We start from the raw sequence: 56,338 nt of genomic DNA, 5'->3' as shown, positions 1-56,338 counted from the left end.
GTGCGCTCCACGGGGGCCGCGATCCGGCTGATCGGCGACGGCGATGTCGCCGGCGTCATCCACACCACGGACCCGGAAGAAACCGGCATCGATATCTATCTGGGCACTGGCGGAGCACCCGAGGGCGTGCTGGCCGCTGCCGCGCTGCGCTGCACCGGCGGCCAGATGCAGGGCAGGCTGATCCTCGACACCCCGGAAAAGCTTGCTCGCGCGGCAAAGATGGATATTTCCAATCCGAAACGGGTCTATCGGACGGAGGACATGGCGCGCGGCGATGTGCTGTTTGCGGCCACCGGAGTCACCGACGGCAACATGCTGGCTGGCGTCAAGTTCGGCCACAACTACATCACCACCCACACGATCGTGCTGCGCTCGTCGTCGCGGACGGTGCGCGAGATCAAGGCCCGCCATCAGGATCTGGATAAGTTCTGACGCTCGCTTGCTAAGCCACCTTGCAATTGTTAGCCATTCGGGCGCATCCGATGCTGGCTGCAAGGATTTGACGATGAAACCGTTCGACTGGCATGCGGATCCGATTTCGCGTGCCACCGCCATCACAAAGTCCTATCGCAACACCCAGAATGTGCGTCGCTTTCTCATCGGGGAATGCGGCAACGCATTCAGGTTCGACCGGCCTTTCATGGCCTGGCTCAAGGACGGTGTGGAAAAGACGATGGGCGATGCGGCCGACGAATGGCTTCGGCGCCAGGCTGAAAAGCGGAAAGCGCAGTTTTCTTGACCTGTTCCGGGACGGCGCACACCCGTGAATCGCTTTGCTTTGCCTGCCTTTGGCCTACAGAGCGTCGCGTGAACGTGACGCGCTTTAAATCGTTGCCAATGCAGGTCGTCGCCCCAAAACCTCTGCGCACTTTTGGGCGACATGCATTATCGTGCGGCCAACGATGAGTTGGCAAAGCGTATGACCGGCGAAAAACGCCTCTTCCTCGATGTCAGGCAGTCAGTGTCAGGGGTTTCCTGGGAACATCGGCTGACAGAACGCCAGGACATGATTGCGCTCGCCATCGCGCAAGGCCATGGCGTGCCCGACATCGTCGCGCGGGTGCTTGCCGGCCGTGGCGTCACCGCGGATCAGACCGAGCGGTTTCTCGACCCGACGATCCGCGATCTTCTGCCGGATCCGGCATCGCTGACCGACATGGACAGGGCGGCGGCCCGCATCGCCGCCGCGGTGATGGCCAGGGAAAAGGTGGCGATCTTCGGCGACTATGATGTCGACGGCGCCGCCTCGTCGGCCTTGCTGAAGCGGTTCCTCACGCATTTCTCGGTGCCGTCGGAAATCTACATCCCGGATCGCATTTTCGAGGGTTATGGCCCCAATCCGGATGCCATACGCGAACTTGTTTCGCGTGGCGCGACACTGATCGTCACTGTCGATTGCGGCACCAACAGCGCCGTTTCCATCGACGCCGCCAACGAGGCCGGGGCCGATGTCGTCGTGCTCGACCACCATCAGGTCGGCGGTGCCTTGCCGGCGGCAATCGCCGTCGTCAATCCCAATCGCGACGACGACCTTTCCGGGCAGGGCCATCTCTGTGCCGCCGGCGTGGTCTTCCTCGCTCTTGTGCAGACGGCCAGGATCCTGCGTAGCCGCATGGTCGATGCCACACCGCCGGACCTGCTCTCGCTGCTTGATATCGTCGCTTTGGCCACCGTTTGTGACGTGGTGCCGCTGATCGGCGTCAACCGTGCCTTCGTGGTCAAGGGGCTGCAGATGGCGCGCCAGCAGAAGAATGAAGGGCTGGCGGCACTGGCACGGGTGTCGCGCATCGGCGAGCCGATCAGCACTTTCCATCTGGCCTATCTGATCGGCCCGCGCATCAATGCCGGCGGACGCATCGGCGATGCCGCACTTGGCAGCCGGTTGCTTGCGACCGACGACCCGGTAGAGGCGCGCACCATTGCCGAGACGCTCGACCGGCTCAACCAGGAACGGCAGCTGATGGAGCAGGAGATGCTCGCGGCAGCGCGCGCCGAGGCCGACGTCGAGCTTGCCGGCGGAAATGGCCCGGCGATTGTCGTCACCGCCTCCAACAGCTGGCATCCGGGCATTGTCGGCCTGCTCGCTTCGCGATTGAAGGATCATGCTCGGCGGCCCGCCTTCGCCATCGCCTTCAACGCTGTGGGCATCGGCACCGGTTCGGGCCGCTCGGTCTCGGGTTTCGACCTCGGCCGGCTGGTGCGCGAGGCGGCCGTTGCCGGTCTGATCGTCAAGGGGGGCGGCCATGGCATGGCGGCGGGTATCACCGTGGAGCGGACGAGGCTTGGCGAACTCAGGGCGTTTTTCGAAGAGCGGGCGGCAGCCGACGTGTTTCGCTTGCAGGGCGAGGAAAGCCTGGCCATAGACGGCGCACTTGCCGCTGAAGGCGCGACGCTCAGCCTGCTCGACGCGCTGGAAAAGGCCGGCCCCTTCGGGGCCGGGCACGCGGCCCCCGTTTTCGCGTTGCCGCGCCACCGATTGGCCGATGCGCGGCCGGTCGGCACCAACCATATCCGCGTCGAGCTGCAATCGGAAAGCGGCGGCCGTATCCAGGCGATTGCCTTTCGCGCCGTCGATACCGCACTTGGCGAATTCCTGTTCAAGAACCGGGGCAAGACAATCCACGTCGCCGGTTCGCTGTCAGGCAACTACTGGAACGGCAACCGCACCGTCCAGTTTCGCATCACCGATGCGGCGCGGGCGTGAGGTTGATCAGGCCAGTACGGTCTGCAGCCGGGTCAGTTCGCCGATCTGTGCCATCGTCGCCTGATAGCCGAGGTTGATCGCCTCGTCGGCGCGGTGGAATTCGGTCAGGCCGATATGGCTGAGCTTCGGCTGCAGCGACATGTCGGGCGGATCGCCGGCAAGCCTGGCGCGCGAAATGCGGTCCTGAATGATGTTGAAGGCCTCGACCATGACGCCGGTGATGCCGAGCCGCGTCTGATGCGACTGGCGCTCGGCGTCGATCTGGCCAGGCCGCGGAGCGTCCTTTTCGACGACCAGTTCGCCGGCGCTGTGCTTGATGACGGCGGCACGGCCGAACAGGTCGTAGTGAAGGTTGACCGCCACGACGAGTGGCTGCTCGTACGCGCGGCAGACCGAAACCGGTACGGGGTTCACCAGCGCGCCGTCGACCAGCACGCGGCCATTGCAATTCACCGGCTCGAACACGCCGGGAAGCGCATAAGAGGCGCGCATGGCGGTGATCAATGAGCCGCTCGACAGCCAGATTTCGTGGCCGGTGCGGATTTCGGAGGTGACCGCGACGAACGGCTTGGCAAGGTCCTCGAAACGAATGCCGGCCATGTGCTCACGCAGCCGGGCGTCGAGCTTCATGCCGCCGAACAGGCCGCTGCCGCGCAAATTGAGATCGAGCAGGCCGAAGATGCGGCGCTTTGTCAGGCTGCGGGCGAATTCTTCGAGCTCGTCCAGTTTGCCGGCGAGATAGCAGCCGCCGACCAGCGCGCCGATCGAGGTACCGGCGATCATCGATACTTCGATGCCGGCTTCGTCGAGCGCACGTAGCACGCCGATATGCGCCCAACCGCGGGCGCAACCGCCACCCAAGGCGAGCGAAATGCCTGTTTTCTTCTGGGAGTTCGTTTCGGACGCGCCGCCTGACGAGGACAGGCCGTTGGCCTCCCTGACATCTGGTCTGTTACGCAATGACGCCCACTCGAGCATCATGATCTCCCTTGTCCCACGGCTACTATACGAGCGGGCCGTATCGAAATGATGAATCTGTGTGCATGGTGTCAGGCAGAAGGTTCAAGCTGATGGTTTCCGATACGTGTTTTCCGCATCGAACAGCGGCTTGCTGCCGTCGAAGGCAAGCGTCCCCTTGCCATCGATCAGCCCCACCGTCCGATAAAAGCATGAACGTCGGCCAGTGTGACAGGTTGCGTCGTGGCCCAACACTTTGACGCGCAACCATATGGCATCCTGGTCACAATCCGTGAGCATCTCGACGACATGCTGAAAATTGCCTGATGTTTCGCCCTTTTTCCAAAGCGCGCTGCGCGAGCGCGACCAGTAGTGGGCGATGCCGGTCTCCAGCGTCAGCGCCAGTGCTTGCGCATTCATATGCGCAACCATCAACAGCATGCCGTCTCCGGCATCGGTGACGACCACCGTGACCAGCCCGGCAGCGTCGAAGCGCGGCGAGAACACCGCGCCTTCCTCAAGCGCTTTCTTGTCTGACGGAGCTTTTGGAAATTCCAGTGCCGACATTGCCGGTCCATTTTCCTCTTTGACCATGATCTCGGGACAAACGGTTTCCGTTTATCCGAGAAAACCGGTCTCCACTTTTCGGGGTCATGGTCTGATGGCCGGCGAGGGCCGATCAGACCCCGCCGCCGCGCACCATGGTGACGAAACGGACCTGCTCTTCGGGCGTGTCCTTGAAAACGCCGGTGAAGGTCGAGGTCAGCGTGGTTGAACCCTGCTTGCGGATGCCGCGCATGGCCATGCACATGTGCTCGGCCTCGATCATGACGGCGACGCCGCGCGGATTGAGCACGTCCTGGATGACGCCGGCGATCTGCGCAGTCAGCGCCTCCTGAGTCTGCAGGCGGTGGGCGAAGATATCGACGACGCGGGCGATCTTGGACAGGCCGACGACCTTGCCGTCCGGAAGGTACCCGACATGCGCCTTGCCGATGATCGGCACCATATGGTGCTCGCAATGCGAATGAAACGTTATGTCCTTGACGATGACCAGGTCATCGTAGCCGGCGACCTCCTCGAATGTGCGGCCGAGCTCGTCCGCCGGGCACATGTCGTAGCCACCGAACATTTCGCGATAGGCCTTTGCCACCCGCTTCGGCGTGTCGACCAGCCCTTCGCGGTCCGGATTGTCGCCGGTCCAGCGCAAAAGCGTGCGCACGGCGGCTTCGACTTCGGCTTCGCTTGGCCGGTCGGTGACCGGCTTTTCCATATAGGCTGACTGTGGCATGAGTTTCTTGATGACGGCATCCATAAAGGCGTCTCCCGTAGTCCCTCTCGGCGGAGGAACGAGTTGAACGGACCACGACCTTTCGGTGTCGGAAACTCGCCTCGTTTCCAGCCCCGTAAGCGGCGTGAACTTCCCGGCAAGGACATTGGCTTCGTCGTTCTTGTCGATACCGGACTGCCAGCATTATATAAGGTCATAGCGAGCGAAAGGAAGACACGACAGCGGCAATCGCTGTTCGCTTGGCGGCGACGGATTGGAAAATAATGATAAACGAGGTCTACAACACGAAAATTCTCGGTTTTGCCGGGAACATTGGCCGCATCGGCCGTCTCGATCATCCTGACGCGACCGCCAAGGCGCACTCCAAGCTATGCGGCTCGACCGTCACCGTCGACCTCAAGATGCAGGACGGCGTGGTCACAGACTTTGCCCATGACGTGAAGGCCTGCGCGCTCGGCCAGGCGTCGTCATCGATCATGGCGCAGCATGTCGTCGGCGCGAGTGCTGAGGAATTGCGAGCGGTGCGCGACACCATGCTGAAGATGCTCAAGGAAAATGGCGCCCCGCCGGACGGCCGCTTTGCGGATCTCAGATATTTGGAGCCGGTGCGCGACTACAAGGCGCGGCACGCTTCGACCATGCTGACTTTCGATGCCGTGGTCGACGCGATCGGCCAAATCGAGAAGAAGCGCGCCGAAGAAGCGGCCTGAGGGCCGATAACCGACCGTTACAGAGCACCTCTGCTTTCGGCAAATTCGCTTCTGAGCCAGTCGGCGAACGCGGCGGCAGGTTCCGAGAGGTCGCGCAGGTTTCTGGCCACCAGCCAATAGGCGCCGGAAGCGACGTCGATATGGAACGGCTTGACCAGCGCGCCGGATGCGATTTCCCCGCCGATCTGCAAGAGATCGCCCAATGCCACGCCATGTCCGAGCAAGGCGGCCTGCTTTGAAAGCGACGCATCCGCCAGCATCGGCCCGCGCGCGGGTATGGCGTCGGCGGGCACGCCGGCCGCTTCGAACCAGCGCGCCCAGCCCTGGCGGTTCTCCTCGTGCAAGAGCGTGTAGCGGCCAAGATCGATCGGCTTCCTGAGGGCGGGGCCAGAAGCAAGCAGCGCCGGCGACAGGACCGGCGAATCGACTGTCGAGGCAAGCCGCTCCGCCTGGCTGCGCGGCCACGAGGTGGCATGCGCGCTGAAGCGCAAGGCAAGCTCCGGCTGATCGCTGCGGAACTCGATCAGCCTTGGATCGACCTCGAGGGAGACGTCGATATCGGGCCGCAATTGGCGAAACCGGTTGAGCCGGGGCACCAGCCACACGGATGCAAGCGACGGCTCGACACTGACGCGCACCACGGACTGCGCCGGCGTTGCCACCAGATCGCCAAGCAAGGTGTCGATGGCGTCGAAACTTCTGACAAGCTGATCCAGCAGACGTCGGCCGGTGTCGGTCAGTTCGACACGGCGATGGTGACGTTCGAACAAGGGTTGATGCAGGAAGATTTCGAGCTCTCGGATCTGCCGGCTGATCGCCGCCTGCGAGACGAAAAGCTCCTCGGCGGCCCGGCTGAAGCTCAGATGCCGGCCCGCCGCCTCAAAACTCCTCAATGCCGTCAGCGGCAGGCGTCCGCGCTTCATTCGCATAACCCAGGATTATCCGAAGTGGAAATTATACTCGTTTGAAGGCGAAGGCCAGCGGCGGTCTAATCGATGTCAAAGGAGACCGATCATGATCCAGTTGCTGAGCATCTTTGGCGATGTCGTGCGGATCGCGACGTTTCAATGGCGTGACGAAAAGCAGTATGCAAAGCGCCGCGAAGAGCCGGCCAGTCGTGACCACTGGGCGCCGTCGACAGACAGGCAGCCGCTTCGCCGTTCCCGTCCGTGATGGCGGGGACACGCAAGGAGCGGGGATTGCGTTCTCCAGCAGAAGTCCACATCTATCGCGTGGGAAACGCGATAAGGAGACTGTGGTGCGCGACCAGCATGGGCATGCGCATATCGTCGGGTCGCAAAAACGCGGCCGCAACTGGCCCGGTCCATGGCGCAAGACGCCAGGCCGTCTTCTCGGTACGTCGCTCGTGCGCCTTTACCAGCTGACGCTGTCGGGCTTTGTCGGCAATTCCTGCCGGCATCTGCCGACTTGTTCGGAATATGCGCATGAGGCGATCGCCCGCCATGGCCTGTGGGCCGGCGGCTGGATGGGATTTTTCCGCGTGCTGCGCTGCGGGCCATTCGGCACGCATGGCATCGACCGCGTGCCGGAAGCCTTGGCGGAGCGCTATATCTGGTTCATGCCCTGGCGGTACTGGCGGATCGGCAGCAAGCGTGGCGAAGCGCAGGGGTGATGGCACCGGTCATGTCCCGGCGGCACTGCACGTTTACGATCCGGTAGGGTTAACACAAGCCTGCACAAAGACTGCGCATTTGAGACAAAATCGAGACAAGAGACCTCGCTAAGCCGCTCGCGAACCCCCTTTCTGGAGCGAGCAGAAAATGCGCAATTTTGACCGTCTTCCCTTCATCTTTGCCGGAATCCTGTTCCTGCTCGCCTGGCTGCTGGGATTTCCGCTGCGTGCGCAATCGGCGCCGCTTGGGGACGTGCAGTGCACCGTGATCTCAGATGCGGCGAGCGGCAAGACGCTCTACCAGGACGGGGTGTGCGACCAGCGGTTCAGCCCGGCATCGACGTTCAAGGTGCCGCTGTCGCTGATCGGTTATGACAGCGGGATCCTGAACGACGAGCACACGCCGAGCTGGGACTACAAGCCGGAGTTCAAGGCGGTGAAGCGGGATCAGAAGACCGTCGATCCGGTGATCTGGGAGCGTGATTCGGTCCTGTGGTTTTCCCGGGAAATCACTCGCCGGCTTGGGTCGCAAAGATTTGCCGGCTATGTCTCGAAATTCGACTACGGCAATTCAGATGTTTCCGGCAACCCCGGCAAAAACGATGGTTTGACCCAGTCCTGGGTGAATTCCTCGCTCAAGATCACGCCGGTCGAGCAGGTCGATTTCCTGCGCAAGCTGCTGGCCCGCAAGCTGCCGGTCTCGGCCAGGGCCTACGACATGACATCAGCCATCATCCCGACGTTCCAGGCCGGAGGCTGGACCGTGCAGGGCAAGACCGGCAGCACCAGGCTGCGCAACGACGCCGACAAGGTCCAGGACAAGCGCTCGCTCGGTTGGTTCGTCGGCTGGGCGAACAAGGATGGCCGCCAGATCGTCTTTGCGCGGCTTGTCGTCGACACCAACCGCACCGATATGCCCAAAGGCCTCAAGACCCGGGCGGCGTTCCTGAAGGATCTGCCGCTCCTCATCAAATGAACGCTGACATCTGAGCCGGGCTTTACGGCGGCGGAATCTGTCCATAAAAGACAGCCGCGCCGGACGCATCCGGCTTTTCCCTATGCATGTCGGAATCCGAAAACCGCCATACACTTTTGGGCGACATGCATTTCAACCACCCGCGCTCGTTTGCGGGACTGGATAGGAGATACACATGCTGAATTCTGTTTCCCTGACATTTCCCGATGGTTCCGTCCGTGAATACGACGCGGCGATGACCGGTGCCGGCCTGGCCGAATCGATCTCGAAGTCGCTGGCCAAAAAGGCCGTAGCCTACTCGATCGACGGCGTGGTGCGCGACCTCAGCGATCCGCTCGGCAAGTCCGGCAAGGTCGAGATCGTCACCCGTGACGACCCGCGCGCACTGGAACTGATCCGCCACGACACCGCACACGTGCTGGCGGAAGCCGTGCAGGAACTGTGGCCGGGAACGCAGGTGACCATCGGGCCGGTGATCGAGAACGGGTTCTATTACGATTTCGCCCGCAACGAGCCGTTCACGCCCGACGATTTTCCGGTGATCGAGAAGAAGATGCGCGAGATCATTGCGCGCAACAAGCCGTTCACCAAGCAAGTCTGGTCGCGCGACAAGGCGAAAAAAGTGTTTGCCGACAAGGGCGAACGCTACAAGCTGGAGCTGATCGACGCCATTCCCGAGGATCAGGATCTCAAGATCTACGCGCAGGGCGACTGGTTTGACCTTTGCCGCGGCCCGCACATGGCCTCGACCGGGCAGATCGGCAACGCCTTCAAGCTGATGAAGGTGGCCGGTGCCTATTGGCGCGGCGATTCGAACAACCCGATGCTGACCCGCATCTACGGCACGGCCTGGGCGGACCAGGCGCAGCTCGAAGCCTACCAGACGATGCTGGAGGAGGCCGAGAAGCGCGACCACAGGAAGATCGGCCGCGAGATGGACCTGTTCCATTTCCAGGAAGAGGGACCGGGCGTCGTCTTTTGGCACGCCAAGGGCTGGAAGATGTTCCAGAACCTGGTCAACTACATGCGCCGCCGCCTCGACGAGCAAGGCTATCAGGAGGTCAACGCGCCGCAGGTGCTCGACAAGAGCCTGTGGGAGACGTCAGGCCACTGGGGTTGGTATCGCGACGCCATGTTCAAGGTGACGGTCGCCGGCGACGATACCGATGACGACCGTGTCTTCGCGCTGAAGCCGATGAATTGTCCGGGCCATGTGCAGATTTTCAAGCATGGGTTGAAGTCTTATCGCGATCTTCCCGTAAAACTTGCGGAATTCGGCAATGTCCACCGCTACGAGCCATCCGGCGCGCTGCACGGGCTGATGCGCGTGCGCGGCTTCACGCAGGACGATGCGCACATCTTCTGCACCGAGGAGCAACTGGCGGCGGAGTGCCTGCGCATCAACGATTTGATCCTGTCGACCTATGCCGATTTTGGTTTTGAAGAAGTCAGCGTCAAGCTGTCGACACGGCCGGACAAGCGCGTCGGCACCGACGAGGCGTGGGATCACGCCGAGGCCATCATGGGCAACGTCCTGGAGACGATAAGGACGCGGTCCGGCAATCGGATCAAGACCTCGATCAATCCGGGTGAGGGCGCCTTCTACGGGCCGAAGTTCGAATATGTGCTGAAGGATGCCATCGGCCGCGAATGGCAGTGCGGCACGACGCAGGTCGACTTCAACCTGCCGGAACGGTTTGGCGCCTTCTATATCGGCTCCGATTCCGAGAAGAAGCAGCCTGTGATGGTGCACCGCGCCATCTGCGGCTCGATGGAGCGCTTCCTCGGCATCCTGATCGAGCACTATTCCGGCCACTTCCCGCTGTGGTTCGCGCCGCTGCAGGTGGTGGTGGCGACGATCACGTCCGATGCCGACGACTATGCGACCGAGGTGGTGGCAAAGCTGAAGGCCACGGGGCTTCTGGCGGAAGCGGATTTGCGCAACGAGAAGATCAACTACAAGGTCCGCGAGCACAGCCTAGCCAAGGTTCCGGTCATCCTCGTCTGCGGCAAGCGCGAGGCGGAAGAGCAGACGGTCAACATGCGCCGGCTGGGCTCGCGCGATCAGGAATCGCTTGGCCTTGACCAGGCGATCGCGCAACTGACCGAGGAAGCGATCACGCCCGACCGCCGGCGCAAACGCGCGGCCTGATCGGTATCGTTTCGACCAAATGGCGGTGGAGCGATCCACCGCCATTTTCATATCCCTGTCACGCCGACCTTGTAACCAGCCCTCATGCTCAAACTGAAATTGCGCGAACGACCCTTTCCCGAGCTTTCCTATGCCAATCCGCGCCAGCCGGCGCTGACGCGCTGGTTCATTCATTCGGTAGAAGGCCTCTCGGGCCGCGACCGCTACACAGCACTTTATGATTTCTGGCGCCGCCAGGTCGTGCCGACCGGCGAGCGCGTGTTCAGCCGCATGCTCGACCTGATCGACGTCCGGGTGCGGACCGCTGACCAGTGGCCGCCTGCACAGTTGCCGGACACGCCGCTGGTGATCGTCGCCAACCATCCGTTCGGTATCGGCGACGGTATCGCCGTGCTGTCGCTGGCCGAGCAGCTCGGCCGTCCGTTCCGGGTCATGATCCACAAGGATCTGCTCAAGATCCGCGAGATGGAGCCTTATTCGCTGCCGATCGACTTTTCCGAGACCAAGGACGCGGTGAAGAACAACATGGCCGTGCGCCATGAGGCGGTGCGGCTGTTGAAAGAGGGCGTCACCATCGTGGTGTTTCCGGCCGGCGGTGTAGCCACCGCGCCAAAAGGTTTTGGCCGGGCGCGCGATCTGCCGTGGAAAATGTTTCCGGCGCGTCTCATTCAGGAAGCAAAAGCGTCGGTCATTCCGATGCATTTTTCCGGGCAGAACGGCAGGCTGTTCCATCTGGTCAGCGGGCCGATGAACATGGCCGAGCGCGACGGCCGGGTGGCGAAATTCGTCGGCAAGGCATCGCTGACGCTGCGCACTTCGCTGCTCATCCATGAATTCGCGCGGCTATCGGGCAGGGCGATCGACGTCCGCGTCGGCGAGGTGCTGGGCTGGAGCGAACTGGAGCCATTGCGCGACCGCAAGGCGTTGCTCGATCGGCTTTATCGCGGCGTGTTCGACCTGGCGCCAGTCGTGGCGCGTCGCCGCATTCCGTTCCTGCCGGCGCGGACCAAGCTGGCGGCTTGATCCAGGAAACGAAGGTTAATCCGCGCCCTCTTCGGGATCCATCGCCGCCGCCTCGGTGGCCAGAACCTCGATCTCCTGATTCTGCCCGGCCACGACCGTAAAATCCTTCTGGTAGATGCGGTCGCGGTTCTTGGCGATGATGGTGTAGTCGCCCTCGGCCAGCACCATCGAGGCGAAGGCGCCGACGGTTTCCTTGATCGGATCGCCGGATTCATTGAGCAGCGACCAGGACGTATCGGCGATCGCCTCGCCACCGGTTTCGCGCACCAGCTTCATCGTGGTTTCGGCGGCGTGATGCTCGACGGTGGCCTCGGTCAGCTTGCCGGCCTCGACGCGGATGTCGGAGCGGATGACCGCATTGACCGCGCCGTAAGTCGAGACGACATGGTAGATGCCGGCGTTGAGCCGCACGACGCTGTTGGGCTCGACATCGGGAATGATCAACGCGCGGTCGCCATTGGCCTCGGCGGTGCCCTCGTAGATCGAAAAGCGCAGCTTCTTCGGTGGAATGCGCACGCCGCCGGACAGCACGGCGTCGAGCTTGAGGCCGCCGGCGTCGAGCACGAGACTTTCGCGCTTTGCGTCCTTGCCGACAGTGATGCGCTTGGTGGCTCCAGCCCGGCCGTAGGAGGCGTGAACCAGATAGCTGCCGGGTTCGAGCTGGAAGACGGCGGTGCCGCCATGGGACGAGGCGACCATCGGCAATTTACCGTTGACGGCTTCGGGCTTGAAGACCCGCCAGACGATGCCGCGCGTGATGTCGGAACCCTTGTCGGTCAACTGGGCGGACAGCGTGATGGCGCCGCCGCCGCTCAGCGCCAGTGACGTCTCGCCTTTCGGCGTCGCATAGCTCGAAATCCCCGGAAGCTTCAGGTCGCTGACACCGTCGACGTTCTGTGCCATGGCGAGCGAAACCGGCGCCATCAACAGCAGGGCGCCGAGCCAGACCAGGAAAAGACGGACAGTCCCCTCAAACATGCCTTGCGTTGAAGCCCATGGCGGTGGCAATTTCAAGGCTTAAGAGTCCGATCGATACGACTCTTCCGTCCGGCGTATCCTGCGCCAATGCCCGATCCGCCCGATTTCCCGATGGTGCGCTTCAGCTCAAACAGAATGTCTAGGAGACTTGCGCCCATGGCGTCGCCGATCATCGATTTCCTGCTGACCCGAAACTCCGCACCGATCCCTGATCTGAAGGAGCCGGCGCCGAGCGATGCGGAGATCGCGACGATGATCACTGCTGCCTCGCGGGTGCCCGACCATGGCCGATTGGAGCCCTGGCGCTTCGTCCTCTACCGTGGTGACGCGCGCGTCGAGATCGGCAGGCAACTGGCAGCCCTTGCCGAGCAGCGGGAGGGGTCCTTGCCGGAGGGCCGCCGCAACCAGGAACTGGCGCGGTTCTCGCGCGCGCCGCTGGTGATCGGCGTCGTGTCTATTCCCAGGGAGAACCCAAAAATCCCGCAATGGGAAATGTTCTTGTCGGGCGGCATGGCGGCGATGAACCTGATGATAGCAGCCAACGCGCTGGGCTATGGCACCAACATGATCAGCAACTGGTATTCGGATGTGCCGGAGGGCAGGGCGCTGCTGGGGCTGGCGCCGCAGGAGCGGGTCATCGGCTTCATCCATATCGGCTCATATGCCGGCCCGGCGCCTGAGCGGCCGCGACCCGATCCGGCTAAGCTTTACGGCGATTATTCGGGGCCGTGGGCGGGCTGAATGTTTTACGAGCCTTCAAAGGGCCACGGCCTGCCGCACGACCCTTCGAAGGCGATCGTGGCGCCGCGTCCGATCGGCTGGATTTCGACACTGAACAGGGCTGGTGAGATCAACCTCGCTCCATACTCCTTCTTCAATGCCGTTTCGACGCGGCCTTTCATCGTCTGGTTCTCCTCCGAGGGCGAGAAGGACAGCGCCTCCTTCGCCCAGGAAACCGGCGAGTTCGTCGCCAATCTCGTCAGCCGCGATCTCGCGGAGAAGATGAACCGCACATCGGTCAATGCTCCGCGCGGCGTCAACGAGTTCGTCTATGCCGATCTCGCCATGGCGCCGTCGCGTCTCGTCGGGCCGCCGCGCGTGGCGGCGGCGCCTGCCGCGCTCGAATGCCGGGTGACGGAAGTCTTTCGGCCAAAGGCGCTGGACGGGTCGCCGACAAGTGCGGTCGTCGTCGCCGGTGAAGTGGTCGGCGTGCACATCGACGATGCCTTTCTGACGGACGGCCTGTTCGACATCACCAAGGCCGGCAATGTCGCCCGTCTCGGCTATATGGACTATGCCAGCGTCGACGAGGTGTTTTCGATGCGCCGGCCGCGCTGGGACAAGGACTAACCCAAAACTCCTGCCGCCTTCGCACGCGCCAGAAGCCGCTCCGCCAGCCGCAGGTGCGGGCGGTCAAACATCTTGCCGTCGATGCCGACGACACCGGGATTTCCCGCTGCCGCGAACGCGGCGACGATTGCCGCCGATTGTCTCACCGCCTCGGCCGACGGCGTGAAGGCGGCGTTGATGACCGGCACCTGATCGGGGTGGATCGCCATCTTGCCGGTGAAGCCATCGCGCTCGGCCTCGGTGCATTCCGCTTGGAAGGCCGTCATGTCGCGAAAATTCGGGAAGACGGTGTCGATCGCCGCGACCTCCGCCGCGCCAGCGGCGAGTATGGTCATCGTGCGAGCGTGGCGGAACACGTCCGTGTAGCGGCCATGCTCGTCGCGGGCCGTGCGCGAGCCGATCGCCGCCGACAGGTCTTCCGCGCCCCAGGTGAGGCCGGCAAGCCGCGCGCTCGTCCCGGCATAGGTCGCCGCCGCCAGCACGCCTGCCGGCGTTTCGGTGATGATCGGCAGGATCTTGATCGCGCCGTCGGCCAGACCGTTTTCGGCCTCGCGCACCCTGAGCTTTGCAGAGAGGTGCTGCACATCCTGGCCGCTGTTCGACTTGGGCAGCATGATGCCGTCGGGTTTCGCCGGAACCAGCGCCGCCAGATCATCATCGGTCAACCCGGTAGACAGGTCGTTGACCCTGACATAGATCGCCGAGCCGGTTTGCGCCCTGTGTTCCGCAATGAAGCGCGCCGCCACCTCGCGCACCGGCGCCTTGTTGTGCGGCGCCACGGAATCTTCAAGGTCGACGATGACCACGTCGGCGCCGGCACCAAAACCCCTTTCCAGCTTCCTCTGCGAATCGCCCGGAACGAACAGCAGCGAGCGCATGATCAAGCCGCCTTCTTCAGCATCATCGCTTGCCTCGTGCATTTGGCGACGAGATCGCCATGCTGGTTGTAGGCGCGATGCTCGAATTCGACGATGCCGCGATCGGGTTTCGACTTGGACTCGCGCGCCGAGATAACCGTGGTTTCGACCCGGATTGTGTCGCCATGGAAGACCGGATGCGGAAACACGGTTTCCTTCATGCCGAGATTGGCCACCGTGGTGCCGACGGTGATGTCGTTGACCGAGATGCCGATCATCAGCCCGAGCGTGAACAGCGAATTGACCAACGGCTTGCCCCATTCGCTCTTGGCGGCGAAATCGAAGTCGATGTGCAGCGGCTGCGGGTTCAGCGTCATCACCGAAAACAGCATGTTGTCGCTTTCGGTGACGGTCTTGCGCAGCGTGTGCTGGAAGACATGGCCGACGACGAACTCTTCGAGATAAAGTCCGGCCATTTCTTTCTCCTCCAGGTGCTTGACGGTTGATAGGCGCTGCAAATCAGCCTCGCAAGCCAGTTAATGAACATGGTGAACGGTTCGTAAACCAATTCTGCCTACGGTCGTCAGTGGGGTCAGAAGCTTCCGGCAAGGGGCGTAAGCAGACGGGCATGGTTGTTGTTTCGCATTTCCTGAAATGGATCTACACGGCCAAGGTATCGGAGCGCGCCGCGGCGGCGAGCGCTCTGGCCCGGGCCTACATCAATTCCGAATTGCCTTTCGAGGACCGCTGCGCCGCCGAGGCGGCGCTGACGCTGTTGCTCGACGATGCCTCGTCGAAGGTGCGGCTGGCGATGGCCGAGGCGCTGTCGATGAGCCACCACGCGCCAATGCAGATCATCAGCGTGCTGGCCTCCGACCAGCCGGAAGTCGCCGGCGTGGTGCTGGCGCGCTCGCCGCTGCTCACCGACGCCGACCTGATCAACCGCGTGGCCTCAAGTCCGAAGGCGACACAGAAATTGATCGCCGACCGGCCACTCGTCTCGATGGCGCTGTCGGCGGCCATCGCCGAGATCGGCGAGGCGGACGCTTGCGCCGTGCTACTCGCCAACAGTGGCGCCGACATCGCCTCGCTCAGCTTCCGCCGCATGGCCGAACGGCATGGGCACCTGCCGCTGGTGCGCGAGGCGCTGATATCGGATATCAGGCTGCCGGCCGACTGCCGGCATATGCTGCTCGTCAAGCTTGGCGAAATGTTGAAAACGTCGCCACTGGTGATGGCGATGATGGGCGCGGCGCGAGCCGACCGCGTCATGCGCGATGCCTGCGTCAAGGCTTCGGTGACGCTGATCGAAGGCACGCGCACGGAAGAACATGCGGCCCTGATCGAGCATCTCAGGCTGCGTGGCGACCTCACCGCAAGCTTCCTCATCCGCACCATCGCGCATGGCAAGGTCGATTTCTTCGGCTCGGCGCTGGTTGCGCTCAGCCAACAGTCCGAACAACGTGTGAGGGCGCTGCTGGCCGGAGGGCACGACGTGGCCTTGCAGGCATTGTTCCGCAGCGCCGGGCTCGCCGGCGCTACGCACGCCGTCATCCTGCGTGCGCTGAAGATCTGGCGCGAGGTCGCCAACGGCAAGCGCGTCGCTGGTGTGCAGGAGGTAAGCTGGCTGATGCTCAAGGAAGTGGGCGGTCAATCCGCCGAGGGTGATCTCGCCGCCTTGGTCAAGTCGATCCATCTCGACGCGCTGCGCGAAAATGCGCGCGGCCACGCGCTGGCGATAGCGGCGGCTTAACTTGGGCTCCTTTTGACGGCTAGACGGTTTCGATGCCATTGCGTTGTCGGCGTAAAAAATTGGTATTATGTTTTGAGCATGCGCCATCCATCCTCAAAGCGTCTCACGGTGCCGGCCGAGATCAAGCCGCTGATCGATAAAATCCGGGTTCGCCTGAACCCTGATTCTATCTGGCTATTCGGCAGCCGAGCACGGGGCGACAATCGACCCGATAGCGACTGGGATATTCTCGTTGCTTTGCCGGATGATGCTAGGCCGGAACTACTGGATCCGCTCATTGGCTGGGAAATCCAGCACGAAATCGGAATTCCAGCGACAATCCTGTCCACTACATCGAGCGCTTTGGCTGCAAGCTGGGATTCGCGAAATACGATCGCGTATGATGTTGCTCGGGACGGGCGTCGACTGGATGTCTGACCAGTGGACCATCGCCAGCGCGCTTCGATTGGCGAACGGCTGTATCAGCGATGCACGCACTCTGGCTGCATCAGGGTCTCGCAACGCCGCCTATCTCAGTCAACAGGCGATTGAGCAGATAATCCGGGCGTTGGCGACCTCGGAGGCTATTCACATCGAACGTCATGATGCACATCAGCTGGACAAGATTGTGAGGCGATTTCCGGACGATCACGCCGAGAAACGGCGTTGAAGTCACTGGTTTGGCTGGAGGCGTATGCGACCACTTTCAGATATACGTTGCCTTCCGGCCAGATACCTCGTGCGCCTGACAAGGCAAAGCTTCAGGAAGCCATAGACAATATCTCGAGCCTTATCGTACGGGTCGCGGAGCACTTCAAGGTCGATCTTGACGATGAATCAAAGCCGGCCCAGACGGGAACGCCTATGCGCAGATCCAGCCAGCGCTGACATTCGCTAAAGCCTGTTGCTAGCGAAAAACTCCGGAAAATCCTCCATCGCGGCGGCGATAATGCGCAACGATGCCGCGATCTGCAGCAATTCGCCGGTACCGTTTCGTTGGGCAATGCTCGCCGCATATTGCCGGGCGACGGTGACGGTTGAGGTCTGCGGATCGCCGGGGGCGCGGAAGAGCAGTTCGCGCGCCAGCCCCTTCAGGAAGTTGGCGATCGAAAGCGCGGTCTCGGATGGGATGGCATGGCTTTGGCTCGCATCGCGCAGCCGAAGGACCTCCAGGCCGACGGTGACGGCGGCGACGCCGCCGCCCAGAACCGCATCGCCCTTCTGACCGGCATTCTGCACCAGCGGCATCAACTGGTTGATGCGGTCGTAGGCGAGGCTCTCGAAGGCCGACCGCCTCGGCACCCGCTCATGCAGGCAAAGCCGCGCCAGATCCTCGCGCATGGCGCGCACGATGCGGTTGGCCGCGAGCCATGGATCGGCTGGCAGCACGACGATGAAGACACCGATCGCCAGCAGGATGCCGACAAGGATCGACGCCGAACCGGCGAAGAAGGGCCCGGGATCGTAGGTCATCGCCTGGTGCGGACTGAGGAAGGCGAGGAAGTTGATGGCGAAGGCTGTCGCCACGCCGACATAGCGTGGATTGGCCATGGCCAGTGCCGTCGGTACAAGGATGGGCACGACAAACAGCGTGAACCAGCCGAAGCCGGGCAGGGCAGGCAATGCGATCTGACCGACGAAAAAGGCAAACGGCAGCGCCAGAAGCGTTCCCTTGAAGAAACCCCAGGCGACCTGCACAGGGTCGGGGCGAGCAGCAAACAGGCTCGATACGACAGCAACGAGAATGACCGTGCCGGCGGCTTCCGACCATTTCGTCGTCAGCCAGAAGGCCGCGACCAGCAGCGTGGCAAGCGCAGCGCGCACCGCGTTGCGCGATGCGCCGGCGTAATCGCGATGCACCACCAGAGCGGGCTGCCTGCTGCCCCTGGCCGGGCGCGTGGCAGGCGCGCGCAGGGCGTCGAGGCCGCGCAGCACCTGCTTGAGCGCATCGGCGAAATCGGCGGCAATGGTCAGGCGGGTGATAGTGCCGACCCTGTCGTCGCCCTGATCGGTCGAGGCATCGGGCATTTGCCGGGCCTTGGCGGAGATGGTGTCGAGCCGCGCCACCCAAGGCGTGGTGTCATCCAGCGCGCCGGGCTTCGTGGCCAGCTCGCTGACCAGCGACTGCAGTTCCGAGCGCACGGGAATGAGCGCAGCATTCTTCGGAGCGGCGTGCGAATGCAGCGCACGTGCCGCCGAGAGCGCGGAGAGCAGTTGTCCGATGGTGCGCCGGACCGGATGGGCGCGCGGCGCGAAGCTCGGCGCCTCGAGCCTGGCATAGGCGCGCATCTCGCCAAGCGTCTGGGTATCGGTGACCAGCTTTCGGTGCAGCGCGGACAGTGTTGCTGGGTCGCCGCCGGAGAACGCGCCGCCGGCATAGGTGGCAAGATCGAGGATGCAGCGTTTCAGGCGCGAAATGATGGCGTTGCTGGCCAGTTTCGGCAGGATCAGCCGGCTGGTCAGGCCGGCGCAGACAATGCCGAGCACGATCTCGGCGCAACGGGCGACCGCAAGGTCGACGACGAGGTGCGGCTGTCCGAAGGCAGGCAGGCCGATGATCATTGCGGTGTAGCCGGCAAGCGCTGCGCCATAGGCTTCCGGATTGCGCAGCAGCGACGAGACGAAGGTGCAGATGCCGATCCAGACGGCAAGCACAGTCACCAGCACCCAAGGGCCGGTGCCAAATGTGGTGGTGATGCCGATCGCGGCCAAGCCGCCGACCAGCGTGCCGAGCAGCCGGTAGAAGCCCTTCGCCAGCACCATGCCGGCAACCGGCTGGGCGACGATGAACACCGTCATCATGGCCCATTGCGGATGGTCGAGCTTCAACGCATAGGCGGCCAGCAACGCGATCAGGCCGGCTGAAACGGTGCGCAAGGCAAAAATCCAGTCGGAGCGCGTCGGTTGCGTCAATCCGGCTAAACTCGTCTCGAAATAGCCTTTCAACCGCGCCCAGGTCACATGCTCGTCTCCGCAACTGGAGCCTTGTTATGGACCGGCTGGCGGCTAGATATCCAGCACTTCCGCCGCGGCGAATTCGGCGCGTTCCTGGATGAAGCGGAAACGGGCTTCCGGTTTGGTGCCCATCAGTTCATCGACCCTGTCCTTGGTGGCTGAATCGATTTCGTTCACATCGACCCTGAGCAGCGTGCGCTTCCTCGGATCCATGGTGGTTTCCTTGAGCTGGGCGGCCATCATCTCGCCCAGGCCCTTGAAGCGGCCCAGTTCCACCTTGCCGCGCCCGGTGAATTCGGTGCGCAGGAGCTCGTCCTTGTGCGCGTCGTCGCGGGCATAGGCGACCTTGCCGCCTTGCCTGATCGAGTAAAGCGGCGGCACGGCGAGGTAAAGGTGGCCGCCGCGCACCAGCGCCGGCATCTCCTGGTAGAAGAAGGTGATCAGCAGCGAGGCGATGTGGGCGCCGTCGACATCTGCGTCGGTCATGATGATCACGCGGTCGTAGCGCAGATCTTCATCGCGGTACTTTGAACGCGTACCGCAGCCGAGCGCCTGGATCAGGTCCGAAATCTGCTGGTTGGCCGCCAGCTTGTCGTTGCCGGCGCTGGCGACGTTGAGGATCTTGCCGCGCAACGGCAGCACCGCCTGGCTGGCGCGGTCGCGCGCCTGCTTGGCTGAGCCGCCGGCCGAGTCACCTTCGACGATAAACAGTTCTGCACCGGCCGCGGCATTCTGCGTGCAGTCGGCGAGCTTGCCCGGCAGCCGCAGTTTGCGCACCGCGCTCTTGCGCGACACCTCTTTTTCCTGCCGTCGGCGCACCCGCTCGTCGGCACGCGCGATCACCCATTCGAGCAGCTTCGACGCTTCTTGCGGATTGTCGGCCAGCCAATGGTCGAACGGATCGCGGATCGCGGTCTCGACAATTCGAATTGCCTCGATCGTCGCAAGCCTGTCCTTGGTCTGGCCGACGAATTCTGGCTCGCGGATGAACACCGACAGCATGCCCGCCGCCGAGATCATGACGTCTTCCGAGGTGACGATCGAGGCGCGCTTGTTGCCGACAAGATCGGCATAGGCGCGCAGGCCCCGCGTCAGCACGTTGCGGAAGCCGGCCTCGTGGGTGCCGCCTTCGCCGGTCGGGATGGTGTTGCAGTAGGAATTGATGAAGCCGTCACCGCCGAACCAGGTCACCGCCCATTCGATCGAGCCGTGGCCGCCCTGTTTCTCGCTCTTGCCGGCGAAAATCTCGCGAGTCACCTGGAAGTCGTCGCCGAGCGATGCCTTGAGATAATCCTTCAGGCCGCCGGGAAAATGGAATTCAGCCTTGGCCGGCGTCTGGTCTTTTTCCTTGATCAGCGCCGGATCGCAGGTCCAGCGAATCTCGACGCCACCAAACAGATAGGCTTTCGAGCGCGTCATGCGGTAGAGCCGCGCCGGTTCGAACGCCGCGCCCTTGCCGAAAATCTGCTCGTCGGGGTGGAAGCGGATCTTTGTGCCGCGCCGGTTGTGGACCTCGCCCAACTGTTCCAGGCCGGTCACGGGAACGCCGCGCGAGAATTTTTGCCGATAGAGTTGCCGTCCCCGCGCGACCTCGACCTCGAGATGGTCCGACAGCGCGTTGACCACGGACACGCCGACGCCATGCAGGCCGCCTGATGTCTCGTAAACCTTGGAGTCGAATTTGCCGCCCGAATGCAGCGTCGTCATGATCACTTCAAGCGCCGGCTTCTTGAACTTCGGGTGCGGATCGATCGGGATGCCGCGGCCATTGTCGGTCACGGCGAGATAGCCGTCGGCCGAGAGCTCTACATCGATGAAGGTGGCATGGCCGGCAACCGCTTCGTCCATCGAATTGTCGATGACCTCGGCGAACAGATGGTGCATCGCCTTGTCGTCGGTGCCGCCGATATACATGCCTGGCCGGCGGCGCACCGGCTCCAGCCCTTCCAGCACCTCGATGTCGGCGGCGCTATAGCCCTCGCTGCCGTCCTTGGTCGAGGCAGGACGCTTGGTGGCTTGCACCACCAGTGGATCGGCTGGGCGCGCAGGGGTACGCACCGGCTGCGGCTGCTTGTCCATATTGCCGAAGAGATCGTTATTGTCGTCCATGCCTGCCATAGGTTCCGGTGCTGCGAATCACCTCACGATACTGCCACGCTTTTCAGCGCCAAGCGACCGAGGTTCCTGTTCCGTTCGGGGATCTGGCCCCTCTTACCCCAAAACCATTCGATAACCAAGTCGGCGGAAATAGATCCGATACCAACGCTCGGGATTCCTGATTCTTTAACAATGCCGCCTAGCGTGAGCCCAACAAAATAAGAAACGGCAGGCATCAGGGGTTTTCGGCGTGAGGGGCAAGGCCATATCGATGATCGGCATCGCCGCCGTTTTCGGGGCGATCTCGATCTTTGCCGCGGATTTCTGGGTCAAAAGCCAGGCCAAGGCCGATTCCGAAGAGAAGACGTCGTCGATCCCGGCACCTATTGTGCCGAAGGTCGAGTTCAAGACCATCGTGGTGGCGAATGCCCCATTGCGCTACGGCATGGCGCTCGACCGCGCGCAGCTCAGCGAAATCCCGTGGTCGCAAGGGTCTGTGCCGCAGGGCGCCTTCACCACCATCAATGCGTTGCTTGCCGAGGGCAGCCGCGTGGTGCTGTCGCCGATCGAGGTCAACGAACCGGTGCTGCTGACCAAGCTGTCCGGTCCGAACGGCCGCGCGACACTCTCCAACATGATGACGCCCGGAATGCGGGCGGTCACCATCCGCACCGACGAGATCGCCGGTGTCGGCGGCTTCGTCACGCCCGGTGACCGCGTTGACGTGGTGCTGACGCGCGATGCCGGTGAAATTCAGGAAGTGGCCAAGAATGCGCAAGGGGCCGCCGGCTCTACCATCACCTCCGAGATCGTCGTCGCCGACGCCAAGGTGCTGAGCGTCGGGCAGGGCGCCGACGAACGCCAGACGACGCCGCAGATTTCCAATTCGGTGACCATCGAGGTGACGACAGACGGCGCGCAGAAAGTGGCGCTGGCCCGCACCGTCGGCACCTTGTCGCTGTCGCTCCGGTCCGCCAGCGAAGGCGGTGACGGCAAGAACGGCGTCACCACCATCTCCTCCTTCGGTGGATCGGTCGCCTCGAATGTGCAGGCCGCGGCCGGCTCGTTGCTCGAAGCCGTCACCAAGGAGCCAGAGAAACCGAAGTTCAAGACGGTGATCGTGACGCGCGGCACAAAGGCCGAGGAATACCAGGTTCCTTCGCGGGACCAGAAATAGAAGCCAGTGGGGACTGGGTGAGGGACGGGACAATGTTCGGGCTGATCGCATATCGGGTCATGGGACGGTTGCGCGTTTTGCGCACCGTGTCTGTCGCGGCTTCGCTGGCTGCTGCCGCGATGCTGGCCTTCGGCGCCTCGGCGAGGGCGGACAACGACATCGTCTATGTGTCGTCGACCAAGAATGCGTCGATCAAGGTTGCCAAGGGCAAGCCGAAGACGATCATGACCAGTGCCGCCTTCTACCAGATCGTCATCGGCGACCCGGAGATCGCCAACGTCAATCCGCTGACCGACAAATCCTTCTATGTGCTTGGCAACAATCTCGGCACCACCGGCATTGCGCTGTTCGATGAGAAAAAGCAGCTTGTCGGCACTGTCGACATCGAGGTGACGCTCGACACCGACCAACTGGCCAGCACCATTCGCGCCAGCGTGCCGGATGCCAGGATCAAGGTCGGATCGGCCAATGGCCGGGTCGTGCTGTCGGGCGAGGCGGATGACGCGGTCGCAGCTGAAAAGGCAAACAAGATCGCGACGCGCTTTTCCGGCACCGAGGAGGTCATCAACTCGGTCAACATCTCGTCGTCGCAGCAGGTCCAGCTCAACGTCCGCTTTGTCGAGATCAACCGCCAGGCGGGCCAGGATCTGGGTGCCAAATACGCCGCCAATTTTGCCTATGGCCTTGGTGGCCGCGACGTCTCTCTTGATCCGGGTACAGTGCCGACGGCCGGCACTGGCGAAATCATCGGTCGGCTTTTGTCGAACGGCGTGTCGATCGATATCGCCATCAAGGCACTGGAGGAACGCGGTCTTGCCCGTCGGTTGGCCGAGCCGAACCTGATCGCCCGGTCCGGCCAGACGGCGAGCTTCCTCGCCGGCGGCGAGTTCCCGATCCCGGTCTCCGAGGACAACGGCAAGATCTCTGTCAGCTACAAGAAATACGGCGTCAGCCTGGATTTCACGCCGACCGTCCTCAAGGATGGGCTGGTCAGCCTGGACATCGCGCCGGAAGTCTCCTCGATCGACGCGTCTGCCTCCTACAACATAGGCACCATCTCGGTTCCCGGCTTCATCGTGCGCCGTGCCCGGACGTCGGTCGACCTGAAGAACGGCCAGAGCTTCATGATCGCTGGACTGCTGCAGTCGCAAAACGACATCACCACGTCGCGCATTCCTGGGCTCGGCAAGATGCCGGTGCTTGGGGCGCTGTTTTCGTCGAAATCCTATCAGCGGCGCGAGACCGATCTGGTCATCATCGTAACGCCCTATCTGGTCAAGCCGGTCGATCCGTCGAAGAAGCTCGTCGAGCCGACAGATGGCACGCAGCCGGCCAGCAACGCCGACTATTTTCTCAACAACACCGAGGAAGTGAAGGGCGCCGATGCCGGTCGCACCGTGGCGCTGGCAGACGGCCGCGTCACTCAACCTGCAGCGGCCGCTTCGGCTGGGCATTTCCTCGACCTGCCGAAGGATTGAAGCCATGCGTCTGGTCTTTGGATCGAGCGTCGTCTTGCTGCTGGCCGGCTTTGCAGCTGGCTGCACCAGCGACGACTATGTGCGCAGCGAAGGGCCGACGGCCGGCGCCGGAAATGCGCAGGCCGCCAACACCGTCATGCAGATGGTCGATCCCTGGAAATACGGGGTCCAGAACACCAGGCTCCTGGTGCCGGCCCAACGAGGCAGTGCCGCGGCCGTAACACCCGATCAGGCGGCCGGTGCCAAGGCGTCGCAGTCCAGCACGACCAATTGATCTCACGGGCAACTGATCCAACGGTCGATCGACCTGACAGGCTGACAGAATGGCAAACGGCATCAAGACCAGGAAGATCCTGCTCGTATCGACCGACAGGACGTTTGCGCAGGACACGCGCACCGCGTTTTCCGCCTCCGAGATCATACAGCTCTCGACAGTGGACAAGAACGTCACCGAGTTGCGCGGCGAGATCCAGGAAGCCGACTTCGGCGCCATCATCGTCGACATGGATGCGGCAAGGCTGGAGGAGGTCGAGTCGCTGCAGCGCATTATGCGCCGGCTGGAGGACAAGGTTCCTGTCGTCGTCGTCACCCAGGAGTTCAACGCGGCCGCGGTGCGTATTCTCGTGCAGCTCAAGGTCGCGGATTTCCTGGTCAAGCCGATCACCACCGCCGATCTGGTGCGCTCTGTCGTGCGGGCACTGCAGGGACCCGGGCGCGAGGAAAACACCGAGTCGCAGATCTACACCTTCATGCCTGCGGCGGGCGGCGTCGGCACCACGACGCTGGCACTGCAGACCGCTTTCCAGCTGCATCACTCGGTGACGCGCGGCGCGTCGACCTGCGTCGTCGATCTCAATTTCCAGCAGGGCGCCTGTGCCGAATATCTCGACCTCGAACCGCGTTTCGACATCACCGAGATCGAGAACCAGCCCGAGCGTCTCGACCGCCAACTGCTCGACGTGATGCTGTCCAAGCATGCCAGCGGGCTTTGCGTGCTGGCGGCACCGGCGCATCCAGCAGAGATGCGCTCGTTCAAGACCGATGTCGTGGTGCGCATGCTGGACCTCGTTTCGGCCTATTTCGACAATGTCGTCATCGACATGCCGCGCACCTGGTTTCCATGGACGGAAACCGTGCTGCTCGGTTCCAACAAGCTCTACATCGTCGCGGAAATGACGGTGCCGTGCCTGCGCCACACGCAGCGGCTGATCCAGGCGGTCTACGAGACTGCCGGCAAGGAAGTGAAGCCGAACGTCATCGTCAATCGTTTCGAACAGAAGATGTTCGACAACGGCATCAAGCAGGCTGACGTCCAGGAGATCCTCGGCGAGCATTTTGTCGGCGGCATCGCCAACAACTACCGGTTGGTGCGCGAAGCGGTCGATCGCGGCGTGCCGCTGCACGAGATCGATCCCAATGCCAATGTCGTCAACGATCTGAAGAAGATCATCCTGCCGGAAGAAGCGGTCCCAACTCGGGCGAAATCGCGCTCGCTATTTGATATGGGCCGTGGATTGCTGAAGAGGAAAGCCGGATGACCAGCCGCTTCTCCGCCCTGCAGAACCGCGATGCCCATCCGCAGCGCGCGCCTGAGACGACGCCGGTCGCCCATCATGTCGTCGTCATTCCGACCAGTCGAAAGGCTTTGCCAGCAAAGCCGGACACAGCGCCCGCAAAGAATGCCAACAAGGTGCTCGATGCGCGCGTGCGTATCCACCGGCTGCTGCTCGAAGAGATCAATCTTGTCGCGCTGGAGCGTTTGCCGAAGGATGAGATGCGCCGGCAAGTGCATGATTTCGTGTCGGAAAAGACCAAGCAGGAGCGGATGGCGATCAACACCGTCGAGCTTGACGCGCTGGTCGACGACATCGTCGACGAGATGGTCGGCCTCGGTCCGCTCGAGCCGCTGCTCAAGGACCCCGACATCAACGACATCCTGATCAACGGCCACATGAACTGCTTTGTCGAAAAGAAGGGCAAGCTGCAGCCGGTCCACATTCCGTTCAAGGACGAGGCGCATCTCCTGCGCATCGTCAACAAGATCGTCGCCGCGGTCGGTCGCCGCGTCGACGAATCGCAGCCTATGGTCGATGCCCGCATGCTGGACGGCTCGCGCTTCAACGCGGCCATCCGCCCGGTGGCGGTCGATGGGCCGCTGGTGTCGATCCGCAAGTTCTCCAAGAACAAGCTCGGCCTGCACAAACTGGTCGAATTCGGCGCCATCACCCAGAACATGGCCGAGGTGCTGGCGGCGGCCGTGCATGCCCGCAAGACGACGATCATTTCGGGCGGTACCGGCACCGGTAAGACCACCATGCTCAATGCGCTGTCGGCTTTCATTCCGGAGGACGAGCGGCTGATCACCATCGAGGACGCGGCCGAGCTCCAGCTGCAGCAGCCGCATGTCGCACGCATGGAAACGCGGCCGGCCAACATCGAAGGCCATGGCGAGCTGAAGCAGCGCGACCTGGTCAAGAACGCACTGCGCATGCGCCCCGACCGCGTCATCCTCGGCGAGTGCCGCGGCGAGGAGGCCTTCGACATGCTGCAGGCAATGAACACCGGCCACGAAGGGTCGATGGCGACCATCCATGCCAACACGCCGCGCGACGCCATTTCGCGGCTTGAACAGATGCTTGGCATGACCGGCATGCCGATGACGGTGCAGTCGATCCGCAGCCAGATCGCCAGCGCGCTCGACCTGATCGTCCAGCTGACGCGCCTGTCCGACGGCAAGCGCAAGGTGACCAGTGTCGCCGAGGTGACCGGCATGGAAGGCGATGTCATCCAGATGCAGGAGATCTTCCGCTTCGTGCGTACGGGCATGGAGGCCGACGGCAAGATTCTGGGCCACTACGAGGCGACCGGCATCCGGCCGCGCTTCCTTGAGGATCTGCGCGCCATGGGCATCGAGTTTCCCGGACGATATTTCGAACCCGGCCGGCCGCAGGAGTAGCCAAGTGTTCGATGGAATGAGCGCGATCTATGTCGTCTATGCCGCGGCCGCGCTGACCGGCATCCTGATCGCCGAGGCCTGCTACCTGCTCTATGCCGGCCGCAGCGACAAGCGCACCGCCATAAATCGGCGCATGAAGCTGCAGGAAAACAAGATCAGCCAGGAGCAGGTGCTCGTCCAACTGCGCAAGGAGCGCGGACTTGACGCGGGCACGCCGCTGTTTTCGGCCGACCGGTTTCGCGCTCTGCGAACCCAGTCGGGCATGATCATGCCGCTCCCCAAATTCCTGATGACCACCTGCGCCGTGGCGATGGCGATGGCCTTGGTCGCCATCTGGTACGGCTTGCCGCCGCTGATGGGGCTTGTGCTGTTTGTGGTGCTTGTGCCTGTGCTGCCGGTGATGACGTTGCGTTTCAAGCGCAAGCGCAGGCTGAAGCGGTTCGGCATGCAGTTGCCGGAGGCGCTGGAACTGATCACGCGTGGCCTGAAGGCCGGCCATCCGGTGCCGGTGGCGATCGCCATGGTGGCGCGCGAGATGCCCGACCCGATCGGCAGCGAGTTCGGCGTCATTGCCGACGAAGTGACCTATGGCTCCGATCTGGTTTCGGCGTTGAACTCGCTGTTCGACCGGGTCGGCCAGGAGGATCTGCCGCTGTTCGTCACCGCCGTCTCGATCCAGACCAGTTCGGGTGGCAATCTGCGCGAGATACTCGACGGCCTGGCGACGACGATCCGCGAGCGCGGCAAGCTGCGCCGCAAGGTGCGCGCCATTGCGACAGAAGGCCGGATGTCGGCCTACATCCTGACGGCGGTGCCGGCGTTGCTGTTTGCCGCCATCATGGCACTGATGCCGGGCTTCTACAGCGACGTCTGGGGCGAGCCAAAGACCTGGTATCTGCTTGGCGGGTCGATCACCTGGCTGATGCTGGGCAATCTGATGATGTTCAAGATGTCGAATTTCAAGTTCTGATATGCAGGGCTTCATCGAATTCCTCGCCTCGCTTGCGCCGACCTCATTGATGCCGGTGGCCATCCTGCTGCTGGCGGCGGGTGCTGCCGCTGTTGCCTGGCCTGTTGTCACAGCGAGGGGCGACCGCAACGAGGTCATGCGCCGGCTCAGGGTCGACAACGGTCCCGCGGCCGCCAAACCGGAGCCGGTGCAGAAGAAGAACACCGGCGTCGTGCGCGAGAAGGCGGTGAAGCGGGCGCAGGAATTCTACGCCAGGAGCGATCCGGAAAATGTCGCCCGGCTGCGCATGAAACTCATCCAGGCGGGCTACATGGAGCCGCGCGCTGTCGGCACGTTCTTCCTGATCCGGTTCACCGCGATGATCGGCACGGCAATCGGTGTGTTTGTGCTCAACCGCTGGATGGCCAGCCCGGACGCGACGATGGCCAGCCGCTGGACATTCGTCATCCTGTCGGGAGCGGCCGGCTATTTCCTGCCTGGCCTGGTGCTGAGCCAGAAAGTGCGGGAACGCAGGCGTGAGTACCGCAACGGCTTTCCCGATTTCATGGACCTGATGATTGTCTGCTCGGATGCCGGCATGAGCATGGAGGCAGGCATAGAGCGCGTCTCCAAGGAACTCGCCAAGACCTATCCCGCGCTCAGCCAGAACCTGCAGCTGGTGTCGCTGGAGCTGAGGGCCGGGCGCAGCCTTGACGATGCGCTGAAGGCGCTTGCCGACCGCCTCAGCCTGGACGAGGTGCGTTCCTTCGCCACATTGCTGCAGCAGTCCAAGGAACTCGGCACCAGCCTGTCGGGGGCGCTGCGCGTCTTCTCCGACGACATGCGCCACAAGCGCATGTCGCTGGCCGAGGAAAAGGCGCACGCCCTGCCGGCCAAGATGTCGGTGCCGGTGGTAGTGTGCATCCTGCCGGTGGTGTTGATGATTGCGGCGATTCCAGTCATCGTCAAAATGACGGCGCACTAACGAGCGCCCACGAAAGTCCTGGCGAAGGGCTGACAATTCATTGCCCTGCATCCTGCCCGAACTCGGCTCTGCAACGTGAGAAGCCCATGCGAATGCTGTTGCGTACTCTGTTCCTCGGCCTCGCCGCAGCCAGTTTGTCGCCCGCCTGGGCTACGGCCAGCGATTGCGGTGATGCCGCCGCCCTGGTGCAGCAGGCCTATCCCAAGGCTCGAAAGAGTGCCGACGGCGCCTCGTTCACGCTTGAGCCTCACACCAGCATCGCCCTGACGCACTCGGACTACGATCCGCCCGGGCTGGTGTGCAAGATCTGGCCCGCTCACGACAACCTGATGTTGGTCGCAGTGCCCTTGATCGACAGCGCCCAATCCGTCGAAGGCCAGCATGTCGGCGATATCGAGCTTCTGGTCGTCGACAGGAAGAGCCTACAGGTGCGCCAGCGCCTGCTGCAGCCCGGGCTGATGAGCGACGATGCCATCGCCATCCGCGGCATCGAATTCGATACCGGCCGTTATGGGCTGGCGCCCAAAGTCACGGCCTTTGGCCTGCGCATAGACATGGCAAATCATTCGCAGGTCAATCCCTTCAGTCAAACCGGCCTGCGGCTCTATGCCCTCGATGGCGATGCCCTGCGGATGGTGCTCGACGGCCTCGTCGTGGCCGGCAATGGCGGTGAAGGCGATAGCAATTGCGCCGGATCCTTTCATTCCAGCCAGGTTAGCCTGGCGATGAGCCGGGCGAGCCACCACGGCTATCACGACATCACCGCGGTCGAGCGGATCGATACCGACGAACCTTCTGTCGACAAGGATGGCGAGTGCCAATCCCACCCCGGCAAGTCCGTGACGCGGACCTATCGGCTGCGCTATGACGGCAGCCGCTATCCGGTTCCGGAGCCGCTCAAGGCGCTCGGGCCGCCATGAGAACGTCGCTCGCATCCGTGGTTAATGGCTGGTGTGCCCGAAGCCGAATTTTGGCGGAGTTTCGGCACCAAAGTTTAAGCGTCGCTGATATAATGTGTTTCCTGAAGAACGACCCGGCGAATCGGGCGATGAGGCAGGGGCATGCGTCACAGTAAGTTCACGGCAATGGCCGCGCTGGCGGCCGTCTTGATGATGTCTGGCTGTACGTCGAGTGGCGTCGACAAGACCAAGACCACCGCTATCCAACCGGCGGCAAAAGACATCGACACCTCCGATCTGGCGCAAGGCAAGGCGCAGTTTCGCGACGCCAATTACGGCCTCGCCGAAAAGCACTTCCGCAAGGCTGTCGAGTTGAAGGCCGACAACGCCGAGGCCTGGATGGGGCTCGCCGCTTCCTATGACGAACTCGGCCGCTTCGACTTCGCCGACCGAGCCTACGGCCAGCTTTTGAAAGTCGCCGGCCGCAAGCCGCAGATCGTCAACAATATGGGCTATTCGCAACTGCTGCGCGGCAATCGCAAGAAGGCCAGGGCGCTGCTGCTCGAAGCGAAGGCCGGCATGGCCGATCCCACCGTCGTCAACGCCAACCTCGCTCTCCTGAACAAGGGTTGATCTCGCATCCCCGGGTCCGGTTTCGGAACACGTGGTATCGACGCTTTGTAAACCTTATCCGCAGGTTGGTCGAACGATCGGCTGAAAACCCGTATCTGAGGGCTGCCGCTAACCTAGAATGCAGCGCAACCGCCGACGCTCGAGAGGCCCTTGCCCGATATGCTGGACTTCAGTTCGCTCCTGCTCGCAGCCGCGCTGTCGGGCATATGCCTCAGCGTCACCATGTTTGCGATCTGGTTCACTGCCCCTAAGGCAGGTTTCGTGCTGACGGTGGCGTGCGGAATTCTGGTGCTGGTCGCGCATGTGATCCTGTTCTGGCGATACACCAAGGATCCCGATCCGCTACTTTGTCAGATCGTGCTAGCGCTGCTCACTCTAGGGTTCCTGATCCTCTGCGTGTCGGCCATGCAATATCTGGGAGTGCCTGGCCACAGACGTGCCATTGCACCGGCGCTTGCCGCCATGGCCATTTGTGCCGTCGTGACCTTTATGGGCTTCGACGGCGTCGGCTTCATCGTCGCCTACACCACGGTGACGGCGCTGCTGTCGGCGATCGGCGCCATGTTCTGGATCAACGGCAGCCACGATCGCCGCATCCTGCTGGTGGTATCGTTTCTGAGCGGTACCTGCGCGGTGTCGTTCGCGCTCTGCGGCGTGGTTCTGCTGACCAACGGGCAATGGACGCTCGCGGCCGCGCCCGACAACTGGGCCGAACGACTGAATTCCGTCGTGGCGGTGGCCTGCATGACCGGGCTCGGAGCATTGACGCTCTCCCTCCATCATCTGCAGGCGCAGATCGAGCTCAAGGCCGAGACCATGACCGACCCGCTGACAGGGTTGCTGAACCGCCGGGCATTGACGTCGCTCTACGGCGAACGGAGTTTCGGTCCGTTCATGTCCGTCGTCATGTTCGACCTCGACCACTTCAAGCGGACGAACGATGTCTATGGCCATCCGGTTGGGGACCAGGTCTTGTGCCGCTTCGCCGCGGTCATCAAGAAATATGCCCGGACCGGCGTCGACGCTTTTCGCCTTGGGGGCGAGGAATTCGCAATCGTCATGTCGCGGATGACGGATGAAAAGGCCTACGATCTCGCCAGCAAGATCGGCGTGGCGTTCGGCACCGAAATCGTCCCTACCCAGCTCGGCAAGTTGCGCAGCACGGTCAGCGGTGGCATCGGCTTTGGCGAGGCAAGCGGCAGCAGCCTGGACAACGTGCTCGCCGAGGCCGACGCGGCGCTCTATGCCGCCAAACGCGCCGGACGAAATTGCGTCATTAGCCGCAAAAGCACTGATAGGGCCGAGCCGGTCAAGCCGGCCTTGCGCTCAGCGTAGAGCCTGTTCCATCCCGATGGGCTCGGGATGGGGTTCCATTTGCTCTAGTTGTTTGTTTGGACATGATCTCGGACAAACGGTTTCCGTTTGTCCGAGAAAACCGGGCTCCCACTTTTCGGGATCATGCGCCAGTTTGAGTCGAACACAATCATCGCCGAACTGCCTGCGTGCCGTGCTGCTGCCTTGTGGCCAGCGGCGATTTGCGCGAATGTTGTCTCTGGAATAGCCGACTTTTTTTGAGGCACAGATCGGACTGGTCAATGCCACTTGACATCGAAACCCGGTTTCTCGGCTTGGCGGATTTTGAACCGGCTGCGCGAGAGGTGTTGCCGCATGCGGTTTACGAGTTCATTGCCGGGGGTGCTGGCGACGAAATCACCAAGCGTGACAATGAAGCCGCATTCGACCGCATCAAGTTGAGGCAGCGTGTGCTGCGCGATGTCACAAGACTTGATACCGCGATCACACTCTTCGGGCAAAGGCTGCCCCATCCGATCATCCTGGCCCCAATAGCATATCAGCGGCTGGCGCATCCGGAAGGTGAGGTGGCCGCGGCGCGCGGCGCCGGAGTGGCGGGAGCGGTGTTCATTCTGGGAACTACGGCGACGGCGGCAATCGAGGATTGCGTAGCGGAGAGCCAGTCTCCAGTCTGGTTCCTGCTCTATTGGCAAAGCGATCGCAGTTTCAATGGCGAACTCGTATCTCGCTTGGCGGCACTGGGCGCAAAGGCGATCAGCGTGACGGTCGATTTGCCAACGCCAGGCGATCGCCGTAGGCAATTCCGGGCAGGCTTCAAAATGCCCGATAGCATCGCAACGCCGTACTTCAAGGACCGGAACACCGGCGTGCTTAAAGTTGGCACTGCGCAAAAGCGGGCGATGCCGACCTGGGCGGATATTGCCTGGCTGCGTTCGCTGACAACCCTGCCGCTTATCCTGAAGGGTATCCTCGATCCTGACGATGCCGAGCAAGCCATCGGAACTGGTGCAGATGCTATCGTCGTCTCGAACCACGGTTCGCGTAACCTCGACACACTGCCGGCAGCCATCGACGCCCTGCCCGCCATCTCGGAACGGGTGGCCGGACGGATTCCCATCATCCTCGATGGCGGCGTTAGGCGTGGCACCGACGTTTTGAAGGCGATTGCGCTAGGGGCAACCGCAGTCATGATTGGCCGCCCCTATGTCTACGCCCTGGCAACGGACGGTGCCGAGGGCGTAGCCCATTGTGTCAACCTGCTTCGCCGGGACTTCGAGATGGCAATGGCGCTAACCGGACGTGCGCGCATCGGCGAGATCGACCGGTCGGTAATCTGGTGAAGCCCAAACCGGCGCCAGAGTTTCCAGGAGGCGCCAGTGGAGGGCACGACTTGACTGGGCTCCCCACCATACGAGTTCATCTGCAAATCTGGACAAAAGAGCCAAACAATTCAGGCTTTATCCTATCCATCAAATGCCGGGACCAAGCACCTGGCTAAAGCGTGTCGCGGGCGACCCGATTTAGCTCTTTGTCCTATGCATGTCGTTCTCCCAAAACCGGGTCACTTTTGGGCGACATGCATTGGCTATTCCGCCGCACCCAGATAATCCGACAAAGGCGGGCAGGAGCAGACCAGGTTGCGGTCGCCGGCGACATTGTCGATGCGTGACACCGGCGGCCAGTATTTGGCCGCGGTGTCGGCGTCGCCGGCCGGATAGGCCGCTTCCAGGCGTGAGTAGGGATGGGTCCACTGGCCGGCCAGCGCCTCGGCCGCGGTGTGCGGCGCGTTGACCAGCGGATTGTCTGCCAAAGGCCATTCGCCTTTGGCCACTTTCGCCGCTTCGCCTGCGATGGCGATCATCGCCTCGCAGAAGCGGTCGAGCTCCCGCTTGGGCTCGGACTCGGTCGGCTCGACCATCAGCGTACCGGCGACGGGGAACGACATGGTCGGCGCGTGAAAACCATAATCGATCAGGCGCTTTGCGACATCGTCGACACTGATGCCGGCGCTTTCCTTGAGCACGCGGGTGTCGAGGATGCATTCATGCGCGACGCGTCCCTGCCTGCCCTTGTAGAGCACCGGGAAATGCACACCGAGCCGCGTCGCGATGTAGTTGGCGGACAGGATGGCCGTTTCGGTCGCCTGCTTGAGGCCCGAGGCGCCCATCATGCGGATATACATCCAGGTGATCGGCAGGATCGAGGCGCTGCCAAAGGGGGCGGCGGAGACGGCGTGCGCCGAGCCTTCGGTGACATGGCCGGGCAAATACGGCTTCAAATGCGCCTTGACGCCGATCGGCCCGATGCCGGGTCCGCCGCCGCCATGCGGGATGCAGAAGGTCTTGTGCAGGTTCATGTGGCAGACATCGGCGCCGATGTCGCCGGGACGGGCAAGCCCGACCAGGGCGTTGAGGTTGGCACCGTCGAAATAGACCTGGCCGCCATGCTCATGGATCAGCGCGCAGAGATCGCGTGCACCTTCCTCGAACACACCATGCGTCGAGGGATAGGTGAACATCAGCGCCGCGAGATCTTGCGCATGCTCGGCCGCCTTGGCCTTCATGTCGTCCATGTCGATGTTGCCGTCTTCGGTGCAGCGCACGACGACGACGCTCATGCCGGCCATCGCCGCGCTCGCGGGATTGGTGCCATGCGCCGAGGAGGGAATCAGGCAGACGGTGCGGTGGTTGTCGCCGCGAGAGCGGTGATAGCCCCGGATGGCGAGCAGTCCGGCATATTCGCCCTGGCTACCGGCATTGGGCTGCAAGGTGACGGCGTCGAAGCCGGTGATCTCCGACAGCCAGCCCTCCAGTTCGCCGATCATGGCACGGTAACCGGCCGAGTGCGCGGCCGGGGCGAAAGGGTGCAGATCGGCAATGCTGGGCCAGCTCACCGGCATCATCTCGGCGGCGGCGTTGAGCTTCATGGTGCAGGATCCCAGCGGGATCATGGCGCGGTCGAGCGCCAGGTCCCTGTCGGCCAGCCGACGCAGGAAGCGCATCATCTCGGTTTCCGACTTGTTTTCGTGGAAAACAGGCTGGGTAAGGAACTCCTTGCCGCGCGCCTTGCCGGGCACTGTGCTGTCGGCGGAGGCACCCGCCTTGGCACCGAACAGGGCCGCGATTGCGTCGAGATCGGCCTCGGTGGAGGTTTCGTCGAAGGCGATGCCGATGTGGTCGGCATCGACGAGGCGCAGCAGCCGGCCGGTCTTTTCAGCCGCAGTGGCGATCTGCGCCGCCTTGCCCTTGGTCTCCACCGTCACCGTGTCGAAACGGCTGGCACCGATCACCGGAACGCCTGCTGCCTCGAGGCCGCTTGCCAGACGATTGGCCAGCGCATGGATGCGCCCGGCAATCGCCTGCAGCCCCGCGGGGCCGTGCCAGATGGCATAGGCGGTCGCCATGTTGGCGAGCAGCGCCTGCGCGGTACAGATGTTGGAGGTCGCTTTGTCGCGTCGTATGTGCTGCTCGCGCGTCTGCAAGGCAAGCCGATAGCCGGGCCGGCCCTTGCTGTCGGTGGATTGGCCGACCAGGCGGCCGGGCATCAACCGCGTCAACCTGTCGGAGACGGCGCAATAGGCCGCGTGCGGGCCGCCAAAGCCCATCGGCACGCCAAAACGCTGCATCGGGCCGACGGCGATGTCGGCGCCAAGCTTGGCCGGCGCATCGGTAAGCGTCAGGCCGAGCGGGTCGGCGATGAAGACGACGAGGGCGCCGGCCGCACGCGCCTTGTCGATCGCAGCCTTGTGGTCGCCATAGACGCCAAACGTATCCGGCCAGGAGACGAGCAGGGCTGCGGTGTTGTCGTCGATCGTTTCGCCATCGATCTCGATGCCGAGCGGCTCAGCGCGGGTTCGCACCACGTCCAGCGTCTGCGGGTGCGGCGTGCCGGCAAATGCGATCTTGGTGCGCTTGTCGCGGTGGTGGCGCAAGGCGATGCCGACCGCTTCAGCGACGGCGGTTGCTTCATCCAGCAGCGACGCGGACGCCACCGGCAGGCCGGTCAGTTCGGTGACCAGCGTCTGGAAGTTGAACAGCATTTCGAGCCGGCCCTGGCTGATCTCTGCCTGATAGGGCGTGTAGGCCGTGTACCAGGCAGGATTCTCGAACAGATTGCGCTGGATAACCGGCGGGAGATGGACGCCGTGATAACCGGCGCCGATGAAGCTCTTCAGCACCGTATTCCCGGACATAACAGCCGAGAGTTCGGCCAGCGCTTCCGCCTCGCTCGCCGGTGCTGGCAGGGCAAGCGGCCGATCAAGCCGGATCGACTTCGGTACGGACTGGCTGATCAGCGTCCCGATCGAGGGCACGCCGATGGCGGCCAGCATCGCTCTGGTGTCGTTGAGGCCAGGACCGATATGGCGGGCCGAGAAGGGGTAGGGTGCTACGGTCATGTCAATAAGTCCTGATATCAACCGATATGGGCTTTGTAGGCGGCCTCATCCATGAGACCGGCGAGTTGGCTTTCGTCGGCGAGCTTCATCTTCCATAGCCAGCCGGCCCCGGTTGCCGCGGAATTGACCAGTGACGGATCCGACGAAAGCGTGCCGTTGGCTTCCGTGATCTCGCCATCGACTGGCGCGTACACATCGGAAGCAGCCTTGACGGATTCGACCACGACGGCGGTGTCGCCCTTGGTCAATTTCTTTCCGGTCTCCGGCAGTTCAACGAAGACGAGGTCGCCGAGCTGCTCCTGCGCGTAATCAGTGATGCCGACCGTGGCGATGCCGCCCTCGACGCGGAGCCACTCGTGATCTGATGTGAAATAGGTTGTTGCCATGGAAATCATCCTTTGCGGTAGCGATGCGGTGTGAAGGGCAGGGAGCTGATATCGACTGGGATTTTCGTGCCGCGCACATCGGCGAAAACCCGTGTTCCGGGCTTTGCCAGAGGTGTCGAGACATAGCCCATGGCGACCGGATGGCCGGCCGAGGGGCCGAAGCCGCCCGATGTGACATGGCCGGCCGGATTGCCGTCGGCGTCGAAGAGCGCGGCACTGCCACGCACCGGCTGGCGGCCTTCCGGCTTCAGCCCGACGCGCTTTTGCGCGGGTCCTCGTTCCACAGCGGCGCGGAGCGCATCGGCGCCTATGAAAGCCCCGGAAGCGCGGATTTCCTTTGGAATTGCCCACATCAAGGCGGCGCTGGCCGGATCGGTCTCCGGCGTGATGTCCTGGCCATGCAGGCACAGCCCTGCCTCCAGCCGCAGGCTGTCGCGGGCGGCTAGCCCGATCCACAGCACGCGCTCGTCGCCGAGCAATTTACCAACGAGATCACGTGCATCGACTTCCGGCAGGCCGATCTCGAAACCGTCCTCGCCGGTATAGCCCGACCGGCTCATGAACCAGTTCTTGCGCGGTTCGACCCCATGCATGAACAGCAGCGAGCCGGTCTCGATGCCGGCGCGGGAAAGGGCGGCCCAGGCTTCGGGGCCCTGAATGGCAAGGAAGACGCGGTCGAGCGGCTCGACCTTCGCGTCGAAATCCGCGGCAAGTGCGCGCAAATGCTTTTCGTCGGCTACGGCGTTGCCGGCATTGGCGACCACCATGAACCTGGCATCGCCAAGTCTGGTGACGATCAGGTCGTCCAGGATGCCGCCGGCTTCATTGAGGAAGAAGGACAGTTTGGACTGTGAGATTTCGAGCGTGCCCGCATCCAGTGGGCAGGCGCGGTTGAGCAGTGAAACTGCTTCCGGTCCGCTGACCTCGAACAACTTCATATGCGAGATGTCGAACAGGCCGGCCTGTTCGCGGGTGTGAAGATGCTCCTTCATGACGCCCGCCGGATAGGTCAGCGGCATCGACCAGCCGGCAAAGGCGCCAAAGCGCGCACCGGCGGCCCTATGGATATCTTCGAGGGGAAGGTGTCTTGTGTCGTCGCCCGTCATGTCGTCTCCAGAGTCGCACGCAATCGGTCGCGAATGGCGACCAGTCCGTGCCCCTCTGTCTGAAGCCTGAGAGACTCGCGCAGCCGGAGCTCTGTCAGCGGCGCTTACACCTTCGGCGCGGGGGCAAGCCCCGACTTTCCAGAGTGTCTTTCCCGTCTACGGTTCTTTTGCCTGAGAGATTTCGGGCGATTTCCCCTTCGGCGACAGCTCTCGCTGTTCTCTCCCGCAAACAGGTAGGACTCAGACCCTGAGTCCTCGACGCGCCATCCATAGCTTGCGCGCGACGGCTTGTCACCTGTCCGCGACATCTAAAGCGCGTGCATGTCGTTCTCCAAAACCACGGCACGCTTTTAGGTGACATGCGTTGGCGACAAGTCTTCGCTAACCACGCCGTTTGCCGGTTTTTCAAGACACTGCTGATATGTTGGCGGGTAGGGGCTGGCGCTTGGCGACGGCGGACGGGGACGACAAATGGGCGAATTGATCATGAGCGCGCCGGTGGCCGGGTTGACCTCGAAAAGCCGCATCGCCGCGGAGGACGTGGCGATGTTGCGCCATGAAGTGTTCGGCGACGGCGTCGTGACGCGCGGCGAGGCCGAGGCGCTGTTCGCGCTCGATGCCACGGCGAAGGACAAATGCCAGGAATGGCCGCCTTTCTTCGTCGAGGCGGTCACCGACTATATCGTCCACCAGGAAAAGTCATCGGGCTATATCTCGCAGGACAATGCCGACTGGCTAATCCGCACGATCTCACGCGATGGCATGGTTGACAGCCGGACCGAGCTCGAATTGCTGGTGCATGTGCTTGAACAGGCGAAATCGTCGCCGAGCCAGCTTTGTGTGTATGCGCTGGAGCAGGTGGCGCATGCCGTCATCGACGGCAAGGGGCCGCTGATGCTCGACGGCGCGCTGACTCCGGGCCTCATCGCAAAGGCGGAGGTCAAGCTGCTGCGCCGGATCCTCCATGCCCATGGCGGCGACGGCAACATCGCCATCACGCGCGCCGAGGCCGAGGTGCTGTTCAAGATCAACGAGCGCACTGCTCAAGGACACAACGATCCGTCCTGGAACGAGCTGTTCGTCAAGGCGATCGCCAATTTCGTCATGTGCTCGGCCGGTTACGAAGCACCGACGCGCGATGTGGCGCTGCGCCGTGATGCCTTCCTCGAACATGCCGATCCGGAAATCGGCGGCTTCTTCAGCCGCATGATCTCCGGCGGCCTTGCCGGCATCATGGAAGCCTACCGGTCTCCAGGCGACATCGAGGCCGAGTGGGAGGCCAAGAACAGGGCGGCCGAGGCCCTGGCACGCCGCGCCGAGACGATCGATGCCGGCGAAGCCGGCTGGCTGATCGAACATATCGGCGTCGACAGGCCTCTTTACGAGAACGAACGCGCGCTTCTGACGCTGATCAAGCACGCCTCGCCGGAAATCCATCCGGCGCTCAGGCCGCTGCTCGACAAGGTTGCCTGACCGACCAGGGATTCCCTAATCAGATCCGGGTTGCTGGTCAGATCTGGTCGCCGTCGCCGTATATCCGGGCCAGGCCTTCCCGAACGGTCGACATGGCATCGGCGACACTGATCTCGATGTGGCTATGCATGAGCCTGGCGGCGCTGTCGGCATCGCGGGCTACCATGGCTCGGGCGATTTCGCTATGTTCGGTGTAGGTCGTCGACAGTCGCCGGTGCTTCTCCACTTCGATCTTGCGAACGAAATGGATGCGCGTGTTGATGCCTTCGAGCATGCGCGCCAGTTCGGGATTGCCTGACAGCCTGGCGATGCGGATGTGAAACTCCTCGTCCCTGGCGGTCAGCTCGGCGCTGGAAAACGAGTCGGCGCGCGCCATGGTGAGCGTCCACCAGTCGACGAGCGCCGCAAGCTCTTCATTTGTCGCGCGCTGGATCGCCAGCCTGACGGAGCGCTCCTCGAGCACCGCCCGCACGTCGGAAAGATTGACGATCTCGTCGACATCGAAGCCGCGGCAAAAGAAACCGCGGTTGGTCTGGAAAGTGATGAGTCCCTCCGTGACCAGCCGCTGGAGGGCCTCCCGGATGGGGCTGCGGCTGACGTTCAGCCTCGCGGCAAGCGCCACTTCGTTGATGCGTTCGTTCGGCTTGAAGCGATAGTCCATCGCCATGCGGCGGATCTCTTCATAGACACGCGGGCCGGTTTTGACCGGCTTGGACGCTGACGCCGCGCTGTTGTCCTGGTTGGTTTGCCTGGTCGGTCGGAGCATGGCGTCGGTCAAGCCTTTGCGGTGCTTGGTTCGGCGAACCGCGCCTGTGTGGGAAGGATGCCGTCGAGGGCGATCGGTGCGGCCCGGCCGGCGATCAGATCGGCGACGATGCGGGCCGATCCATGCGCCATGGTCCAGCCGATATGGCCGTGGCCGGTGTTCAGCCAGAGGTTTTTGATGTTGCGCAGGCCAAGGATCGGCAGATTGTCGGGCGTCATGGGTCTCAGACAGGCCCGCATCTCGGCGCGATCATAGGCGATACCGCGAGGAAACAGCTCCTGCGTGACGCGCTTCATGAAGGCAAAATCCGAAGGCTTGTGGCTGCGATCATAGCCCGCGAATTCCGCGGTGGCGGTGACGCGGATGCGATCGCCCATCGGCGTGATGGCAACGAGATTGTGCTCATCGATAACCGGCAGCTTTGGAGCCAGGGCCTGGTCGACGATGGGAATGGTCAGGGAATATCCCTTGATCGGGTAGATCGGCAGGCCAAGGCCGATCTTGCGGGCAAGGATCGGGCTTTCCGCGCCCAGACACAGAACGTAGGTGTCGGCCAGGATTTCTCCCTTGTCGGTGACGACCCGGGTGATCGCGTCGTTCCTGCGTTCTATCCCGACGATCCTGGTGCCTGTCAGGATCTTGCCGCCCCTCGTTTCGACGATGGCCGCCAGTGCGCGCGTGAACTTGGCGGCGTCGCCGGTTTCGTCGGTCGGACACACTATGCCGCCGGCAATGCTGCCGCGTGACGAAGCCAGCGCCGGCTCGCGGTCAACGATTTCCTGCGCGTCGACAATGCGGATCTCCTGGCCGTCGGCTTCCAGCAGGCGCATGTTGGCGACGCCCTTGTCGAGCGCCTCACGGCTGCGGTGGAAGTAAAGAATGCCGGCCGACGTCCTGTCGTACTGGATCGCTTCCTCCCTGACGACCGCCTGCAGGACCGATTGGGAATGGACCGCAAGCCGATGTTTGAGGAGGGTGTTGCGACGCGCCTTGGTGGCTGTACATTGCATGAGGAAGCGCAACGACCAGCTGTAGAGATGCGGATCGGCGGAAAGTTTGAAACGAAGCGCCTGATCCTTCTGGAACAGCGACTTCAGCAGGATTTTCGGGGCGGCTGGCGATGACCAGACGAAGGAATGGCCAGGCGCGATCATGCCGGCATTTGCCCAGCTCGCGCCCTCGGCCACCTGCGGTGCCTGCTCGAGAACGGTGACTGCGTGGCCGTCCTTTTGCAACTGATAGGCAGTGGTGATCCCGACCACGCCCCCGCCCAAGATCAATACGCGCATTGCCGTCCCAATGGCTGTTCCTATTGTCGACAATTCAATAGGAAGACGCTGGTCATTGTCAACGGCGCATGGGTCGACGGCTGATGGACGACCAACTCAATCTCAGAACTCCGCTATTTACTGGGCTTTTAAATTGGAACGGAGCTCTTGACACGCTCGGCCATGTTGTCGTTTCTATTGTCGACAATTCTGATTGGCATCAGGAAGGGGACTGCACCATGGACGCCCCGGTTAGCCGTGCCGACGACACGCTTGTCCTCGACAAGGAACACATTCCCTTCAAGACCGATGACGGTATCGGCACCCGCGCCAATCTCGGCCTGCTCGTGCTGCGGACCGACCAGACCATCGAGGATGAATTCCGCTATGCGCTGCCGGCGCGCGACATCGCGCTGTACGAGGCGCGGCTCTACAGCGACGTCGAGATCACGCCGGAGAACCTGATGAAGATGTCGGCGGTGATCCCCGGCACGGTCGGCCTGTTGCCCGACGTCGAGTTCGATGTGATCGGCTTTGCCTGCACCTCGGGAGCGCTTGTCATCGGCGAGGACAAGGTTGCGGCGCGCGTTCACGAGGTGCTGCCAGGGGTGCAGGTGACCAACCCCGTGACCGCGGCGCGGGCGGCGCTGAAGGCTCTGGGCGTCTCGCGGATAGCGCTGCTCACCCCTTATTTGGCGAAAATCAATCACTCCCTGCGTGCATCGCTGATGGCGCGGGGGATGGATATTCCGGTCATGGGCTCCTTCAATGAGGCGGACGACAATGTCGTTGCACGCATCACGCCGGCATCGGTCAAGCAGGCCATTTTGGAGATCGGCGCGTCAAGCGACTGTGAGGCGGTGTTCGTTTCCTGCACCAGCATGCGCGTTGCCCGCATCATCGAGGAGGTCGAGAAGGACCTGGGGAAACCGGTAACCTCGAGCAATCACGCCCTTGCCTGGCACATGCTGCGGCTCGGCGGCATTGGTGAGCAGATTGCCGAAAAGGGCGAACTGTTTCGCCGCTCGCTGTAAGCTGGCCGCTTTATATCCGCGACGTTAGCGGCATGCGGTTCAGATCCCGCCATACCAGTCGTAGCCATTGTCTTCCCAATAGCCGCCCCGACCGCCGCCGACATCGGCAAAGCCGTCGACCAACTCGATCTTGTAGAGATATTTTGGCATCTTGTAGCCGAGCTGGCGCTCGACGCGGACGCGCAGCGGCGCGCCGTTCTCGACCGGCAGCGGCTTGCCGTTCAGGCCGTAGGCAAGGATCGTCTGCGGGTGACGGGCATCGATCAGGTCGATACTGCCGTAATATTTGATGTCGCCCGACAGGCTGCGGTCGATCGTGTCGAGGCAATGGAACATGACATAGCGTGCCTGCGGTTTGACCACCGCCTGGTCCAGCACCAGCGACAGCGGCGTGCCGGTCCATTTGGCGATACAGCTCCAGCCTTCGACGCAGTCATGGCGGGTGATCTGGGTGCGGCTCGGCATGTTCTGAAGCTGCTCTCGGCTGAGTGACAGCGGCTTTTCGACCAGACCTGAAACCTCCAGCCGCCAGTCGGCGAAGTTGTTGGCGAGCAGACCTTTGTAAACATCGTCATCAGGTGCGGTGACGCCGTTCGGCCGCTGCGGTTGGCGGATGTCGGCCTCGGTGAATTCCGGCGCCAGCGCATCGCGTCCGGCAAGCAGGCGTTGCGCCCGGTATGTCAGGCCATTGGCGTTTTCGAGGAAACTGCGCAGGCCGCTGCCGATGCTTAGCTGGCTGTCGAAGGCGTCGCAGCCCGACAGCATGATGCCGGAGGCGCCGAGGCTGGCACCGGTCAGGAATTTGCGGCGGCTGATCTCAAATTTCGCCATGTCACGCACTCCTCTCGACGGGTTTGTCGTCCTGCGCGGGAGGATCGGTGCGATACCAGCCGGTGATGATCGAGCGCAGTTCGTTGATTGGGCCGGCCGCCACGATCATCAGAATGTGGATGATAAAGAAGCCGACCAGCAGCACCATAACGGTGAAATGGATGGTGCGTGCCGTCTGCCGGCCACCGAGCAGATCGTTGAGGAACGGCAGTACCGCGTTCATGCTTGGCGACATGGCCAGGCCGGTGATGATCATCAGCGGCAACAGCACGAACAGCACGCCGCCATAGGCCATCTTCTGCAGTGTGTTGTATTCCCGCGTGTGGTGGAATTTGAGCTTGGCGTGGTCGACGATGTCTTGCGGTAGTCGTTTCAAATCGTCGAGGCGTGGCGCGAGATCGCGCCGCAGATGGCCGTTCACGGTGCTGGCGACAAACCAGACGATCAACGTCGTAGTGAGTATCCAGGCAAAGAAGAAATGGATGACGCGCGCGGTGCCGAGATCATAGTAGGACGGGATGGTCGCCCAGGATGGGAAGGCGCGGGACGTCTCCTGGCCTGCCGGCCCCGACCAGCCGAGCACTCCTGTGGTGTCGAAGCGATGTCCAAAGATATCGGTGTAACCGCGTGGCCCGGCGTTGGTGTTCTCGGCGCCGATGGCGAAGATGGTGTTGTTGTAGTCGAAACCCGATTCTTTGCCGATATAGAGCTGAGGACGAGCATTGAATATCTGCAGGCCTGACAGCAGCATGAAGAACAAGGAGATAGCCCAAAGCCAATGCGTCAGCCGTGTCCAGCGCGACTGCCGATAAATCAGCGTTTTGTCGTTCGACGCAGAAGCGCCTGGATCGGCGGCGGATTGGCTTCTGGCAACGGATTCCATCGTGTTTCGTCTCCCGGCCTAGCGGCATAGCCTGCGCGTTCATTGTCCTCCTGATACGTCGCGATCCAAACCGATGTTTCATCCGATCACGGATTTATTACGGACCGCCCAGGCTGACGGCGAGATTGACGGCGGCGGCGACGATCACCGTGTTGAAGAAGAACGACAGGATCGAGTGGACAAGCACGACACAACGCATATGCGTCGTCGAGATGTTGGTATCGGCAGTCTGTGCCGTCATGCCGATCACCGTCGAGAAGTATAGGAAATCCCAGCCTTCCGGCCGTTTGTCACCTGGGAACAGCAGCCCGCCGACCGGGATTTTCTTCCTGGTCTCGGCATCCACCGCATCGCCGTCCATCCAGTAGACATGGGCATAATGGAGCGCTGTCATGGCATGAATGGTGAACCAGCCGAGCGGGATCGACAGCAGCGCGAAGATGAGCTCTATGGGATGGCTTCTGTCCTTCTGATTGATCAGCAGGAACAATGAGATGACGGCAACGCCGACGACGACAAGCGTCACAGCGAAGATGACCAGCACCGGCTGGTCGGTGGCGCGCGCGTTCTTGCTCAGATACCTGCCGGTGAACTTCGGCATCTGGGCGACGACGAGAATGACATAGGCGGCAAAGAACGCGTTGGCGCCGATCGAATAGGTGAGCGGGGCGTGCAGCAGCAATGCCACGAGGAGCGCAAAAACGCCAACGCAGGCCGACACAGCGAACAGCATGTGGCGCTGCATGGGAGGCTTCATCGGGGTTTCGGCAGCCATGTCGGTTCCAACCTTGGATGGCGCTCGGCTTCTAGTCCGGTGTGGCGGATTTGAGCGCCCGCCGCAAGATGCGGTCGAGTTCGCCGAGAAAGCGCGAGCGGTCCTGCGGGGCGAAGCTGGCATTGTAGCCCTTGCTTTCGCCTGTCTCGCGCAGATGCTGCTTCAGGTCACGCATCGCCACCGCCATGCCGATCGTTTCCGGCGTGAAAGGACGCCCCGTGGGTCCAAGCACATGCGCGCCAAGCGCCACCGCGCGGGCGGCCAGCGGAATGTCGGCGGTGATCACAATGTCGTTGGTGCGTGCATTGTCGACGATCCAGTCGTCGGCGGCATCAGCGCCCTTGGAGACCACGACATTGCGGACCATCGGATCGCGCGATGGCCGCAGGCCGCCGTTGGAGACGTAGGTGACAACGATGCCATGCCGGTCGGCCACTTTTTCGACCTCGGCCTTGACCGGGCAGGCGTCTGCATCGACGAGAATGGCGGGGAGTTCGCTCATGTTTCTTTTCTCCTCCCATTGTGAACCACGGAGGTCGGGGCCGGTTGGGCGGCGGCCTTGATCTTCCTCAGTAAACCACGACGCTTCTGATCGATTTGCCCTCATGCATGAGATCGAAACCCTTGTTGATGTCCTCGAGCTTCAGCGTATTGGTGATCATGGGGTCGATCTGGATCTTGCCGTCCATGTACCAGTCGACGATCTTCGGCACGTCGGTGCGGCCGCGCGCGCCACCGAACGCGGTCCCCATCCAGGTGCGGCCGGTGACCAGTTGAAACGGCCGCGTCGAGATCTCCTGTCCGGCACCCGCGACGCCGATGACGACCGACTTGCCCCAGCCGCGATGCGAGGCTTCGAGCGCCTGACGCATCACCTTGGTGCTGCCGGTGCAGTCGAATGTGTAGTCGGCGCCGCCGATCTGGTCGGCGCCGCGCTTGGTCATGTTGACGAGGTAGGGCACGACATCGCCGTCGATCTCCTTCGGATTGACGAAATGCGTCATGCCGAACCGCTCGCCCCACTCCTTCTTGTCGTTGTTCAAATCGACGCCGATGATCATGTCGGCGCCGGCAAGTTTCAGGCCCTGAATGACATTGAGGCCGATGCCACCGAGGCCGAAGACGGCCGCCGTGGCGCCGATCTCGACCTTGGCGGTGTTGATCACAGCACCGATGCCGGTGGTGACGCCGCAGCCGATGTAGCAGATCTTGTCGAAGGGGGCGTCCGGATTGACCTTGGCCAGCGCGATCTCGGGCAGCACGGTGAAGTTGGAGAAAGTCGAGCAGCCCATGTAGTGAAAGATCTTGTCCTTGCCGATCGAGAAGCGTGATGAACCATCGGGCATCAGGCCTTGGCCCTGGGTCGCGCGGATGGCCGTGCACAGATTGGTCTTTCTGGACAGGCAGGAAGGGCACTGGCGGCATTCGGGCGTGTAGAGCGGGATGACATGGTCGCCCTTCTTGAGCGAGGTGACACCCTTGCCGATATCGACGACGACGCCGGCGCCCTCATGGCCCAGAATCGCCGGAAACAGACCTTCCGGATCGGCGCCCGACAGCGTGAATTCGTCGGTGTGGCAGATGCCGGTCGCCTTGATCTCGACCAGAACTTCGCCCTCACGCGGCCCGTCGAGGTCGACCTCCATGATCTCCAGCGGCTTTCCGGCGGCGACAGCGACAGCGGCGCGGGTTTTCATCAGGCGTCCTCCAATACGGATTTTTTTCCAAGGTTTCAGGTTTTGCCGACACGATCAACTGGCAGCTGGCTCCCCGACTGGGCCACAGCGATGAATTGGAATCGCAAGTCTATTGAAGGGCACTGAATTGCATGGTCGGCTTGACCCTGCAAGCACAGGCCATAAAAGGAACGGCCGACCCGAGGGATGACATTTCGCATGTTCACCAAGATCCTGATCGCCAATCGCGGCGAAATTGCCTGCCGCGTAATCAAGACGGCGCGCAAGATGGGCATCGCCACGGTTGCCGTCTATTCCGATGCCGATCGCGATGCCGTGCATGTCGAGATTGCCGACGAGGCGGTGCATATCGGGCCCTCGCCAGCCGCACTGAGCTATCTCGTCCCGGAAAAGATCATCGCCGCCTGCAAGGAAACCGGCGCCCAGGCCGTGCATCCCGGCTACGGATTCCTGTCCGAGCGGGCGGCCTTCTGCGAAGCGCTGGAAGCGGAAGGCATCATTTTCATCGGCCCGAAGCCCAAGGCGATAAAGGCGATGGGCGACAAGATCGAATCTAAGAAGTTCGCCAACGCCGCCAAGGTTTCCACCGTGCCCGGCTGGCTCGGCGTCATCGAGAATGCCGACCATGCCGAAAAGATCGCCGGCGAGATCGGCTATCCCGTGATGATCAAGGCTTCGGCCGGCGGCGGCGGCAAGGGCATGCGCATCGCCTGGAGCGAGGCCGAAGTGCGCGACGGCTTCGACCGCGCGCGCTCGGAAGCCAAGAGCTCGTTCGGCGACGATCGTCTCTTCATCGAGAAATTCGTCGTCGATCCGCGCCACATCGAAATCCAGGTGCTGGCCGACGCGCATGGCAACGCGCTCTATCTCGGCGAGCGCGAATGCTCGATCCAGCGACGCAACCAGAAGGTCGCCGAAGAGGCGCCATCGCCATTCCTGGACGCCGCGACACGCAAGGCCATGGGCGAGCAGTCGGTGGCGCTGGCCAGGGCCGTCGACTACCAGAGCGCCGGCACGGTCGAATTCATCGTCGACAAGGACAAGAACTTCTATTTCCTTGAAATGAATACACGATTGCAGGTCGAGCATCCGGTAACGGAGCTCGTCACCGGCATCGATCTGGTCGAGCAGATGATCCGCGTCGCCGCCGGCGAAAAGCTTGCCATCAAGCAAAGCGACGTCAAGCTGAACGGCTGGGCGGTGGAAAGCCGACTCTACGCCGAAGACCCTTACCGCAACTTCCTGCCTTCGATCGGCCGACTGACACGCTACCGGCCGCCCGAGGAAGGACAATTCGGTGATGTAGTCATCCGCAACGACACCGGCGTCACCGAAGGCTCCGAAATCTCGATGTTCTACGATCCGATGCTCGCCAAGCTGTGCACCTGGGCGCCGACGCGTCTGGAAGCCATCGATGCCATGTCGGAAGCGCTCGACAGCTTCGTCGTCGACGGTATCGAGCACAACATTCCGTTCCTGGCTGCCTTGATGCAGCATCCGCGTTGGCGGGAAGGGCGGATATCGACCGCTTTCATATCGGAGGAATATCCCGACGCCTTCGCGCCGGTCGTGCCGAACGACGACGAGAAAGCGGTGCTGGCGTCGATCGCCACCGCAGTGGAACTGCTGCGACGTGATCGGCTTGACCGGCTCGGCGGGCGCCTGGCGCCGCATTCGGGAGCGCTGAAGCGCGACTGGGTGGTGAAGCTCGGCGAAGACTATCTGTCGGCGTCGATCATCGAGGGCATGATTTCTATTCCGATGGAAGCCGATCTGTCGATCGAGGGCGGAAAGGCGCTGACCGTTTCGTCCGACTGGCGGCCGGGCGATCTGATATGGCGCGGCACGGTCGGCACGCGCAAGATCGCGGCTCAGGTCAGACCGGTTGCCAATGGCTTTCGCATTGCCTGGAAGGGTATGTCGGTGACCGCGCGCGCCATGCTGCCGCGCACCGCCGAGCTGGAAAGGCTGATGCCCGAAAAGGTAGCGCCGGACACGTCGAACCTGCTGCTTTGCCCGATGCCTGGCCTTGTCGTGTCGATTGCCGTTGCCGAAGGCCAGGAGGTCAAGGCCGGCGAGACATTGGCGGTGGTCGAAGCGATGAAGATGGAAAACGTGCTGCGTGCTGAACGCGACCTTGTCGTCTCCAAACTCAACGCCAAACCGGGCGACAGCCTGGCTGTCGACGCTGTGATCATGGAGTTTGCGTAAGGCTAGCCGGGAGGCAGCCTGTGATCAGCAGTGGTTTGTGCTGGACTGGCATCGCGCGGTCCCGGACAATACATCTCTATCGACTCAGGATCTTCACGCAGCACCATGGCCGACGAAAAACTTCCCCGCGATCCCTTGAAGCGCGAAGCGGCGATTGCTGCGGCGCGGCCGGAGGCCCCGGCGCGGCCCTTCGTCCATTTGCGCGTGCATTCGGCCTATTCGCTGCTTGAAGGCGCCTTGCAGATTGGCAAGGTGGTGGCTCATGCGGTCAAGGACGAAGCCCCGGCCATCGCCGTCACCGACACCAACAACCTGTTCGGCGCCCTGGAATTCGCGCAGAAGGCGGTGAAGGACGGCATCCAGCCGATCATCGGCTGCCAGACCGCGCTCGCCTTTTCCGGCGAAAACAGCGATGGCCAGCGCGACCGCAGGCGGCAGGGCCCGGATATGCGGCCGGTCGTCCTGCTCGCCGCGACCGAAGCCGGCTATTCCAACCTGGTCAGGCTGGTCAGCCGCGTCTACCTCGAAACACCGCCGGGCGAAGCCGTGCACCTGACCACGGAAATGATGGAAGGCTTTTGTGACGGATTGATCTGCCTCAGCGGTGGGCCGCGCGGACCGATCGGCACCGCCCTCAAGGAAGATCGCCGCGACTTGGCCGAAGCCCGGCTTTTGACCCTCAAGGCGATGTTCGGCGACCGTCTTTATGTCGAGCTTGACCGGGTTTCCGGCTATGACCGCGTGATCGAGAAATCTTCGATCGATCTCGCCTATGCCCATGAACTGCCGCTGGTCGCCACCAACGAGGCATTCTTCTCGGCCCGCGACGATTATGACGCGCATGACGCGCTGATCGCCATTGCCGAGGGTTCCGTCGTTGCCGCCGACAATCGTCGCCGGCTGTCGCCGGACAATTTCCTACGCAGCCAGGCCGATATGGCCAGGCTGTTCGCCGACCTGCCGGAAGCGATCGACAACACTGTCGAGATCGCGCTCCGCTGCTCCTATTATCCCAGGAATCGCAACCCGATCCTGCCGCGCTTCACCGGCGGCAACGTCGCCGACAACGACGCCGCCGTGCAGGCGGAAGCCGACGAACTGGCCCGCCAGGCGCATGAGGGGCTCGACGCGCGCCTGGCCATGCATGGCCCGACATCAGGCTATACGGTCGAGCAATACCGCGAGCGGTTGAATTTCGAGCTTGGCATCATCACCAAGATGAAGTTTCCCGGCTACTTCCTGATCGTTGCCGACTTCATCAAATGGGCCAAGGCGCAAGGCATTCCGGTCGGGCCGGGACGTGGTTCGGGCGCAGGCTCGCTGGTTGCCTATTCGACGACCATCACCGACATCGATCCGCTGCGCTTCTCGCTTCTGTTCGAGCGCTTCCTCAATCCCGATCGCGTGTCGATGCCCGACTTCGACATCGACTTCTGCCAGGATAGGCGCGAGGAGGTCATCCGCTACGTCCAGCAGAAATACGGTCGCGACCAGGTCGGTCAGATCATCACCTTCGGTACGCTGCAGGCCCGCGCCGTGCTGCGCGACGTCGGCCGCGTGCTGCAGATGCCCTATGGCCAGGTCGACAAGCTGTCCAAGATGGTGCCGCAGAACCCGGCCAATCCGGTCAAGCTCGCCGACGCCATCGCCAACGAGCCGCGTTTTGCCGAAGAGGCCGAGAGGGAGCCGATCGTCCAGACGCTGCTCGACATGGCGCAGAAGCTGGAAGGCCTTTACCGCCATGCCTCGACGCACGCCGCCGGCATCGTCATCGGCGATCGGCCGCTGTCGGAACTGGTGCCGATGTACCGCGATCCGCGCTCGGACATGCCGGTCACCCAGTTCAACATGAAATATGTCGAGCAGGCCGGACTGGTGAAGTTCGACTTTCTCGGCCTGAAGACGCTGACCGTGCTGGAGACGGCGGTGAAGCTGATCCGCCGGCGCGGCATCGAGATCGACCTGGCGACCATCCCGCTCGACGATCCCGAGACCTACGCCATGCTGTCGCGCGGCGAGGTGGTCGGCGTGTTCCAGGTGGAAAGCGCCGGCATGCGCAAGGCGCTGATCGGCATGCGGCCCGACTGCATCGAGGACATCATCGCGCTGGTTGCGCTCTACCGACCGGGGCCGATGGAGAACATTCCGACCTACAACGCCCGCAAGCATGGCGAGGAGGAGATGGCCTCGATCCATCCCAAGATCGACCATCTGGTGAAGGAGACGCAAGGCGTCATCGTCTACCAGGAACAGGTGATGCAGATCGCGCAGGAGCTGTCCGGCTACTCGCTCGGCGAAGCTGATCTGCTGCGCCGCGCCATGGGCAAGAAGATCCGCGCCGAGATGGACAAGCAGCGCGAGCGCTTCGTCTCCGGCGCGGTCGAGCGTGGCGTCGGCAAGCCGCAAGCCGACTTCATTTTCGACCTGCTGGCCAAGTTCGCCGACTATGGTTTCAACAAGTCGCACGCCGCCGCCTATGCGGTGGTTTCATACCAGACCGCCTATCTCAAGGCGCATTATCCGGTCGAGTTCCTGGCGGCGTCGATGACGCTCGACATGGGCAACACCGACAAGCTAGCCGATTTCCGCCAGGACGCGCTGCGCCTCGGCATCGAGGTTCTGGCGCCCTCGGTAATATCGAGCTTTCGCCCCTTCGAGGTCGGTGAGAACCGCATCTACTATTCGCTGGCAGCGCTCAAGGGCGTCGGCGATGCGGCGGTCGAGCACATCGTTGCCCAGCGTGGTGAAAAGCCGTTCAAGAACCTCGCCGATTTCTGCGAGCGGGTCGATCCCAAGATCGTCGGCAAGCGCGTCTTCGAAAGCCTGATCATGGCCGGCGCGCTCGACTGCTTCGGCCACGACCGCGCGTCGATGATGGCGGGCGTGGAGCGCATGATGGGGCTGGCGTCGCTGGCGCAGCAGAACGCGGTTTCCGGACAGCACGACATCTTCGGCGCATCGCTCGGCGCCCAGTCGCAGGCGCTCAATCTGCCGGCGACGGAGCCGTGGCTCGCCGCCGACCGGCTGCACCGTGAATTCCAGGTGGTCGGCTTCTATCTTTCGGCGCACCCGCTCGACGAGTACAAGGCGGCCCTGCAGAAGATGCGGGTGCAGACATGGGCCGAGTTTTCGGCGGCTGTCAAACGCGGTGCCGCCGCCGGCCGCTTGGCCGGCACGGTAACATCCAAGCAGGAACGCAAGACGCGCACCGGCAACAAGATGGGCGTCATCGCCTTCTCCGATACGTCAGGCCAGTACGAAGCCGTGCTGTTTTCCGAAGGACTGGCGCAATATCGCGACCTGCTCGAGGCCGGCCGCTCCGTCGTTATCACCGTTGCGGCCGAGGACAGGCCGGAAGGCGTCAATCTGCGCATCAACTCGGTGCAGTCGCTTGAGGACGAGGCAAGCCGCATCCAGAAGGCGCTGCGCATCTTCGTGCGCAACGCCTCGCCGATCAACACGCTGGCTGGCCAACTTGCCGTCAGGGGCGAGGGGCAGGTCAGTTTCGTGCTGATCAAGGAGGAAGGCGAGGGAGAAATCGAGATCGAGTTGCCGAACCGCTACCGGATTTCACCGCAGATCGCTTCGGCGATGCGCGCGGTGCCGGGCGTGGTCGAAGTGGAGTTGGTGTGACCCCCGTTCTTTCAGGCGCGCGGCAATCAGCCGGGCGGTCGCTGCCGCGAATGCCAGCGCAGTCAGCATGAAGCCGGCGCAGAGGAACGGGTCGCAGGCGGTTTCAGCCTTGGCGCGGCTGCGTGACAGGCTGCGCAGGCTCTATCATGGGCGCACGCCGGCCGCTTTCCGGTTTCAACTGGTGGCCGTCGTCATCGACCTCGCCATCATCGCCTTCTTCATCGCGACGCCGGTTCTTCAGGACAAGCCGTCCTTCCTCTGGCTCGATTATTCGGTGGCCGCGCTTGTCGCCGCGGACCTGGTCGCCCGGCTGCTTGCCTCCAAAAACATGCTGCGGCTGATGAAGCAGCCGACGTCGTGGGTCGATGTCTTCATCCTTTTGACGCTGCTGATGCCAACGGCGTTCGCCAATCTCGCCTTCCTGCGCATCCTGCGGCTGTGGTCCCTGTCGCGCAGCGGTTCGCTCTGGCGGCATTTCGAGATGCGCGGCCTGAGACCGTGGCGCGAGGCCAGCCACGCGGTCATCAACCTTTTGACCTTCCTGTTCGTCATCACCGGCTTCGTCTACACGTTCTTCTTCCGCACTGGCGCCGGCCTGGAAAACTATATCGACGCGCTTTATTTCACCGTCGCCACGGTGACGACCACCGGCTTCGGCGACATCGTGCTGCCGGGCCTGGCCGGCAAGCTGACGGCAATCGTCACCATGATCATCGGCATATCGCTGTTTGTCAGACTGGCTCAGGCGATCTTCCGGCCAGCCAAGGTGTTGTTTCCCTGTCCGCAGTGCGGCTTGCGGCGGCACGAGCCGGACGCCGTGCATTGCAAGGCCTGCGGCCATCTTCTCAACATACCCGACGAAGGGAACTGACGGCCGGCGGGACTACGACGCCGCCACTTCGGCCGGCTTTATCGGCCCGCGCGGAAGATTGAGCAAATTGCCCAACAGGATCAGCAGCGCGCCGCCGGCGGTAAAGGCGTCGATCTGCTCGCTATAGAGCAGCCAGCCGATCAGCGCCGATAGCGGCACGCGCAGGAAATCCATCGGCGAGATGACGGTCGCGTCGGCATAGCCGAGCGCGCGGGCCATGCAGAAATGCGAAGACATGCCGCTGAAGGCGATCAGCATGATCCATGGCCACAGTTCCAGCGGCGGGTTGCGCCATGTAGAGAGTGCCGGAACGAGGCCGACCGCCGACTGTATGATCAGCATCCAGAAGATGATGCGCACGACGCTGTCCGTGCGTGTCAGCGACTTGACCATGACCACCGAGATGCCGAAGCAGACGGCGGCACCGAGCACGATGAGATGCCCCGGATCGACCGAGCCGACACCGGGGCGCACGATGATCACCACGCCGATCAGCCCCAGCGCGATCGATGCCAGCTTGGGCCGGTTCAGCCTTTCGCCAAGGAAGCCAACGGCCAGAAGCGCCGTCCAGATCGGCGTGGTGAATTCGATCGAGATCAGCACGGCCAGCGGGATCAGCGTCAGAGCGTAAAGCCAGGCCGCCTGGCCGCTATAGTGGATGACGTTGCGGGCGATATGGGCGAGGGGGCGCTGCGTGCGCATGGCCGGAAAGCCGCCGCTCATCATCACCAGCGGCAGAAGGATCACAAAGCCGATCACCGAGCGCAGTTCCAGCACCTGGAAGACATTGAGCTCGGCTGTCGTGGCGCGGCCGGCGACCGACATCGCCAGGAATGAGGCAATTGACAGCGCCATCCAGAACGCGGCCTTGGGAATCGAGGAGGTGGGTGCCATCCGCGCTGTGTCGCAGGCCAGGCCCTCTGCCGCAATCGCTAGCCGCTGCATTCTTCTGGGCCAGTCGCGACTGGCTGGATGTCGCAAAACGTCATGCGGCGGGCGGAACCTGAAACGGCAAGTGGCGTTGAGTCCCGATGGTCAGCCGTGCTCGCAGACCGCCCCGCCTTTTTTCAAAAACGACAAGGAGAGCTTCGATGATATCCTTTGCGCAATTCGCGCTCACCGGCGGCTTATTGGTTGCGGCAGGCGCGGCACATGCCGACGAGACCCAATTCCTCCAGTCGTTTAAGGGCAATTTCGCCGGTAGGGGCATCGTCAAGGTCACCACCGATGCGCCGACCGTGAACGTGTCCTGCACGTTCAGGTCAAACGCGACATCGACCTCCCTATCGCTCGACGGCAATTGCCGGGGGCTTGTCGTGGTCACGCGCGCCATCAGCGCGGACCTGAAGGCTAGCGGTGCCAAATACAGCGGCACCTACGTCGGCTCTCGCACGGGACCGGCGCAACTCAACGGCAGCCGTTCGGGCAACGCGATCAACCTGGGCATTCACTGGGCCAAGGAGGTCAATGGCGACCGAAGGGCGCAGATGAAGGTTGAGAAACGCGGCGACAACGGCATGCGGTTGACCGTCATCGACACCGACCCGAAAACCGGCAAGAGCGTGGTGACGAGCAGGATAGATCTGCAGCGCACCTAATCCTCGAGCGGCTCCGGCGGATGGGCGTCGCGGCCCTTGCCGAATGTGTAGCCGGTTTCCACCGCCTTGCGGCCGAACTTGTCGCGCAGGGCATCGATGGCGCCTTCGGCCATGGCGCGCTTGCGCGACTGGATGTCGACCAGATCGGGCGGGTCGGCCTTGTCGTCGTCCGAGAGGTCGCTGACGCCGATGCCGAGCAGCCGATATTTCGTGCCGTCGGTTTCCTTGCGCAGAAGCTCCACCCCGGTCTGGAAGATGCGGTCGGCGAGCCGGGTCGGGTCGCCGAGCTGGCGATTGCGCGTGCGCAGCTTGAAATCCTGGGTCTTCAGCTTCAGCACCACGGTGCGCCCGGCAATGCTTGATTTTTTCAGCCGTGCCGAGACCTTTTCCGAAAGCCCCCTCAGCACCGCGACCAGCTCGTCCAGCGACGCGATATCGGTGTCGAAAGTGGTTTCGGCCGATACGCTCTTGGCATCTTGGTCGGGATCGACGCGGCGGACGTCCTCGCCGCGCGAAAGGTGGTAGAGCCGGTCGCCCATCGTGCCGTAGCGGCGCATCAGATCGCCACGATCCATCTGCTGCAACTGGCCGATGGTGCGGATGCCGTCGCGCTCCAGCGTGGCGTTGAACGCCTTGCCGACGCCCCAGATCATGGTCACCGGCTGCGCCGCCAGGAAGCCGACCGCCTCGGCTTCGCCGATGACCGAGAAGCCGCGCGGCTTGCGAAAATCAGACGCTATCTTGGCGAGGAACTTGCAGTAGGACAGGCCGGTCGAAACGGTGATGCCGATCTCCTTCTCGACCGCCAGCGCAAAGCGCGCCAGCACCACAGCGGGTGGCAGGCCGTGCAGCCGTTCGGTGCCGGCGAGGTCGAGAAACGCCTCGTCGATCGACAGCGGCTCGACCAGCGGTGTCAGCGCCTGCATCATGGCGCGCACTTCGCGGCCGACGCGGACGTATTTTTCCATGTTGGGGCTGATGACCACCGCCTCGGGGCAGGCTTCGAGCGCCTTGAACATCGGCATGGCCGACCGCACGCCCTGGATGCGGGCGATATAGCATGCGGTGGAGACGACGCCGCGCTTGCCGCCGCCGATGATCAGTGGCTTGTCCTTGAGCGCCGGATTGTCGCGCTTTTCGATTGCCGCGTAGAAGGCGTCGCAATCGATATGAGCCAGATGCAGCCGGTAAAGCTCGGCATGACGCGCAAGCCGAGGGCTGCCGCAGCGCTCGCAGCGGCGCGTCTGGCTGCGCTGAAACATCAGGCAGTCGCGGCAAAAACCGTGATCGGGATTGTTGACAGGGGCCGCCATCGCTGCGAACATAAAGAGAACAGAAGCAATGGTACGACAGTGCAAGGCCAGCGACAAGGCTGGCCTGGGGAGAACGCATGAGACTTCCTGTGTCAACCTTTGGCGAGCAAGACGGCTGCGGCGGGGTGTCTGTCTGGATTGTAGAGTGTACCGTCCTGCCAGGCGCGCCAGAGGATTCTGAGCCAAGCTCTGGCAAGGATGCGAACGGCATGAGGGTGTCTGCACCCTCGCTTTCTGGCGTCCTGATAGACCTTTGCAGCCCAAGGGCTGGCATGTCTGGAGTTGTCGGCG

Annotated in this window: 52 protein-coding genes and 1 riboswitch (1 of these 53 cut by a window edge); of the genes, 31 read left to right on the top strand and 21 right to left on the bottom strand. The window is 62.8% G+C overall.

The genetic code is table 11. The annotated features are described in order from the left end of the window. The 3 genes from glpX to recJ form a co-directional block, all read left to right on the top strand. Positions 1 to 432, top strand: the 3' portion of a protein-coding gene (gene glpX / locus EOA16_RS18895; RefSeq protein ID WP_127259636.1) for a class II fructose-bisphosphatase. 552 nt of this gene lie to the left of the window's left edge; the window shows 432 of its 984 coding nt (coding positions 553-984); the start codon falls outside the window, past its left edge; it ends in the stop codon at positions 430 to 432. Positions 433 to 505: 73 nt separating this feature from the next. Next, positions 506 to 739 (top strand): DUF6434 domain-containing protein, encoded by a 234-nt coding sequence (locus EOA16_RS18890; protein WP_127259635.1) that lies wholly within the window; start codon positions 506 to 508, stop codon positions 737 to 739. Positions 740 to 919: 180 nt separating this feature from the next. Further along, complete coding sequence (gene recJ / locus EOA16_RS18885) at positions 920 to 2,704, top strand: single-stranded-DNA-specific exonuclease RecJ (protein WP_127259634.1); 1,785 nt, start codon at positions 920 to 922, stop codon at positions 2,702 to 2,704. 6 nt (positions 2,705 to 2,710) lie between these two features. On the opposite strand, the gene EOA16_RS18880 is transcribed toward recJ, so the two are convergent. The 3 genes from EOA16_RS18880 to folE form a co-directional block, all read right to left on the bottom strand. Further along, positions 2,711 to 3,682 carry a patatin family protein gene (locus EOA16_RS18880; protein WP_127259633.1) on the bottom strand — a complete coding sequence of 324 codons (972 nt, stop codon included), beginning with the start codon at positions 3,680 to 3,682 and terminating at the stop codon, positions 2,711 to 2,713. A gap of 84 nt (positions 3,683 to 3,766) precedes the next feature. After that, complete coding sequence (gene hisI / locus EOA16_RS18875; RefSeq protein WP_127259632.1) at positions 3,767 to 4,228, bottom strand: phosphoribosyl-AMP cyclohydrolase; 462 nt, start codon at positions 4,226 to 4,228, stop codon at positions 3,767 to 3,769. A gap of 112 nt (positions 4,229 to 4,340) precedes the next feature. Further along, entirely contained in the window at positions 4,341 to 4,976 is a 636-nt protein-coding gene (folE, locus tag EOA16_RS18870) for a GTP cyclohydrolase I FolE (RefSeq protein ID WP_023810482.1), read from the bottom strand. Positions 4,977 to 5,215: 239 nt separating this feature from the next. On the opposite strand from folE, the gene EOA16_RS18865 reads away from it, so the two are divergent. Further along, a complete protein-coding gene (locus tag EOA16_RS18865) occupies positions 5,216 to 5,662 on the top strand; it encodes an iron-sulfur cluster assembly scaffold protein (protein ID WP_127259631.1) in 447 nt (148 codons plus the stop codon). A gap of 17 nt (positions 5,663 to 5,679) precedes the next feature. Here the strand turns inward: EOA16_RS18865 and EOA16_RS18860 are convergent, their stop codons facing one another. Then, a complete protein-coding gene (locus EOA16_RS18860; RefSeq protein ID WP_127259630.1) occupies positions 5,680 to 6,585 on the bottom strand; it encodes a LysR substrate-binding domain-containing protein in 906 nt (301 codons plus the stop codon). Between the two features lie 91 nt (positions 6,586 to 6,676). On the opposite strand from EOA16_RS18860, the gene EOA16_RS18855 reads away from it, so the two are divergent. The 5 genes from EOA16_RS18855 to EOA16_RS18835 all read left to right on the top strand — a co-directional run bounded on the left by EOA16_RS18855 (position 6,677) and on the right by EOA16_RS18835 (position 11,446). After that, entirely contained in the window at positions 6,677 to 6,835 is a 159-nt protein-coding gene (locus tag EOA16_RS18855) for a hypothetical protein (protein WP_127259629.1), read from the top strand. Positions 6,836 to 6,920: 85 nt separating this feature from the next. Further along, positions 6,921 to 7,295 carry a membrane protein insertion efficiency factor YidD gene (gene yidD, locus EOA16_RS18850; RefSeq protein ID WP_127259628.1) on the top strand — a complete coding sequence of 125 codons (375 nt, stop codon included), beginning with the start codon at positions 6,921 to 6,923 and terminating at the stop codon, positions 7,293 to 7,295. Positions 7,296 to 7,443: 148 nt separating this feature from the next. After that, positions 7,444 to 8,271, top strand: a complete 828-nt coding sequence (gene blaOXA / locus EOA16_RS18845; RefSeq protein ID WP_127259627.1) for a class D beta-lactamase — start codon at positions 7,444 to 7,446, stop codon at positions 8,269 to 8,271. A gap of 175 nt (positions 8,272 to 8,446) precedes the next feature. Continuing rightward, positions 8,447 to 10,423, top strand: a complete 1,977-nt coding sequence (gene thrS, locus EOA16_RS18840; protein ID WP_127259626.1) for a threonine--tRNA ligase — start codon at positions 8,447 to 8,449, stop codon at positions 10,421 to 10,423. 84 nt (positions 10,424 to 10,507) lie between these two features. After that, complete coding sequence (locus EOA16_RS18835) at positions 10,508 to 11,446, top strand: GNAT family N-acetyltransferase (protein ID WP_127259625.1); 939 nt, start codon at positions 10,508 to 10,510, stop codon at positions 11,444 to 11,446. Positions 11,447 to 11,461: 15 nt separating this feature from the next. Here the strand turns inward: EOA16_RS18835 and EOA16_RS18830 are convergent, their stop codons facing one another. Continuing rightward, positions 11,462 to 12,424: a hypothetical protein gene (locus EOA16_RS18830; RefSeq protein ID WP_127259624.1), complete on the bottom strand. Its 963-nt coding sequence runs from the start codon at positions 12,422 to 12,424 to the stop codon at positions 11,462 to 11,464. 156 nt (positions 12,425 to 12,580) lie between these two features. On the opposite strand from EOA16_RS18830, the gene EOA16_RS18825 reads away from it, so the two are divergent. Beyond that, entirely contained in the window at positions 12,581 to 13,165 is a 585-nt protein-coding gene (locus tag EOA16_RS18825; RefSeq protein ID WP_127259623.1) for a nitroreductase, read from the top strand. Beyond that, positions 13,166 to 13,774 (top strand): flavin reductase family protein, encoded by a 609-nt coding sequence (locus EOA16_RS18820; protein WP_127259622.1) that lies wholly within the window; start codon positions 13,166 to 13,168, stop codon positions 13,772 to 13,774. Here EOA16_RS18820 and EOA16_RS18815 read toward each other — a convergent pair. Both EOA16_RS18815 and EOA16_RS18810 read right to left on the bottom strand, forming a co-directional pair. Further along, a complete protein-coding gene (locus EOA16_RS18815) occupies positions 13,771 to 14,652 on the bottom strand; it encodes a CoA ester lyase (RefSeq protein ID WP_127259621.1) in 882 nt (293 codons plus the stop codon). The two genes, EOA16_RS18820 and EOA16_RS18815, sit on opposite strands and share 4 nt — an antisense overlap. A 2-nt stretch (positions 14,653 to 14,654) precedes the next feature. Beyond that, positions 14,655 to 15,107, bottom strand: coding sequence for a MaoC family dehydratase (locus EOA16_RS18810; RefSeq protein WP_127259620.1), 453 nt, complete (start codon positions 15,105 to 15,107; stop codon positions 14,655 to 14,657). 152 nt (positions 15,108 to 15,259) lie between these two features. Between EOA16_RS18810 and EOA16_RS18805 the strand changes: the two genes are divergently transcribed. The 3 genes from EOA16_RS18805 (at position 15,260) to EOA16_RS18795 (ending at position 17,033) form a co-directional block, all read left to right on the top strand. Beyond that, positions 15,260 to 16,384 carry a DUF2336 domain-containing protein gene (locus EOA16_RS18805; protein ID WP_127259619.1) on the top strand — a complete coding sequence of 375 codons (1,125 nt, stop codon included), beginning with the start codon at positions 15,260 to 15,262 and terminating at the stop codon, positions 16,382 to 16,384. A 108-nt stretch (positions 16,385 to 16,492) separates the two neighbouring features. Then, positions 16,493 to 16,801, top strand: a complete 309-nt coding sequence (locus EOA16_RS18800; protein WP_245455976.1) for a nucleotidyltransferase domain-containing protein — start codon at positions 16,493 to 16,495, stop codon at positions 16,799 to 16,801. Further along, entirely contained in the window at positions 16,794 to 17,033 is a 240-nt protein-coding gene (locus EOA16_RS18795) for a hypothetical protein (RefSeq protein ID WP_127259618.1), read from the top strand. Before EOA16_RS18800 ends, EOA16_RS18795 begins: the two co-directional genes overlap by 8 nt. Positions 17,034 to 17,257: 224 nt before the next feature. On the opposite strand, the gene EOA16_RS18790 is transcribed toward EOA16_RS18795, so the two are convergent. Both EOA16_RS18790 and parE read right to left on the bottom strand, forming a co-directional pair. Next, positions 17,258 to 19,324, bottom strand: coding sequence for an FUSC family protein (locus EOA16_RS18790; RefSeq protein ID WP_127259617.1), 2,067 nt, complete (start codon positions 19,322 to 19,324; stop codon positions 17,258 to 17,260). 45 nt (positions 19,325 to 19,369) lie between these two features. Next, the gene (parE, locus tag EOA16_RS18785; RefSeq protein ID WP_127259616.1) at positions 19,370 to 21,427 is read right to left on the bottom strand and encodes a DNA topoisomerase IV subunit B; all 2,058 of its coding nucleotides are present in this window, start codon (positions 21,425 to 21,427) and stop codon (positions 19,370 to 19,372) included. A gap of 238 nt (positions 21,428 to 21,665) precedes the next feature. Between parE and cpaB the strand changes: the two genes are divergently transcribed. From cpaB to EOA16_RS18730, 11 genes are all read left to right on the top strand, one after another. Beyond that, positions 21,666 to 22,592, top strand: a complete 927-nt coding sequence (gene cpaB, locus EOA16_RS18780) for a Flp pilus assembly protein CpaB (protein WP_245455975.1) — start codon at positions 21,666 to 21,668, stop codon at positions 22,590 to 22,592. A 32-nt stretch (positions 22,593 to 22,624) separates the two neighbouring features. Further along, a complete protein-coding gene (locus tag EOA16_RS18775) occupies positions 22,625 to 24,070 on the top strand; it encodes a type II and III secretion system protein family protein (protein ID WP_127259615.1) in 1,446 nt (481 codons plus the stop codon). 4 nt (positions 24,071 to 24,074) lie between these two features. Beyond that, a complete protein-coding gene (locus EOA16_RS18770; RefSeq protein WP_127259614.1) occupies positions 24,075 to 24,344 on the top strand; it encodes a hypothetical protein in 270 nt (89 codons plus the stop codon). 49 nt (positions 24,345 to 24,393) lie between these two features. Then, a complete protein-coding gene (locus EOA16_RS18765; protein ID WP_127259613.1) occupies positions 24,394 to 25,608 on the top strand; it encodes a response regulator in 1,215 nt (404 codons plus the stop codon). Then, a complete protein-coding gene (locus tag EOA16_RS18760; protein ID WP_127259612.1) occupies positions 25,605 to 27,026 on the top strand; it encodes a CpaF family protein in 1,422 nt (473 codons plus the stop codon). The genes EOA16_RS18765 and EOA16_RS18760 overlap by 4 nt, the downstream gene beginning before the upstream one ends. A gap of 4 nt (positions 27,027 to 27,030) precedes the next feature. After that, positions 27,031 to 27,996, top strand: a complete 966-nt coding sequence (locus tag EOA16_RS18755) for a type II secretion system F family protein (RefSeq protein ID WP_127259611.1) — start codon at positions 27,031 to 27,033, stop codon at positions 27,994 to 27,996. A 1-nt stretch (position 27,997) separates the two neighbouring features. Next, entirely contained in the window at positions 27,998 to 28,960 is a 963-nt protein-coding gene (locus tag EOA16_RS18750) for a type II secretion system F family protein (RefSeq protein WP_127259610.1), read from the top strand. After that, on the top strand, positions 28,894 to 29,880 hold the full coding sequence (locus tag EOA16_RS18745; protein WP_245455974.1) for a hypothetical protein: 987 nt from the start codon (positions 28,894 to 28,896) through the stop codon (positions 29,878 to 29,880). Before EOA16_RS18750 ends, EOA16_RS18745 begins: the two co-directional genes overlap by 67 nt. Before the next feature lie 141 nt (positions 29,881 to 30,021). After that, positions 30,022 to 30,492 carry a tetratricopeptide repeat protein gene (locus tag EOA16_RS18740; protein ID WP_127259608.1) on the top strand — a complete coding sequence of 157 codons (471 nt, stop codon included), beginning with the start codon at positions 30,022 to 30,024 and terminating at the stop codon, positions 30,490 to 30,492. 159 nt (positions 30,493 to 30,651) lie between these two features. Next, positions 30,652 to 31,827 (top strand): GGDEF domain-containing protein, encoded by a 1,176-nt coding sequence (locus EOA16_RS18735; RefSeq protein WP_127259741.1) that lies wholly within the window; start codon positions 30,652 to 30,654, stop codon positions 31,825 to 31,827. Positions 31,828 to 32,087: 260 nt separating this feature from the next. Next, positions 32,088 to 33,146 carry an alpha-hydroxy acid oxidase gene (locus tag EOA16_RS18730; RefSeq protein WP_127259607.1) on the top strand — a complete coding sequence of 353 codons (1,059 nt, stop codon included), beginning with the start codon at positions 32,088 to 32,090 and terminating at the stop codon, positions 33,144 to 33,146. 245 nt (positions 33,147 to 33,391) lie between these two features. Here the strand turns inward: EOA16_RS18730 and gcvP are convergent, their stop codons facing one another. Genes gcvP through gcvT form a run of 3 tightly spaced genes read right to left on the bottom strand, consistent with a single transcriptional unit; the run spans position 33,392 to position 37,694 of the window. Continuing rightward, a complete protein-coding gene (gcvP, locus tag EOA16_RS18725) occupies positions 33,392 to 36,202 on the bottom strand; it encodes an aminomethyl-transferring glycine dehydrogenase (RefSeq protein WP_127259606.1) in 2,811 nt (936 codons plus the stop codon). Between the two features lie 17 nt (positions 36,203 to 36,219). Then, positions 36,220 to 36,588, bottom strand: a complete 369-nt coding sequence (gcvH, locus tag EOA16_RS18720; RefSeq protein WP_013531953.1) for a glycine cleavage system protein GcvH — start codon at positions 36,586 to 36,588, stop codon at positions 36,220 to 36,222. Positions 36,589 to 36,593: 5 nt separating this feature from the next. After that, positions 36,594 to 37,694: a glycine cleavage system aminomethyltransferase GcvT gene (gcvT, locus tag EOA16_RS18715; RefSeq protein WP_127259605.1), complete on the bottom strand. Its 1,101-nt coding sequence runs from the start codon at positions 37,692 to 37,694 to the stop codon at positions 36,594 to 36,596. A gap of 149 nt (positions 37,695 to 37,843) precedes the next feature. Next, positions 37,844 to 37,930, bottom strand: a riboswitch (glycine riboswitch). 235 nt (positions 37,931 to 38,165) lie between these two features. Here gcvT and EOA16_RS18710 point away from each other — a divergent pair. Further along, positions 38,166 to 39,167: a hypothetical protein gene (locus tag EOA16_RS18710; protein ID WP_127259604.1), complete on the top strand. Its 1,002-nt coding sequence runs from the start codon at positions 38,166 to 38,168 to the stop codon at positions 39,165 to 39,167. Positions 39,168 to 39,204: 37 nt separating this feature from the next. Here EOA16_RS18710 and EOA16_RS18705 read toward each other — a convergent pair whose 3' ends face one another. Both EOA16_RS18705 and EOA16_RS18700 read right to left on the bottom strand, forming a co-directional pair. Next, the gene (locus EOA16_RS18705) at positions 39,205 to 39,933 is read right to left on the bottom strand and encodes a GntR family transcriptional regulator (protein ID WP_127259603.1); all 729 of its coding nucleotides are present in this window, start codon (positions 39,931 to 39,933) and stop codon (positions 39,205 to 39,207) included. An 8-nt stretch (positions 39,934 to 39,941) separates the two neighbouring features. Beyond that, positions 39,942 to 41,222, bottom strand: a complete 1,281-nt coding sequence (locus EOA16_RS18700; RefSeq protein WP_127259602.1) for a D-amino acid dehydrogenase — start codon at positions 41,220 to 41,222, stop codon at positions 39,942 to 39,944. 218 nt (positions 41,223 to 41,440) lie between these two features. Here EOA16_RS18700 and EOA16_RS18695 point away from each other — a divergent pair, with 218 nt between their 5' ends. Beyond that, positions 41,441 to 42,235 carry an aspartate/glutamate racemase family protein gene (locus EOA16_RS18695; protein ID WP_127259601.1) on the top strand — a complete coding sequence of 265 codons (795 nt, stop codon included), beginning with the start codon at positions 41,441 to 41,443 and terminating at the stop codon, positions 42,233 to 42,235. Positions 42,236 to 42,274: 39 nt separating this feature from the next. Here the strand turns inward: EOA16_RS18695 and EOA16_RS18690 are convergent, their stop codons facing one another. The 5 genes from EOA16_RS18690 to EOA16_RS18670 all read right to left on the bottom strand — a co-directional run bounded on the left by EOA16_RS18690 (position 42,275) and on the right by EOA16_RS18670 (position 46,421). Then, positions 42,275 to 43,066, bottom strand: a complete 792-nt coding sequence (locus tag EOA16_RS18690; RefSeq protein ID WP_127259600.1) for a molybdopterin-binding protein — start codon at positions 43,064 to 43,066, stop codon at positions 42,275 to 42,277. Between the two features lies 1 nt (position 43,067). Beyond that, positions 43,068 to 43,949: a cytochrome b/b6 domain-containing protein gene (locus EOA16_RS18685; RefSeq protein ID WP_127259599.1), complete on the bottom strand. Its 882-nt coding sequence runs from the start codon at positions 43,947 to 43,949 to the stop codon at positions 43,068 to 43,070. A 97-nt stretch (positions 43,950 to 44,046) separates the two neighbouring features. Further along, positions 44,047 to 44,724 (bottom strand): DUF1345 domain-containing protein, encoded by a 678-nt coding sequence (locus EOA16_RS18680; RefSeq protein ID WP_127259598.1) that lies wholly within the window; start codon positions 44,722 to 44,724, stop codon positions 44,047 to 44,049. Positions 44,725 to 44,755: 31 nt separating this feature from the next. Next, positions 44,756 to 45,226, bottom strand: coding sequence for a YaiI/YqxD family protein (locus EOA16_RS18675; protein WP_127259597.1), 471 nt, complete (start codon positions 45,224 to 45,226; stop codon positions 44,756 to 44,758). A 67-nt stretch (positions 45,227 to 45,293) separates the two neighbouring features. Then, positions 45,294 to 46,421, bottom strand: coding sequence for an S-(hydroxymethyl)glutathione dehydrogenase/class III alcohol dehydrogenase (locus EOA16_RS18670; protein ID WP_127259596.1), 1,128 nt, complete (start codon positions 46,419 to 46,421; stop codon positions 45,294 to 45,296). A gap of 198 nt (positions 46,422 to 46,619) precedes the next feature. On the opposite strand from EOA16_RS18670, the gene EOA16_RS18665 reads away from it, so the two are divergent. The 3 genes from EOA16_RS18665 to EOA16_RS18655 all read left to right on the top strand — a co-directional run bounded on the left by EOA16_RS18665 (position 46,620) and on the right by EOA16_RS18655 (position 53,136). After that, positions 46,620 to 48,632 (top strand): acetyl/propionyl/methylcrotonyl-CoA carboxylase subunit alpha, encoded by a 2,013-nt coding sequence (locus EOA16_RS18665; protein ID WP_127259595.1) that lies wholly within the window; start codon positions 46,620 to 46,622, stop codon positions 48,630 to 48,632. 105 nt (positions 48,633 to 48,737) lie between these two features. Continuing rightward, positions 48,738 to 52,265, top strand: coding sequence for a DNA polymerase III subunit alpha (dnaE, locus tag EOA16_RS18660; RefSeq protein ID WP_127259594.1), 3,528 nt, complete (start codon positions 48,738 to 48,740; stop codon positions 52,263 to 52,265). Between the two features lie 67 nt (positions 52,266 to 52,332). Next, positions 52,333 to 53,136 carry a potassium channel family protein gene (locus EOA16_RS18655; RefSeq protein ID WP_127259593.1) on the top strand — a complete coding sequence of 268 codons (804 nt, stop codon included), beginning with the start codon at positions 52,333 to 52,335 and terminating at the stop codon, positions 53,134 to 53,136. A 12-nt stretch (positions 53,137 to 53,148) separates the two neighbouring features. Here the strand turns inward: EOA16_RS18655 and EOA16_RS18650 are convergent, their stop codons facing one another. Then, entirely contained in the window at positions 53,149 to 54,030 is an 882-nt protein-coding gene (locus EOA16_RS18650) for a DMT family transporter (protein WP_127259592.1), read from the bottom strand. A 197-nt stretch (positions 54,031 to 54,227) separates the two neighbouring features. Between EOA16_RS18650 and EOA16_RS18645 the strand changes: the two genes are divergently transcribed. Then, a complete protein-coding gene (locus EOA16_RS18645) occupies positions 54,228 to 54,734 on the top strand; it encodes a hypothetical protein (protein WP_127259591.1) in 507 nt (168 codons plus the stop codon). Here the strand turns inward: EOA16_RS18645 and EOA16_RS18640 are convergent. Then, the gene (locus EOA16_RS18640) at positions 54,731 to 56,059 is read right to left on the bottom strand and encodes a DNA polymerase IV (RefSeq protein WP_127259590.1); all 1,329 of its coding nucleotides are present in this window, start codon (positions 56,057 to 56,059) and stop codon (positions 54,731 to 54,733) included. The two genes, EOA16_RS18645 and EOA16_RS18640, sit on opposite strands and share 4 nt — an antisense overlap. Between the last annotated feature and the right edge of the window lie 279 nt (positions 56,060 to 56,338).

It is taken from the genome of Mesorhizobium sp. M7A.F.Ca.US.008.03.1.1 (genome assembly GCF_003997495.1).
Lineage (GTDB): Bacteria > Pseudomonadota > Alphaproteobacteria > Rhizobiales > Rhizobiaceae > Mesorhizobium.
Note: the sequence above shows the minus strand (reverse complement) of the source record. Positions and strands in the feature narration are given on the sequence as shown.

Excerpts from the sequence above, each read along its gene's own strand:
- EOA16_RS18890 (WP_127259635.1), top strand. The coding sequence starts at position 506 with ATGAAACCGTTCGACTGGCATGCGGATCCGATTTCGCGTGCCACCGCC.
- recJ (WP_127259634.1), top strand. The coding sequence starts at position 920 with ATGACCGGCGAAAAACGCCTCTTCCTCGATGTCAGGCAGTCAGTGTCA.
- EOA16_RS18880 (WP_127259633.1), bottom strand. The coding sequence starts at position 3,682 with ATGCTCGAGTGGGCGTCATTGCGTAACAGACCAGATGTCAGGGAGGCC.
- hisI (WP_127259632.1), bottom strand. The coding sequence starts at position 4,228 with ATGTCGGCACTGGAATTTCCAAAAGCTCCGTCAGACAAGAAAGCGCTT.
- folE (WP_023810482.1), bottom strand. The coding sequence starts at position 4,976 with ATGGATGCCGTCATCAAGAAACTCATGCCACAGTCAGCCTATATGGAA.
- EOA16_RS18865 (WP_127259631.1), top strand. The coding sequence starts at position 5,216 with ATGATAAACGAGGTCTACAACACGAAAATTCTCGGTTTTGCCGGGAAC.
- EOA16_RS18860 (WP_127259630.1), bottom strand. The coding sequence starts at position 6,585 with ATGAAGCGCGGACGCCTGCCGCTGACGGCATTGAGGAGTTTTGAGGCG.
- EOA16_RS18855 (WP_127259629.1), top strand. The coding sequence starts at position 6,677 with ATGATCCAGTTGCTGAGCATCTTTGGCGATGTCGTGCGGATCGCGACG.
- blaOXA (WP_127259627.1), top strand. The coding sequence starts at position 7,444 with ATGCGCAATTTTGACCGTCTTCCCTTCATCTTTGCCGGAATCCTGTTC.
- thrS (WP_127259626.1), top strand. The coding sequence starts at position 8,447 with ATGCTGAATTCTGTTTCCCTGACATTTCCCGATGGTTCCGTCCGTGAA.
- EOA16_RS18835 (WP_127259625.1), top strand. The coding sequence starts at position 10,508 with ATGCTCAAACTGAAATTGCGCGAACGACCCTTTCCCGAGCTTTCCTAT.
- EOA16_RS18830 (WP_127259624.1), bottom strand. The coding sequence starts at position 12,424 with ATGTTTGAGGGGACTGTCCGTCTTTTCCTGGTCTGGCTCGGCGCCCTG.
- EOA16_RS18825 (WP_127259623.1), top strand. The coding sequence starts at position 12,581 with ATGGCGTCGCCGATCATCGATTTCCTGCTGACCCGAAACTCCGCACCG.
- EOA16_RS18820 (WP_127259622.1), top strand. The coding sequence starts at position 13,166 with ATGTTTTACGAGCCTTCAAAGGGCCACGGCCTGCCGCACGACCCTTCG.
- EOA16_RS18815 (WP_127259621.1), bottom strand. The coding sequence starts at position 14,652 with ATGCGCTCGCTGCTGTTCGTTCCGGGCGATTCGCAGAGGAAGCTGGAA.
- EOA16_RS18810 (WP_127259620.1), bottom strand. The coding sequence starts at position 15,107 with ATGGCCGGACTTTATCTCGAAGAGTTCGTCGTCGGCCATGTCTTCCAG.
- EOA16_RS18805 (WP_127259619.1), top strand. The coding sequence starts at position 15,260 with ATGGTTGTTGTTTCGCATTTCCTGAAATGGATCTACACGGCCAAGGTA.
- EOA16_RS18795 (WP_127259618.1), top strand. The coding sequence starts at position 16,794 with ATGTCTGACCAGTGGACCATCGCCAGCGCGCTTCGATTGGCGAACGGC.
- parE (WP_127259616.1), bottom strand. The coding sequence starts at position 21,427 with ATGGACGACAATAACGATCTCTTCGGCAATATGGACAAGCAGCCGCAG.
- EOA16_RS18775 (WP_127259615.1), top strand. The coding sequence starts at position 22,625 with ATGTTCGGGCTGATCGCATATCGGGTCATGGGACGGTTGCGCGTTTTG.
- EOA16_RS18770 (WP_127259614.1), top strand. The coding sequence starts at position 24,075 with ATGCGTCTGGTCTTTGGATCGAGCGTCGTCTTGCTGCTGGCCGGCTTT.
- EOA16_RS18765 (WP_127259613.1), top strand. The coding sequence starts at position 24,394 with ATGGCAAACGGCATCAAGACCAGGAAGATCCTGCTCGTATCGACCGAC.
- EOA16_RS18760 (WP_127259612.1), top strand. The coding sequence starts at position 25,605 with ATGACCAGCCGCTTCTCCGCCCTGCAGAACCGCGATGCCCATCCGCAG.
- EOA16_RS18750 (WP_127259610.1), top strand. The coding sequence starts at position 27,998 with ATGCAGGGCTTCATCGAATTCCTCGCCTCGCTTGCGCCGACCTCATTG.
- EOA16_RS18740 (WP_127259608.1), top strand. The coding sequence starts at position 30,022 with ATGCGTCACAGTAAGTTCACGGCAATGGCCGCGCTGGCGGCCGTCTTG.
- EOA16_RS18735 (WP_127259741.1), top strand. The coding sequence starts at position 30,652 with ATGCTGGACTTCAGTTCGCTCCTGCTCGCAGCCGCGCTGTCGGGCATA.
- EOA16_RS18730 (WP_127259607.1), top strand. The coding sequence starts at position 32,088 with ATGCCACTTGACATCGAAACCCGGTTTCTCGGCTTGGCGGATTTTGAA.
- gcvP (WP_127259606.1), bottom strand. The coding sequence starts at position 36,202 with ATGACCGTAGCACCCTACCCCTTCTCGGCCCGCCATATCGGTCCTGGC.
- gcvH (WP_013531953.1), bottom strand. The coding sequence starts at position 36,588 with ATGGCAACAACCTATTTCACATCAGATCACGAGTGGCTCCGCGTCGAG.
- gcvT (WP_127259605.1), bottom strand. The coding sequence starts at position 37,694 with ATGACGGGCGACGACACAAGACACCTTCCCCTCGAAGATATCCATAGG.
- EOA16_RS18710 (WP_127259604.1), top strand. The coding sequence starts at position 38,166 with ATGGGCGAATTGATCATGAGCGCGCCGGTGGCCGGGTTGACCTCGAAA.
- EOA16_RS18705 (WP_127259603.1), bottom strand. The coding sequence starts at position 39,933 with ATGCTCCGACCGACCAGGCAAACCAACCAGGACAACAGCGCGGCGTCA.
- EOA16_RS18700 (WP_127259602.1), bottom strand. The coding sequence starts at position 41,222 with ATGCGCGTATTGATCTTGGGCGGGGGCGTGGTCGGGATCACCACTGCC.
- EOA16_RS18695 (WP_127259601.1), top strand. The coding sequence starts at position 41,441 with ATGGACGCCCCGGTTAGCCGTGCCGACGACACGCTTGTCCTCGACAAG.
- EOA16_RS18690 (WP_127259600.1), bottom strand. The coding sequence starts at position 43,066 with ATGGCGAAATTTGAGATCAGCCGCCGCAAATTCCTGACCGGTGCCAGC.
- EOA16_RS18685 (WP_127259599.1), bottom strand. The coding sequence starts at position 43,949 with ATGGAATCCGTTGCCAGAAGCCAATCCGCCGCCGATCCAGGCGCTTCT.
- EOA16_RS18680 (WP_127259598.1), bottom strand. The coding sequence starts at position 44,724 with ATGGCTGCCGAAACCCCGATGAAGCCTCCCATGCAGCGCCACATGCTG.
- EOA16_RS18675 (WP_127259597.1), bottom strand. The coding sequence starts at position 45,226 with ATGAGCGAACTCCCCGCCATTCTCGTCGATGCAGACGCCTGCCCGGTC.
- EOA16_RS18670 (WP_127259596.1), bottom strand. The coding sequence starts at position 46,421 with ATGAAAACCCGCGCCGCTGTCGCTGTCGCCGCCGGAAAGCCGCTGGAG.
- EOA16_RS18665 (WP_127259595.1), top strand. The coding sequence starts at position 46,620 with ATGTTCACCAAGATCCTGATCGCCAATCGCGGCGAAATTGCCTGCCGC.
- dnaE (WP_127259594.1), top strand. The coding sequence starts at position 48,738 with ATGGCCGACGAAAAACTTCCCCGCGATCCCTTGAAGCGCGAAGCGGCG.
- EOA16_RS18655 (WP_127259593.1), top strand. The coding sequence starts at position 52,333 with ATGAAGCCGGCGCAGAGGAACGGGTCGCAGGCGGTTTCAGCCTTGGCG.
- EOA16_RS18650 (WP_127259592.1), bottom strand. The coding sequence starts at position 54,030 with ATGGCACCCACCTCCTCGATTCCCAAGGCCGCGTTCTGGATGGCGCTG.
- EOA16_RS18645 (WP_127259591.1), top strand. The coding sequence starts at position 54,228 with ATGATATCCTTTGCGCAATTCGCGCTCACCGGCGGCTTATTGGTTGCG.
- EOA16_RS18640 (WP_127259590.1), bottom strand. The coding sequence starts at position 56,059 with ATGTTCGCAGCGATGGCGGCCCCTGTCAACAATCCCGATCACGGTTTT.